Origin of the sequence: Vibrio sp. L3-7 (assembly GCF_963898195.1) — a bacterium.
GTDB classification, from domain to species: domain Bacteria; phylum Pseudomonadota; class Gammaproteobacteria; order Enterobacterales; family Vibrionaceae; genus Vibrio; species Vibrio echinoideorum.
The window spans coordinates 169,974-227,644 of record NZ_CAWQUW010000066.1 but is presented as its reverse complement, the minus strand read 5'-3'; the positions used below and the strand labels follow the sequence as shown (position 1 = coordinate 227,644).

General features: G+C 45.1%; 50 protein-coding genes (2 of these 50 cut by a window edge). 29 read left to right on the top strand and 21 right to left on the bottom strand.

The window, feature by feature from the left end:
* The 4 genes from hemB to AACW75_RS26615 all read left to right on the top strand — a co-directional run.
* Nucleotides 1–113: the end of a porphobilinogen synthase gene (hemB, locus tag AACW75_RS24060; protein ID WP_017075496.1), read on the top strand. 931 nt of this gene lie to the left of the window's left edge; only the last 113 of its 1,044 coding nucleotides appear in the window; the start codon falls outside the window, past its left edge; its stop codon occupies nucleotides 111–113.
* Between the two features lie 79 nt (nucleotides 114–192).
* Complete coding sequence (locus AACW75_RS24055) at nucleotides 193–627, top strand: acetyltransferase (protein ID WP_017075495.1); 435 nt, start codon at nucleotides 193–195, stop codon at nucleotides 625–627.
* Between the two features lie 678 nt (nucleotides 628–1,305).
* The gene (polA, locus tag AACW75_RS24050) at nucleotides 1,306–4,107 is read left to right on the top strand and encodes a DNA polymerase I (RefSeq protein WP_102553923.1); all 2,802 of its coding nucleotides are present in this window, start codon (nucleotides 1,306–1,308) and stop codon (nucleotides 4,105–4,107) included.
* A gap of 193 nt (nucleotides 4,108–4,300) precedes the next feature.
* Nucleotides 4,301–4,348, top strand: coding sequence for a hypothetical protein (locus tag AACW75_RS26615; RefSeq protein WP_438356636.1), 48 nt, complete (start codon nucleotides 4,301–4,303; stop codon nucleotides 4,346–4,348).
* 265 nt (nucleotides 4,349–4,613) lie between these two features.
* On the opposite strand, the gene AACW75_RS24045 is transcribed toward AACW75_RS26615, so the two are convergent.
* Entirely contained in the window at nucleotides 4,614–5,219 is a 606-nt protein-coding gene (locus AACW75_RS24045) for a GTP-binding protein (RefSeq protein WP_145570068.1), read from the bottom strand.
* Between the two features lie 220 nt (nucleotides 5,220–5,439).
* Nucleotides 5,440–6,099 (bottom strand): ribosome biogenesis GTP-binding protein YihA/YsxC, encoded by a 660-nt coding sequence (gene yihA, locus AACW75_RS24040; protein ID WP_145570069.1) that lies wholly within the window; start codon nucleotides 6,097–6,099, stop codon nucleotides 5,440–5,442.
* Between the two features lie 148 nt (nucleotides 6,100–6,247).
* Here yihA and AACW75_RS24035 point away from each other — a divergent pair, with 148 nt between their 5' ends.
* The 5 genes from AACW75_RS24035 to hemN all read left to right on the top strand — a co-directional run bounded on the left by AACW75_RS24035 (nucleotide 6,248) and on the right by hemN (nucleotide 10,838).
* On the top strand, nucleotides 6,248–6,865 hold the full coding sequence (locus AACW75_RS24035; protein WP_017075491.1) for a c-type cytochrome: 618 nt from the start codon (nucleotides 6,248–6,250) through the stop codon (nucleotides 6,863–6,865).
* Nucleotides 6,866–7,422: 557 nt separating this feature from the next.
* The gene (locus AACW75_RS24030) at nucleotides 7,423–8,061 is read left to right on the top strand and encodes a class I SAM-dependent methyltransferase (protein ID WP_017075490.1); all 639 of its coding nucleotides are present in this window, start codon (nucleotides 7,423–7,425) and stop codon (nucleotides 8,059–8,061) included.
* On the top strand, nucleotides 8,061–8,621 hold the full coding sequence (yihI, locus tag AACW75_RS24025; RefSeq protein WP_017075489.1) for a Der GTPase-activating protein YihI: 561 nt from the start codon (nucleotides 8,061–8,063) through the stop codon (nucleotides 8,619–8,621). The genes AACW75_RS24030 and yihI overlap by 1 nt, the downstream gene beginning before the upstream one ends.
* Before the next feature lie 6 nt (nucleotides 8,622–8,627).
* Nucleotides 8,628–9,116 carry a DUF2489 domain-containing protein gene (locus AACW75_RS24020; protein ID WP_017075488.1) on the top strand — a complete coding sequence of 163 codons (489 nt, stop codon included), beginning with the start codon at nucleotides 8,628–8,630 and terminating at the stop codon, nucleotides 9,114–9,116.
* A 330-nt stretch (nucleotides 9,117–9,446) separates the two neighbouring features.
* Nucleotides 9,447–10,838, top strand: a complete 1,392-nt coding sequence (hemN, locus tag AACW75_RS24015; protein WP_102553926.1) for an oxygen-independent coproporphyrinogen III oxidase — start codon at nucleotides 9,447–9,449, stop codon at nucleotides 10,836–10,838.
* Nucleotides 10,839–10,919: 81 nt separating this feature from the next.
* Here the strand turns inward: hemN and AACW75_RS24010 are convergent, their stop codons facing one another.
* The 5 genes from AACW75_RS24010 to glnA all read right to left on the bottom strand — a co-directional run bounded on the left by AACW75_RS24010 (nucleotide 10,920) and on the right by glnA (nucleotide 18,624).
* Nucleotides 10,920–13,538 (bottom strand): bifunctional diguanylate cyclase/phosphodiesterase, encoded by a 2,619-nt coding sequence (locus AACW75_RS24010; protein WP_145570070.1) that lies wholly within the window; start codon nucleotides 13,536–13,538, stop codon nucleotides 10,920–10,922.
* A gap of 109 nt (nucleotides 13,539–13,647) precedes the next feature.
* Entirely contained in the window at nucleotides 13,648–15,051 is a 1,404-nt protein-coding gene (gene glnG, locus AACW75_RS24005; protein WP_017075485.1) for a nitrogen regulation protein NR(I), read from the bottom strand.
* Between the two features lie 122 nt (nucleotides 15,052–15,173).
* The gene (gene glnL, locus AACW75_RS24000) at nucleotides 15,174–16,250 is read right to left on the bottom strand and encodes a nitrogen regulation protein NR(II) (protein WP_017075484.1); all 1,077 of its coding nucleotides are present in this window, start codon (nucleotides 16,248–16,250) and stop codon (nucleotides 15,174–15,176) included.
* A 168-nt stretch (nucleotides 16,251–16,418) separates the two neighbouring features.
* Nucleotides 16,419–16,988: a DUF4124 domain-containing protein gene (locus tag AACW75_RS23995; RefSeq protein ID WP_102448452.1), complete on the bottom strand. Its 570-nt coding sequence runs from the start codon at nucleotides 16,986–16,988 to the stop codon at nucleotides 16,419–16,421.
* A 226-nt stretch (nucleotides 16,989–17,214) separates the two neighbouring features.
* Entirely contained in the window at nucleotides 17,215–18,624 is a 1,410-nt protein-coding gene (gene glnA / locus AACW75_RS23990; protein WP_017075482.1) for a glutamate--ammonia ligase, read from the bottom strand.
* 563 nt (nucleotides 18,625–19,187) lie between these two features.
* Here glnA and typA point away from each other — a divergent pair.
* Complete coding sequence (gene typA, locus AACW75_RS23985; protein WP_017075481.1) at nucleotides 19,188–21,020, top strand: translational GTPase TypA; 1,833 nt, start codon at nucleotides 19,188–19,190, stop codon at nucleotides 21,018–21,020.
* 409 nt (nucleotides 21,021–21,429) lie between these two features.
* Here typA and AACW75_RS23980 read toward each other — a convergent pair whose 3' ends face one another.
* Together AACW75_RS23980 and AACW75_RS23975 are read right to left on the bottom strand one after the other, a co-directional pair.
* The gene (locus AACW75_RS23980) at nucleotides 21,430–21,957 is read right to left on the bottom strand and encodes an AAA family ATPase (protein ID WP_145570071.1); all 528 of its coding nucleotides are present in this window, start codon (nucleotides 21,955–21,957) and stop codon (nucleotides 21,430–21,432) included.
* Nucleotides 21,958–21,983: 26 nt separating this feature from the next.
* Complete coding sequence (locus AACW75_RS23975) at nucleotides 21,984–22,625, bottom strand: DUF2959 domain-containing protein (RefSeq protein ID WP_017093967.1); 642 nt, start codon at nucleotides 22,623–22,625, stop codon at nucleotides 21,984–21,986.
* A 205-nt stretch (nucleotides 22,626–22,830) separates the two neighbouring features.
* Between AACW75_RS23975 and AACW75_RS23970 the strand changes: the two genes are divergently transcribed.
* The 3 genes from AACW75_RS23970 to AACW75_RS23960 are packed head-to-tail and all read left to right on the top strand — an operon-like array spanning nucleotide 22,831 to nucleotide 25,130.
* Nucleotides 22,831–23,772, top strand: a complete 942-nt coding sequence (locus AACW75_RS23970; RefSeq protein ID WP_145570072.1) for a virulence factor BrkB family protein — start codon at nucleotides 22,831–22,833, stop codon at nucleotides 23,770–23,772.
* Nucleotides 23,744–24,178: a D-aminoacyl-tRNA deacylase gene (dtd, locus tag AACW75_RS23965; protein ID WP_102553932.1), complete on the top strand. Its 435-nt coding sequence runs from the start codon at nucleotides 23,744–23,746 to the stop codon at nucleotides 24,176–24,178. Before AACW75_RS23970 ends, dtd begins: the two co-directional genes overlap by 29 nt.
* A gap of 16 nt (nucleotides 24,179–24,194) precedes the next feature.
* Entirely contained in the window at nucleotides 24,195–25,130 is a 936-nt protein-coding gene (locus AACW75_RS23960; protein ID WP_017076168.1) for a bifunctional GNAT family N-acetyltransferase/hotdog fold thioesterase, read from the top strand.
* Between the two features lie 112 nt (nucleotides 25,131–25,242).
* Here AACW75_RS23960 and AACW75_RS23955 read toward each other — a convergent pair whose 3' ends face one another.
* The 4 genes from AACW75_RS23955 to hslR all read right to left on the bottom strand — a co-directional run bounded on the left by AACW75_RS23955 (nucleotide 25,243) and on the right by hslR (nucleotide 30,631).
* A complete protein-coding gene (locus AACW75_RS23955; RefSeq protein ID WP_261378899.1) occupies nucleotides 25,243–27,213 on the bottom strand; it encodes an AsmA family protein in 1,971 nt (656 codons plus the stop codon).
* A gap of 156 nt (nucleotides 27,214–27,369) precedes the next feature.
* Nucleotides 27,370–28,995, bottom strand: coding sequence for a phosphoenolpyruvate carboxykinase (ATP) (gene pckA, locus AACW75_RS23950; RefSeq protein ID WP_237297566.1), 1,626 nt, complete (start codon nucleotides 28,993–28,995; stop codon nucleotides 27,370–27,372).
* Nucleotides 28,996–29,332: 337 nt separating this feature from the next.
* Entirely contained in the window at nucleotides 29,333–30,226 is an 894-nt protein-coding gene (gene hslO, locus AACW75_RS23945) for an Hsp33 family molecular chaperone HslO (protein WP_145570073.1), read from the bottom strand.
* Nucleotides 30,227–30,244: 18 nt separating this feature from the next.
* Entirely contained in the window at nucleotides 30,245–30,631 is a 387-nt protein-coding gene (gene hslR, locus AACW75_RS23940) for a ribosome-associated heat shock protein Hsp15 (RefSeq protein ID WP_017076164.1), read from the bottom strand.
* A 329-nt stretch (nucleotides 30,632–30,960) separates the two neighbouring features.
* Between hslR and gspC the strand changes: the two genes are divergently transcribed.
* The 12 genes from gspC to AACW75_RS23880 all read left to right on the top strand — a co-directional run bounded on the left by gspC (nucleotide 30,961) and on the right by AACW75_RS23880 (nucleotide 42,602).
* Nucleotides 30,961–31,842, top strand: coding sequence for a type II secretion system protein GspC (gene gspC, locus AACW75_RS23935; protein ID WP_145570074.1), 882 nt, complete (start codon nucleotides 30,961–30,963; stop codon nucleotides 31,840–31,842).
* A gap of 41 nt (nucleotides 31,843–31,883) precedes the next feature.
* The gene (gene gspD / locus AACW75_RS23930; RefSeq protein ID WP_145570075.1) at nucleotides 31,884–33,908 is read left to right on the top strand and encodes a type II secretion system secretin GspD; all 2,025 of its coding nucleotides are present in this window, start codon (nucleotides 31,884–31,886) and stop codon (nucleotides 33,906–33,908) included.
* Complete coding sequence (gene gspE / locus AACW75_RS23925; RefSeq protein ID WP_145570076.1) at nucleotides 33,908–35,410, top strand: type II secretion system ATPase GspE; 1,503 nt, start codon at nucleotides 33,908–33,910, stop codon at nucleotides 35,408–35,410. Before gspD ends, gspE begins: the two co-directional genes overlap by 1 nt.
* A 1-nt stretch (nucleotide 35,411) precedes the next feature.
* Entirely contained in the window at nucleotides 35,412–36,632 is a 1,221-nt protein-coding gene (gene gspF / locus AACW75_RS23920; RefSeq protein ID WP_102553936.1) for a type II secretion system inner membrane protein GspF, read from the top strand.
* Nucleotides 36,633–36,720: 88 nt separating this feature from the next.
* On the top strand, nucleotides 36,721–37,164 hold the full coding sequence (gene gspG / locus AACW75_RS23915; RefSeq protein WP_004735601.1) for a type II secretion system major pseudopilin GspG: 444 nt from the start codon (nucleotides 36,721–36,723) through the stop codon (nucleotides 37,162–37,164).
* A gap of 112 nt (nucleotides 37,165–37,276) precedes the next feature.
* A complete protein-coding gene (gene gspH, locus AACW75_RS23910; protein ID WP_135455799.1) occupies nucleotides 37,277–37,870 on the top strand; it encodes a type II secretion system minor pseudopilin GspH in 594 nt (197 codons plus the stop codon).
* Nucleotides 37,857–38,252 carry a type II secretion system minor pseudopilin GspI gene (gene gspI / locus AACW75_RS23905; protein ID WP_145570077.1) on the top strand — a complete coding sequence of 132 codons (396 nt, stop codon included), beginning with the start codon at nucleotides 37,857–37,859 and terminating at the stop codon, nucleotides 38,250–38,252. The genes gspH and gspI overlap by 14 nt, the downstream gene beginning before the upstream one ends.
* A gap of 22 nt (nucleotides 38,253–38,274) precedes the next feature.
* On the top strand, nucleotides 38,275–39,054 hold the full coding sequence (gene gspJ, locus AACW75_RS23900) for a type II secretion system minor pseudopilin GspJ (protein ID WP_186437106.1): 780 nt from the start codon (nucleotides 38,275–38,277) through the stop codon (nucleotides 39,052–39,054).
* Complete coding sequence (gspK, locus tag AACW75_RS23895; RefSeq protein WP_017076157.1) at nucleotides 39,047–40,096, top strand: type II secretion system minor pseudopilin GspK; 1,050 nt, start codon at nucleotides 39,047–39,049, stop codon at nucleotides 40,094–40,096. The genes gspJ and gspK overlap by 8 nt, the downstream gene beginning before the upstream one ends.
* Nucleotides 40,065–41,312, top strand: a complete 1,248-nt coding sequence (gspL, locus tag AACW75_RS23890; protein WP_145570078.1) for a type II secretion system protein GspL — start codon at nucleotides 40,065–40,067, stop codon at nucleotides 41,310–41,312. The genes gspK and gspL overlap by 32 nt, the downstream gene beginning before the upstream one ends.
* Before the next feature lie 20 nt (nucleotides 41,313–41,332).
* Nucleotides 41,333–41,821 (top strand): type II secretion system protein M, encoded by a 489-nt coding sequence (locus tag AACW75_RS23885; protein ID WP_017076155.1) that lies wholly within the window; start codon nucleotides 41,333–41,335, stop codon nucleotides 41,819–41,821.
* A gap of 1 nt (nucleotide 41,822) precedes the next feature.
* Nucleotides 41,823–42,602 (top strand): type II secretion system protein N, encoded by a 780-nt coding sequence (locus tag AACW75_RS23880; protein WP_145570079.1) that lies wholly within the window; start codon nucleotides 41,823–41,825, stop codon nucleotides 42,600–42,602.
* 133 nt (nucleotides 42,603–42,735) lie between these two features.
* Here the strand turns inward: AACW75_RS23880 and cysQ are convergent, their stop codons facing one another.
* The 4 genes from cysQ to AACW75_RS23860 form a co-directional block, all read right to left on the bottom strand.
* The gene (gene cysQ / locus AACW75_RS23875; protein WP_017076153.1) at nucleotides 42,736–43,563 is read right to left on the bottom strand and encodes a 3'(2'),5'-bisphosphate nucleotidase CysQ; all 828 of its coding nucleotides are present in this window, start codon (nucleotides 43,561–43,563) and stop codon (nucleotides 42,736–42,738) included.
* A 36-nt stretch (nucleotides 43,564–43,599) separates the two neighbouring features.
* Nucleotides 43,600–44,151, bottom strand: a complete 552-nt coding sequence (nudE, locus tag AACW75_RS23870) for an ADP compounds hydrolase NudE (RefSeq protein WP_009848014.1) — start codon at nucleotides 44,149–44,151, stop codon at nucleotides 43,600–43,602.
* 374 nt (nucleotides 44,152–44,525) lie between these two features.
* Nucleotides 44,526–45,110: a Fe-S biogenesis protein NfuA gene (nfuA, locus tag AACW75_RS23865; protein WP_004735612.1), complete on the bottom strand. Its 585-nt coding sequence runs from the start codon at nucleotides 45,108–45,110 to the stop codon at nucleotides 44,526–44,528.
* A 109-nt stretch (nucleotides 45,111–45,219) separates the two neighbouring features.
* A complete protein-coding gene (locus tag AACW75_RS23860; protein ID WP_186437183.1) occupies nucleotides 45,220–45,933 on the bottom strand; it encodes a phosphoribosyltransferase family protein in 714 nt (237 codons plus the stop codon).
* A 93-nt stretch (nucleotides 45,934–46,026) separates the two neighbouring features.
* Here AACW75_RS23860 and bioH point away from each other — a divergent pair, with 93 nt between their 5' ends.
* The gene (gene bioH, locus AACW75_RS23855) at nucleotides 46,027–46,803 is read left to right on the top strand and encodes a pimeloyl-ACP methyl ester esterase BioH (RefSeq protein ID WP_145570080.1); all 777 of its coding nucleotides are present in this window, start codon (nucleotides 46,027–46,029) and stop codon (nucleotides 46,801–46,803) included.
* Nucleotides 46,804–47,140: 337 nt separating this feature from the next.
* A complete protein-coding gene (locus AACW75_RS23850) occupies nucleotides 47,141–47,614 on the top strand; it encodes a hypothetical protein (protein ID WP_004735616.1) in 474 nt (157 codons plus the stop codon).
* 264 nt (nucleotides 47,615–47,878) lie between these two features.
* Here AACW75_RS23850 and AACW75_RS23845 read toward each other — a convergent pair whose 3' ends face one another.
* On the bottom strand, nucleotides 47,879–50,209 hold the full coding sequence (locus AACW75_RS23845) for a Tex family protein (protein WP_145570081.1): 2,331 nt from the start codon (nucleotides 50,207–50,209) through the stop codon (nucleotides 47,879–47,881).
* 676 nt (nucleotides 50,210–50,885) lie between these two features.
* Nucleotides 50,886–51,368: a transcription elongation factor GreB gene (gene greB / locus AACW75_RS23840; RefSeq protein WP_145570082.1), complete on the bottom strand. Its 483-nt coding sequence runs from the start codon at nucleotides 51,366–51,368 to the stop codon at nucleotides 50,886–50,888.
* A gap of 178 nt (nucleotides 51,369–51,546) precedes the next feature.
* Between greB and ompR the strand changes: the two genes are divergently transcribed.
* Together ompR and envZ are read left to right on the top strand one after the other, a co-directional pair.
* Complete coding sequence (gene ompR, locus AACW75_RS23835; RefSeq protein ID WP_009848007.1) at nucleotides 51,547–52,266, top strand: osmolarity response regulator transcription factor OmpR; 720 nt, start codon at nucleotides 51,547–51,549, stop codon at nucleotides 52,264–52,266.
* A 329-nt stretch (nucleotides 52,267–52,595) separates the two neighbouring features.
* Nucleotides 52,596–53,897, top strand: coding sequence for a two-component system sensor histidine kinase EnvZ (envZ, locus tag AACW75_RS23830; protein ID WP_010433621.1), 1,302 nt, complete (start codon nucleotides 52,596–52,598; stop codon nucleotides 53,895–53,897).
* Nucleotides 53,898–54,013: 116 nt separating this feature from the next.
* On the opposite strand, the gene recG is transcribed toward envZ, so the two are convergent.
* Together recG and spoT are read right to left on the bottom strand one after the other, a co-directional pair.
* Nucleotides 54,014–56,092: an ATP-dependent DNA helicase RecG gene (gene recG, locus AACW75_RS23825; protein ID WP_029405087.1), complete on the bottom strand. Its 2,079-nt coding sequence runs from the start codon at nucleotides 56,090–56,092 to the stop codon at nucleotides 54,014–54,016.
* A 417-nt stretch (nucleotides 56,093–56,509) separates the two neighbouring features.
* Nucleotides 56,510–57,671, bottom strand: partial view of a bifunctional GTP diphosphokinase/guanosine-3',5'-bis pyrophosphate 3'-pyrophosphohydrolase gene (gene spoT, locus AACW75_RS23820; RefSeq protein ID WP_004735646.1) — the 3' portion only. The gene runs 965 nt beyond the window's last position; the window shows 1,162 of its 2,127 coding nt (coding positions 966–2,127); its start codon lies off the right edge, out of view — the gene reads right to left on this strand; its stop codon occupies nucleotides 56,510–56,512.

Sequence of the window (57,671 nt, the reverse complement as noted above, 5' to 3'; positions counted from 1 at the left end):
TGTGCTTTAAGCGTGCAGGTGCCGATGGCATTCTTACTTACTTTGCTAAAGATGTTGCCGAGTGGCTTGCAGAAGACAATGCACAAACAGCAGAACACTTAAAAGAAAAGTAATGATTTAGAGTTCAATTCGATGAATCAGTAAAAGGGTTGGCCATTGTGTCAGCCCTTTTGTTTATGAGGAAGAACAAGTATGTCTGTAATCGTGCGTGAAGGCTCATTAGAAGAGGCAGTTTCTGTTGTTGAACAGATTACCGAGTTTGCCAAAAAAGAGAGTGTAGCGTCTTTATCGGAGCGATTAGCAGGTAAAACAAGCCTGATCCTCGTTGCTGAAGAAGCGGGCGTGTTACTTGGTTTTAAGATTGGTTATGAATTGGATGAAAACACATTTTATAGTTGGTTTGGTGGTGTTTCATCATTGGCGAGAAACAAGGGTGTGGCGCAAGCGCAACTTGATGTTCAAGAACTGTGGGTGAAGCAACAGGGCTACCAACAACTGAAAGTGAAATCTCGCAATCAGTTTCCTGCGATGCTGCGTTTGTTATTGAGAAATGGTTACCTAATCGAAAAATTAGAAGAAAAAGAAGACATTAATGACCATAGAATTCACTTTTTGAAGAAAATTTGAGCACGGTAATTATCGAACTAGAAATTAAATGAGATTTATTATCATTTAAGTGTTGACTATTAAATGAGAATCATTATTATTAACTTCGTCTTAGGGAATGAGGAAATGTTCACAAGGATGTTAAGTACTCAAGTATCAACTTGGTTACCCAACAGAATTCTCGCGAACTTGTACTAAGTTCTTTTTGACACGACATTGCTCACATTGCTTCCAGTGTAATTTATAGCTTTTAGGTAAAGCTGTGGTATTCAATTTGAATGGCTTTACCGGTTTTTGCTAGGCGACATCTTCGGGTGTCGCTTTTTTTATATCTCAATTTCAACAAGATGCATATTTAGTGGCACGTTTTTTAGTGAATAAAACGCCATCAGTATTCTTTTCCACAATGCAAGATCTTAAAAAGATCGTTGATCATATGTTCGATCTGTAATTTTGTTCTTTATTTACAATGGTTTATTTGTGTTTTTTGTTAGGTTTAACTTAGTTCTCAACAGGGTGGGTAAATAATATAAACAGAGTTATCCACAGATGGAGCGTGCCTCAGAACACAAAATAACTATAAATTGATTATTACGAACACAATCGAGTGAACGGATACAGATCGACAACGTAGAATCCAACCAACAGACGTGGCATCCTTAACAGATTATTTCTGTACTTACTGGATACACAAACATTATGGCTCGTATTCCTGATAATCCATTGATTCTGATCGATGGCTCTTCTTACCTATATCGCGCGTTCCATGCCTACCCGGGCACCATGAGCAATGGTGATATCCCTACTAACGCTGTTTACGGTGTGGTTAACATGTTACGCAGCATGATGCGTCAATTTGCTTCTGATCGTATTGCGGTTATTTTTGATGCGAAAGGAAAGACGTTCCGTGATGACATGTACCCAGAGTACAAAGCAAACCGCCCACCAATGCCTGACGATCTTCGTTGTCAGATAGAGCCACTGCACAATGTTATTCGTGCGATGGGTTTGCCACTTATCTCTATTCCTGGCGTTGAAGCGGATGACGTGATTGGTACGTTGGCTTCTCAAGCTTCTGCGATGGGTATGCCTGTGCTTATCAGTACTGGTGATAAAGACATGGCACAGTTGGTTGATGACAACGTTACCTTGATCAACACAATGACCAATGTAGTGATGGATCGTGAAGGTGTTATCGAGAAGTTTGGTATCCCACCAGAGTTGATCATCGATTATCTCGCGCTGATGGGCGATAAAGTGGATAACATTCCGGGCATTCCAGGTGTTGGTGATAAGACCGCAACAGCATTGTTGCAAGGTATCGGTAGTATCGAAAAGTTGTATCAAAATCTTGATGATATTGCGGCGCTTGGTTTCCGTGGTTCGAAAACCATGGCTAAGAAGCTGGCTGATAATAAAGACAATGCTGATATGTCTTACCAGCTTGCGACAATTAAGCTCGATGTCGAGCTTGAAGACACGCCAGAGTCTCTCGTGAAAGCACAACCAAATATCGATGAGCTGATTAAGCTATATGGTCAGTTGGTGTTTAAATCTTGGCTGAACGAGCTACTTGAAGGTGGCAGTGGCGTAGTTGAAGCTGATGAAAGATCGGCTGGTGCGGTACGCAGTAGCACTTCAACAACGACCTCTACCGTAGAAATGAACACCTCTGCTGTGACGATAGACCGTAGTCACTACGAGACGATCTTGGATGAAGCATCATTCAATGTATGGCTAGAGAAGCTCAAAGCAGCCGAAGTGTTTGCCTTTGATACTGAAACTGACAGCCTAGATTACATGGTCGCTAACCTTGTCGGCCTGTCATTCGCAACCGAAGAAGGCGTTGCCGCTTACGTACCTGTTGCCCATGACTACTTAGACGCACCACAACAGTTGGATCGTGATTGGGTACTTGAACAGCTTAAACCTATTCTAGAAGATGACGCACAAGCAAAAGTGGGTCAAAACCTGAAGTACGATATGAGTGTGCTCGCGCGCTACGGTATCGATATGAAGGGCATCAAACACGATACTATGCTGGCTTCTTACGTTTTCAATAGCGTTGGTGGTAAACATGATATGGATAGCTTGGCACTGCGTTTCCTACAACACAGCTGCATCTCATTCGAACAAATTGCCGGTAAAGGTAAGAAACAGCTTACTTTCAACCAAATTGAACTGGGTGAAGCCTCTCCGTATGCCGCGGAAGATGCGGATGTGACATTACGTCTTCATAACCGCTTAATGGAAAATCTTGATCAAGATGAAAAGCTAAAAGCGATCTATGAAGAAATTGAAGTCCCACTGATCCCTGTGATGTCTCGTATTGAGCGCACGGGTGTATTCATTGATGACATGCTGTTAGGCGCACAATCGCAAGAGATTGCAGTTCGCCTTGATGAACTAGAGCAGAAAGCCTACGAAATTGCAGAGCAAGAGTTCAACATGAACTCTCCTAAGCAGCTGCAAGCTATCTTGTTTGAAAAAATGGGCTTACCGGTTATCAAGAAAACACCATCAGGAGCAGCTTCAACCAACGAAGAAGTGTTGCAAGAGTTGGCTCTTGATTACCCTCTACCTAAGTTGATCATTGAGTATCGTGGCCTAGCAAAACTGAAGTCTACTTATACAGATAAGCTGCCTAAGATGATCAATGCAGAAACGGGTCGTGTTCATACGTCTTACCATCAAGCAGTGACCGCGACGGGCCGTTTGTCTTCGACCGATCCAAACCTACAAAACATCCCAATTCGTAATGAAGAAGGTCGTCGTATCCGCCAAGCATTCGTTGCACAACACGGTTGGAAGATTCTCGCAGTCGATTACTCGCAAATTGAATTGCGTATCATGGCGCACCTATCGGGTGACAAAGCGTTACTGGAAGCGTTCCAACAAGGTAAAGATATTCACGCAGCAACTGCTGCTGAGATTATCGGTGTTGATATTGATCAGGTAACTACTGAACAACGTCGTCGTGCGAAAGCGGTTAACTTTGGTCTTATCTATGGCATGAGTGCGTTCGGCTTGGCTAAGCAGCTTGGTATTCCTCGTGGTGAAGCACAACATTATATGGACACTTACTTTGAACGCTACCCTGGCGTGATGCAGTATATGGAAGACACACGTAGCACAGCTTCAGAGCAAGGCTTTGTTGAAACCATTTACGGTCGTCGTCTACATTTACCAGAGATTCAATCTCGTAATGGCATGCGTCGTAAAGCAGCTGAACGTGCGGCGATCAATGCGCCAATGCAAGGTACAGCGGCTGACATTATCAAGAAAGCGATGTTGTTGGTTGATGAGTGGATTCGAGCGGAAGGTGATGGTCGTGTGAAGTTATTGATGCAAGTACACGATGAATTGGTATTTGAAGTCCAAGAGTCATCTTTAGCCGAAATTGAAAGTAAAGTACAACAATTGATGGAGTCAGCGGCTGATCTAGCAGTACCATTAGTCGCGGAAGCTGGCCACGGTGACAACTGGGATCAAGCCCACTAATCAGTTTTTGACCTTATTGAGTAAATTAGTATGAGCCAGTGCACAAACACTGGCTTTTTTTTGTCTAAAATAAAGTTGAGCCGGAAAATTTATTTGCGTGTTTTAATAAAACATTCATGAAAAAAAATTACAAAAATGGTTTTCATTTCTGAGTAATTGTTGTACATTAAATCTTGTAGGGTACAGAGGTAAGATGTTCTATCTTTCAGACCTTTTGTTTCACGTTATTGGATTAGGCTGATTCAGCCGCCCCAGTCAGTATTTGACTGGGGCGTTTTTTCTTGTGCGAAAGAAAAATATTTCCAACCTATAATTCTCCTATTGTTCCGCTTGTTTTTAGAGCCTTTTCTTACATCGTTCAAAATCCCCCTCAATTACGTAATTTTTCCTAAATCTGGAATTCAATCAGCAATTGGTAATTTTAATTCATCCGAAAGTTGATTGTTTTATCGGTTGAAATAACTTTTATTTTACAAGTTGCCTAAAAAGGATTGATAGCTCGCGCCTTATTTATCAGTGCATTGAGGTGGTGAATGTTCAATGTGGCTCATAATTTCTTGTTGTTTCTCAGTACTGAATTTCAGAGCTTCGGCGGTGATTTGGATGGATTGCGCCATAGAAGAGATATTGTGGGTCGCTTTCACCAACGTTTGCTGCATAGGCTTTAAGATAAGTAGGTAGATAGCGGTCAGAGCGATAATAATGACGGCGATAACGGCTGCCAACGCAATAATGATTTTGGTTTGTATGTCATCTAGCAGCAATTGACTGGTTTTCTTAAAGGCGATTCGAGAATTGTCTAAGGCTTGCGGCAGTTGGTTGAGGGATGTTTTGGTTGAACTAGCGAGCTTATTAATGCTCTCAACGGTTTGATTCAATGCTTGCTGCTGATCATCGCTGAGATTGGGGTTGTTGACGATAGCTTGCAACGATTGTGATATCGCCTCGAGAGATTCACTTGCCTCCTGAGCGTACTTCTCCATGCCGTCGAGATCTAAGGTCATATCAACATTGACCAGAGCGGCCTCGGTCTTGGGTTGTTCCGATTCAGATGCTACACCGGAAAATGAGATCAATATAAGCGCGATGGTCGCCAAGGGTTTTTTCCACATGAGCATTCCTTTCTCATTGTTCTGTTTATTTAGATGTGTCTTTTAGTATGGTTCACTTCTCTCGTTTCTAACTGATTAATATTGTCTTTAATTCTCAAGATTTAGGTTTAACTCACTAATTTGTGGGCAAAAAAATACCCCACCTATATAAGGCGGGGTATTGATAAGGCTAAATCGCTTGTTGGCAGCGCTTTAACCTATAACGATATAGATAGAAGAACTACTCTGCGTCGTTTTGTTCTTCGTCCGCTAGCTCATCAATGATCTGATCAGCAAAAGCTGGGGCAAACCACTCATCCATCTTGGCACGCAGTTGATCAACGCCGATGCCTTTCATTGAAGAGAAGACATCAACCGCGACATCGCCACCGAAAGATTTTGCATCGTTACGGATTTTCAGTAGTTGCGCTTTACGAGCGCCACTTTTCAGTTTGTCTGCTTTTGTTAACAAAACTTGCACTGGGATGCGGCTATCGATAGCCCAGTAGATCATTTGTTGGTCAAGGTCTTTCATTGGGTGACGGATATCCATCAATACCACTAAACCTTTCAAGCTTTCGCGTCGCTGTAGGTATTCACCTAGCGACTTCTGCCATTTTTTCTTCAGCTCAAGAGGGACTTGAGCAAAGCCATATCCAGGTAAATCGACGATATGACAACCGTCCGTTACCTTAAATAGGTTAATTAGCTGAGTTCGACCTGGTGTTTTACTGGTTTTCGCCAAGCCTTTTTGGTTTGTAACGCGATTTAGCGCGCTAGATTTACCAGCATTGGAGCGTCCTGCAAACGCAATTTCGATCCCTTCGTCTTCTGGTAAATGACGAATATCAGGTGCACTGGTAATGAAATGCGTGTTTTGATAATGAATTTTTACGCTCACTGTTAACTCCATCTCGACTTTGTGTAGTCGATTGATTACTTTTTTGTGAATTTGTGTAAAATAACCGTGCTCGGCATAAGGTCGCCTATTGTACCATGAGTGGCAACATAGAGTGGTACTGGAAGCTTGATAATTATAATGGAATGTCATGAAGAAATTAGCGCTAATTTTGAGTCTTTTAGCCAGCTGCTCAGTATGGGCTCAAGGTAGTATTGAAGCTGGTAAAGCCAAATCACAAACATGTGTTGCCTGCCACGGTGCTGACGGCAACAGTCTGATCACGCAGTACCCTAAACTGGCTGGTCAACATGAGAAGTACCTAGATAAGCAGTTAAAAGAGCTTAAACTCGGTATGACTAGTGGTGGTAAGCAAGGTCGTAATGAACCTGTAATGGGTGCGATGGCGATGTCTTTATCTGAAGAAGATATGGCTGATCTAGCGGCATACTACGCCTCTCTACCTATCTCTAGTAACTCTACTCCTGAAAATGTTGTAGATGAAGGTAAGGTTCTTTACACAGCGGGTGATGCAGAGCGTGGCGTAACAGCATGTACTGCTTGTCATGGCCCACGTGGTAACGGTACCGAGCTTTCTGGTTTCCCTAAAATTTCAGGCCAACACGCAGATTACATCAAGGCTCAACTTGAGAAATTCCGCGATGGTAGTCGTAATAACGACATGAATGCGATGATGCGTGATGTAGCTAAAAAGTTAACAGACGCAGATATTGATACCTTATCGAAGTACGTTGGTGGTTTACACTAATATGTCGGTTTCTTGTTCTTAGCCAGAGCAATGAAATGTACGTTCGAGCGAGATTGAAGAGACGCCCCGATCAGAAATGATCGGGGCGTTTTCTTTTGTATTGGTTTTATTAATATGTTTTGTTCTGATGTCTAATTTATCTATGTGTGATCGATTTGTGTACAAAAGTGTGAGCTTGAACTCTTGTAGTCTTTTTGTAACCGGGTAAAGTATCGGCCATCAGCTAGGAGCTGACTTAGATATGGATGGTCATCTAGTCTAACGGTATAGACAGAAATGGATCAGGCTAGGACAGCCCAGCAACAAGGTGTTAGAAAAGGATAGCCAAAACTCATCAGGACGATGAACAACAAATAAATTTGGCATGGAAAGCACCAATAACAAATGGAGATTTGTGTACCAAGTTGAGTATGCAAATTTTGGCCGATATAGGCAGATTTAGAGAGCGATAGGTTTTCCTATCGCTTTTTTTATTGATTTGATGAAAAAACACCCAATACCCCTCCACTATAAACTCAGTTTCTGGTATGTTTCGCATCCCTGTTTAAGGATGTGCTATGTATACTTGTCCCTTATGCCATCACCAAGGCGTGAATCACTATTTTGAAGACAAACGCAGAGCCTATCTGCAGTGTCAGCAATGTGAACTGGTATTTGTTAAACCTGAACAAAGGTTAGAAGCAAAAGAAGAGAAAGCGCACTATGATCTCCATGAGAACGATCCTAGTGATGCAGGCTATCGCCGTTTTTTATCTCGCATCGCAGATCCACTAACAGACAAAATTTCATCTAGCTCACAAGGGTTGGATTTTGGTTGTGGCCCAGGCCCTACGCTATCTATTATGTTAGAAGAAGCCGGACACACCATGGAGTTGTACGATATCTATTACCACCCAGATACTTCTGTGTTGGAAAGAACGTATGACTTTATGACTGCCACGGAGGTGATAGAGCATCTTTATCACCCAGACAAAGTGTGGCAGCAATGGTTGAATTTAGTTAAACCCAAGGGCTGGATTGGTCTTATGACTAAGCTAGTAATAGACGTAGACGCGTTTGCTGGTTGGCACTACAAGAATGACCCGACTCATGTTGTCTTCTTTAGTCGTCAAACATTCCAGTTTTTGGCAGAGCGGGATAAGCTCGAACTAGAATTTTTTGGAAATGATGTAATTTTACTGAGGAAAGTGCAGTAATGGGCCGTAGTAAGAAATCAAGAAAACCGGGAGCACTTGGCGCTCCTGAACCTATCGTTACTCGTAACCGTAGTGAATCTGATGTTGAAGGTCGTGAACGTAAGCGTGTTAAAAAGCGCAAAGGCCTTAAGTCTGGCAGCCGTCACTCAGATGGTAGCGAAGCAAAACAGCGTAAAGCTGCACTAGCTCGCGACCCTCGTTTAGGCAGCAAGAAAAAGATCCCGCTGATTGTTGAACCAGCGAAGAAATCGACCAAACAAGAGCGCAAGCTATCTAACGAACAAGAGTTAGAGATGCTTGAGAATGATGCTCAACTGAACACGCTAATAGATCGTATCGAAAATGGTGAAAACCTAGGTGCAGGTCTACAGAAGTTTGTTGATGAAAAACTTGATCGTATCGAACACCTAATGGGCCGCTTGGGTCTGCTAGAGCCAGAAGACGATGAAGAAGAGATCTTCGAAGAAGCTCCTGTTGTAGCGAAGAAGAAGAAAGCAAGCTCTGATGAAGACTTGCTATCTCAGTTCGAAGACTTCGATTTAGACAGCTTTAAAGGTTAAGAGCCAATGAATGTAACCTTATTAGCAATTGCTGGCGGAATTATCATTCTCGGCTTGGGCTCTTATGCAGGTTACCTTCTACTTCAAGTGAAGAAGCAGACGGAGTTGCAAAAGCAGCATCAAGCACTTGCTATTGAAAAGCGCAACGCAACGATTTACGAAAACGTAAATACCTTGTGTCTAGCGGGCATTCAAGGGCAGTGTGACTTACCTGAGATCAGTATCCGAGTGTGTATCATTATGGATAATGTTCAGGGTGATGAGCGTGTCGATTTTGATTCTGAATACCCTGCTCTTTCCGAGCTGTACCATATCGTAAAAGATATGGCTCGCGGAGATGCAAGGCAAGAACTGACGAAGAAAGAACGCATGCAGCAGAATCTCACACGCCATAAGGCAGAGACTCGCTTGAATGATTCGGTTATCGAAGATTTGAAACGGTTGCAGGAGAAGGTTAAACCTCTCAACAACCAAATCAACATTCAGATGATCTAATCACTGAGACTTTTAGATAATAGAGGCTTGTTTAACACACGGTGTTTTTAAACATATCGCTTTAAGATTTACCGTCTTTAAGGTGTACTGTTTTTAATGTACCTTATCTTCGCAGATAGTGTTAAATGAGCCTTCTTACCTTTTGCGCCTCTTTATTTCGGTGCATTGTTAGTGATCAAGCTAGCAGTTCTGAGTTTTTCTCTGAAAAAAAGATTTTGTCTTGAAACGACCTTACAGGTCGTGTGGCAAAATAACCCGTCTATATTTTAATGTATGTAAAATGATTTGAGAGACCTTAGGTTCTCGCGGATCTAAATTGGAATTACCGCTATGTCGAGCAAGCCAGTAACAACGAATCAGCAAATCGTTTGGGATCAAGAAATCTTAAACAAGTACAACTATTCGGGACCTCGTTACACTTCATACCCAACTGCGTTGGAGTTCCATGAAGCGTTTACCGTCGCTGATTACGACATGGCGTGTACGCAATATCCAGAGCGTCCACTCTCTCTTTATGTGCATATCCCGTTCTGTCACAAGCTTTGTTACTACTGTGGTTGTAACAAGGTAATTACTCGTCACTCGCACAAAGCGGATGAGTACCTTGATGTGATTGAGCATGAAATTCGTCAACGCGCTTCTTTGTTGAATGGTCGTGAGGTAACTCAACTGCACTTCGGTGGCGGTACCCCGACATTCCTAACGAAAGTACAAATCACTCGTTTGATGATGATTCTGCGTGATGAATTTAACTTCACAGCGGATGCTGAAATCAGTATCGAAGTTGACCCTCGCGAGATCGAACTCGATGTACTAGACCACTTACGTAGCGAAGGTTTTAACCGCTTAAGTATCGGTGTTCAAGATTTCAATAAAGAAGTACAGAAGCTAGTTAACCGTGAGCAAGATGAAGAATTCATTATTGCGATGGTTCAACGTGCAAAAGACCTGGGTTTCCGTTCAACCAACCTAGATTTGATTTACGGATTACCAAAACAAACTCAAGTATTGTTTGCTGAAACACTGAAGCAAGTACTTGAGATGAAGCCAGGTCGTCTCTCTGTCTTTAACTATGCACACATGCCGCAACTGTTTGCAGCTCAGCGCAAGATTAAAGATGAAGATTTGCCAGAAGCAAAAGAAAAAATGGCTATCTTACAAGATACCATTGAGACCTTAACGGGCGCGGGCTACCAGTTCATTGGTATGGACCACTTTGCTCTACCAGAAGACGAGCTAGCAGTAGCTCAGCGTGAAGGTATCCTGCATCGTAACTTCCAAGGCTACACGACCCAAGGTGAAGCTGACCTGATTGGCTTTGGCGTTTCGGCTATCTCTATGGTGGGTGATGCTTACGCTCAGAACCAAAAAGAGCTGAAAAAATACTACGCTCAGGTTAATGACCTACGCCACGCACTTTGGAAAGGCGTCGCACTTGATAGCGATGATTTACTGCGTCGTGAAGTGATTAAGCAGCTTATCTGTAACTTTAAGTTGGATAAGACGATGATCGAATCTGAGTTTTCAGTCGATTTTAATCGTTACTTCAAAGAAGACCTAGGATTGCTGCAAACCTTCATCAACGATGAGTTGGTTGAAGTCGATGACAAAGAAATCCGTGTGACTCTGCGTGGCCGCCTGTTGATTCGTAACATCTGTATGTGTTTCGATAAATACCTACGTGCTAAGGCTCGCCAACAACAATTCTCTCGCGTGATTTAATCATTCGGTCGAGAAAAAACATAAAAAATGCCAGCATGATGCTGGCATTTTTGTATCTGACTCATTCGATTTCTGTTTGATTTAGCTGAGGCTTTTTTTGGTGTTTTGTTTGGCCTTGGTGCTTTGTTTGGCTTCGTTATTCGGTTTAACCTTGGCATTCTGTTGAGCATTGCTGAGATCGATAGGCCATTGGTCAAACGGAACCGGTCGACCGTATAAGAACCCCTGAGCAAGTGGGCATTTTAGTTGCTTGAGGAGTTCTGCCTGTTGCTGTGTTTCAACGCCTTCTGCCACTAAGCTCACTTTGAAACCCTTGGTGATGTTAACGATGGCCGCGACGATCGAGCTGTCTAGGTTCTCTTTTTCCAGCTTGCTGACGAAGCTGCGATCGATCTTTAAGCAATCAAATGGCAGTTTGTGTAAATAAGCCAGTGACGAATAGCCGGTACCAAAGTCATCAATTGCAATCGAGATGCCTAATGCTTTTAGCGTCAGCATGTTATCGATGATGGCAGGGTCATTGTCGACGATGCGTGACTCAGTGATCTCTAGTGTCAGGTTGCTTGCTGGTAGCTTGGTGTCACGTAGCGTGCTTTTAACTTGTTCAACAAAGCCACTTTCACTCAGTTGATCGACTGAAAGGTTAACGTGAATAGAGAAGTCCTTGCTCCATTTTCCTGACTCAATCGCGATTGCAGTATCTCGACACGACTTATGTAGAATTTGCTTGCCGATATCGTAAATAAGCCCGCTCTCTTCAGCGAGAGGAATGAATTCAAGTGGTGAGACTATTCCTTCATCGGCTATCCAGCGTGCTAAAGCTTCAGCCCCAATGGTCGATCCGGATTCTAGATCAATAATAGGTTGATAGAAGGGTTCGAACTGTTGAAGTTCAATCGCTCGGTTCATCCGCGCCAGCATCTTAGTGCGATGTCTTGATGCTTTACCCATCTCAGGGCTGTAAATGCTGACACTGGCTTTGTCTTGTTTTGCGTTGCTCAAAGCAATGCTACTACTACGCAGCAGTAGCGCAATGTCGTGGACGTTAGATACGCCGACGACTCCCATCGATACCTTAATGACGACACTTTCTGATTCCATTGAAAATGGGGAAGCAAAGGTTTGAAGCAAGCGATTAGTCAGTAGTTGAGCTTCCTCGCTTTGGATGACGTTCGGGGCGTAAATGGCGAACTCATCACCGCCAGTGCGAGCTAATAGGTACTCGGATGGCAATGTACCTCTTAAACGAGCGGCCGCAATGATAAGCAATTGGTCACCATTGTAATGACCAAGGCTGTCATTGATGTCTCGGAAGCGATCAATACCCACTAAATAAAGTGTGCCTTTTTCGTTTGCAGGGTTTTTCTTGGCAGCGTCGATAAAGCCTTCTCGGCTATATAATTTGGTTAATGAGTCATAGGTAAGCTGAGACTGTAATGCTTGAAAGGAAGCCTTTAAGTTGTTGGTCATTTCATTGAATGACTCCACCAACATGCTGGTTTCATAGATATGCCCTGTCTTTGGCATACTCGTGTTCCAATCGCCCTTAGCAAGACGCTTTGCCGCATCCGCTGTTGAGGTGATGGGTTGGGTTACGCGATTGAAGGCAATTAATCCTGCAATGACACCAATGCAACTCAGCGCTAGCCCGAGCAACCAGCTGTTTCTTTGGTTTTCAGGTAATTCACCGAGTAGGTTGCTTTCAGGGATCGACATACCAATAAACCAAGTGATGCCGTGCTCATCTTCATAAGGGGTGATCTGGTTGAAGTATCGTTCGTTGTCTAGGCGAAAGCTAAAGCGCTGCACGCCCAAATTTTCGATTAGGTGAAATTGGTCTACGTAGCTAGCACTTTCACGTATTACCGGGTTAGCGCTCTCTGATGCTAGTAATCGTTGGCCTTTATTGGTTTTCCCTGTTCCCCAAGAGACCACGCTGCCGCCACTCGAGTGAGCGACCAAGCGTTGCTGTTTATCAATGATATAAACAGAGGCATCCGTTTTATCTTTAAGTTCTTTGAGAAACGCATTGAAGGTATTGATCTTAATATCGCTGACGACGACGGCTTTGAATTCGTTGTTATCATAGATAGGGGCGAGGGCAGATAAGGTGATCTCTTGTCGTTCATCTGCATTGGCATAAATTGGCGACCATACAGCCTTTTTTTGCGTAGCAACGGGTGTGTACCAAGGGCGGACTCTCGGGTCGTAACCTGAAATCACCGATCGAATGTCTTCGCTAATTGTGCTGCCGCGGTAAATGACCAACTGATCGTTAGTACGGTCGTCTTGTACCATCAAGGTATAGCCGTTATTCGCTTCTTTACGAAAACCGACATAGTTACCATCTTCAGAACCAAAGCCGATCACATCGAGTTGAGGTATAGCAGTGAAATGGTCTGAAAACGTATAAAAAATGTAGTCTTGGACCTTGCTAAGGTTTCCCGCTTGGTAAAGGTGGTGGTAGCCGATGTTATGGCTGAGCGAGAGGTTCGCGTGAAATGGCTTTTCTAAAAAGTTGGACAGGCTTTGATGAACGTGATCAGTGAGTGAAGTTAGTTGGCGTACACTAATATCACTCACCATCTCTTTGTAGCTTTGTTTTTGAGTGAAAACCATTACGCTCATAGTGAACAGAAAAATCATCACGAATGGCAGAACCACAGCAGTTCTCAAGGTAATCGGTGTTTTCAAAGACATCTTTAGCTACAACTTTGGTGAATAGTGCACTGTAATTGTACCGACACTATTTAAACCAAGCGACACTTTTTTGGTTAAAAAAGTAGCTGCATCGAGAGTCATATAAGGTCTAGTACAGTTCTTTGAGTTTACGAGTTAGGGTGTTTCTCCCCCATCCCAAAACCTTGGCTGCATCTTGTTTGTGACCATTAGTATGGTTGAGTGCAGCTTCTAGCAATATACGTTCAAACTCTGGCAGAGCATAAGTCAGCAGCTCCTTTTCGCCGGAATCGAGCGCAGACTTTGCCCAATTAGCGAGCAGCTGCTGCCAATTATCTCCAGAGCCTGAAGTCGTCACGACTTTCTCTTCCAGCAACTCCGGTGGCAGATCGGAAGGGAGTATCTCACTGCCGCTGGCCATTACGGTTAACCAACGACAAATGTTCTCAAGCTGACGTACGTTACCTGGCCAATTCAGTTGATTGAGTTTCAAGATTGTTTCTGAATGCAGTGTCTTTACTTCAACCCCTAATTCTTCTGCAGCTGATGCTAAAAAGTGGTGAGTCAGCTTTTCAATATCTTGTTTACGTTCACGTAGTGCAGGGATATGAATGCGGATTACATTCAGTCTGTGGAAAAGGTCTTCACGGAAGCCGCCTTCATGTACTAAGCGTTCAAGGTCTTGGTGGGTCGCGGCTACGATACGAACATCAACCTTAACTGCAGAGTGACCACCTACGCGATAAAATTGACCATCAGAAAGTACACGCAATAGGCGAGTTTGAATGTCGAGTGGCATGTCACCAATTTCATCCAAAAACAGTGTGCCACCGTTAGCTTGTTCAAAACGCCCTTGACGGACACTGTTGGCACCCGTAAAGGCACCTTTTTCGTGGCCAAATAACTCCGATTCAATCAAATCTTTAGGAATGGCAGCCATATTAAGAGCGATGAAGGGTTTTTTAGCTCTCGGGCTGTGCCGGTGCAAGGCATGTGCGACAAGTTCTTTGCCTGTGCCCGATTCCCCGTTAATAAGAACCGAGATAGAAGAGCGAGACAAACGGCCAATCGCTCGGAAAACTTCCTGCATCGCGGGCGCTTCACCAATAATTTCCGGTGCGTTGGTTTCTTCGGTTACTTCGCTGGCTTGTTCACGTTTCTGCTCATGGCTATGCGCAATCGCTCGCTCTACTAGAGTTAATGTTTCATCAATATCAAACGGCTTAGGCAGATATTCAAACGCCCCTTTTTGATAGGCATTTACCGCAGCATCGAGGTCCGAGTGTGCCGTCATGATAATCACTGGCAGGTCGGGAGAGCGCTGATGAACCTGATGTAAGAGCTCAATCCCGTCAATGCCGGGCATTCGAATATCAGATACCAAAACATCGGGTGTTTCGCGCTCAAGAGCAAGTAATACGCTCTCTGCGTCTGCAAATGTTTCGCACTTTATATCTGCCGATGACAGTGTTTTTTCTACTACCCAGCGGATAGAGCTGTCGTCATCGACGACCCAAACGTATCCCTTACTCATAATTCAATTCCTTTGCAGCCAAATCTATTGTGATAATCATTGTTGTTTTTATGATGTCTTTAATCTTTGTGTTACCGAGTTAAGCCTTTCATCTCGCTGTCTAATCGCGAGGTTCTGTTGACCTAAATTGGCAAGTAAATCGTGAATGTGGTGTTACCCGGCCAGCTCTCAACGTCAATTTTCCCATTGTGCTGATCGATCAAATTTTGAGATATCGACAATCCTAATCCAGTGCCACCTTCTCGTCCGCTGACCATTGGGTAAAACAGCGTGTCTTTTAATTCATCAGGGATGCCGGGGCCGTTATCGCTGATCTCTATACGAGCAGCGAGCTTGTGTCGTTGGCCATGAATGTTGGCTTGATGCACCGTTCTGGTGCGAATGGTGATTTTCCCTGATTCTTGGGTCTTTAAAATCTGTGCAGCATTGCTCACGATATTGAGCATGGCTTGTTCAACTTGGGCGGAATCCATCAAAATTGCGGGTAAGCTCGGGTCGTAATCTCTTTCGATAGCGAGTGTTGAACCCGATTCGAGCTCGACTAGTTGTCTTACTTTTTCGAGTATTTGGTGGAGATTTTCTTCCGACTTTGTTCCTGGCTTTTGTGGACCAAGAAGGCGATCAACTAAGGCTCTCAAGCGGTCAGCTTGCTCAATAATGATCTGGGTATATTCATTGAGCGACTGATCGGGCAGCATTTTTCCAAGCAATTGCGCCGCACCTCTTAAACCTCCCAACGGGTTTTTAATTTCATGCGCCAACCCACGTACCAGCAGCTTAGCCGCTTGTTGTTGGGCGTGTTGGTTTAGCTCTTGGCTGAGCCGTCTTTGTTGGTCTATCTTGCGCATCTCAACCAATAGCAAGGTCTCTCGCTGCCAAGAGATTGGACTAACCGTAACCTCAAGCATTAATGGGCGGTTATCGACCACAAAGGTAACGTCACTATCAGTAATGCTCTGGCCACTTTGTAGAGGTTGAGTTAAGAGTGCTAAGTCGAGAGACGCATGTTGGATGAGCTGACTCAATGGGTGATCAACGATACGTCTCGCGCTTTGTGAAAAGAGTTGTTCAGCCGCAGGGTTGGCGTATCGCACATTCAGTTGCTCATCGAGCATCAATGTCGAAGTCACCATATTGTCGAGAATGGCGCTGGAAAGGTGATGTGTATCTATGCTGTCGCTTTTCGCTGATCGATTCACTATTTCGTCCTTGAACTGGTGTTTTTCTCACTGCACCAAATTGGTGCGTAGCTAAGTTCAAGTATGGCGCATATCAATCAGAAGCTAAAGATAATTCATTAAAGGTGCTAAAAGCGGCTGAGATTAGGTGAAAAATCGAAGTAATTCAGTCTCTTTTAACACATTGGCCTACTTGATCGTCGCTCGGTGTAAATACACAGTGACTGGACTAGTAGATGCAATAAGCTTGCCGCTTCTATGTGCTTGAATTGCAATGGTGTGAGTACCTCGATCTATGCCTTTCAGTTCCCAAATAGGTTGGGTCTGTGGGGCGCCATATCGACGGCCATCAAGTATCAATTGTAATTGCTCCCCTATACCAAGTTTTCGGTTGAGATCTATCTGAATCGGGATTAAGCCACGGTTGCTACGAATAGTTTGATCATGAATTGGAGTCAGCATGGTAAGGGCTAATTGAGTGGGAATCTCGCGTTCTGTGGTTTCTGTTCCTGCTTGATTTTTATCTGGCGTTGCCGTTTTAGTTGTAGATAAAGCTGCAGCGTCAACAGGCATTGAGGCCTCAAATTTAGGGGCTGGCGCTGACGCTTGTACATCAGGCAGGCGAAGAGACTTGGCACCTTGGTCGGTAGGGGTATCACTAAAGTGGAGAACACCATCCTCATCCACCCAGGTATACACCGTTTGAGCAGAGCACGAGAGAGCGACTGTTAACCCGATCAGGAACAGTATATTTTTCATATCTTTAGCCTCTTTTCACCGCTAGGTGATTTCACGTTTGGCGTTGGTTTTGTTATTGATTTTATTGTATTTATAGCAGCAGCCTCTGAGGGCTTTTGTCTAAGGTATGGTACGAGGAAGCAGAGGGAGGGAGTATATAAAAAAGGCCCGCCTGCGAGGCGAGCCTAATATTTAGTCAGCGATTCTTACAAGGTTGCAGTAAGAAATGGCTTATCTCTACAGGAGATTAAACTGAGTAGTACAGTTCAAATTCAAGTGGGTGTGTAGCCATGTTCACGCGTTGTACGTCGTCAGATTTCAGTTTGATGTAAGAATCGATGAAATCATCTGAGAATACGCCACCTGCAGTTAGGAACTCACGATCGTCGTCTAGAGCCTTAAGTGCAACTTCTAGAGACTCAGCAACTGTTGGGATTTCAGCCGCTTCTTCTGCTGGAAGGTCGTATAGATCTTTATCCATAGCTTCGCCTGGGTGGATCTTGTTCTTGATACCGTCAAGGCCAGCCATCAGCATTGCTGAGTAGCATAGGTATGGGTTAGCTGCTGGGTCACCAAAACGTAGCTCGATACGACGTGCTTTCGGGCTTGGTACTACTGGGATACGGATAGAAGCAGAACGGTTACGTGCTGAGTAAGCAAGCATTACTGGAGCTTCAAAACCAGGTACAAGACGCTTGTACGAGTTCGTTGATGGGTTAGCAAATGCGTTGATTGCACGAGCGTGTTTGATTACACCACCGATGTAGTAAAGCGCCATTTCAGATAGGCCGCCGTACTTATCACCAGCAAACAGGTTAACGCCGTCTTTTGCTAGAGATTGGTGAACGTGCATACCAGAACCGTTGTCACCAACTAGTGGCTTAGGCATGAATGTCGCTGTTTTACCAAATGCGTGAGCAACGTTGTGTACAACGTACTTGTAGATTTGAGTCTCATCAGCTTTTGTTGTTAGCGTATTGAAGCGAGTTGCGATTTCGTTTTGACCCGCAGTTGCTACTTCGTGGTGGTGAGCTTCAACAACTAGACCCATCTCTTCCATTACTAGACACATTGCAGAACGGATGTCTTGAGAAGAATCTACAGGAGCTACTGGGAAGTAACCGCCTTTAACGCCAGGACGGTGACCTTTGTTACCGCCTTCGATGTCAGAACCTGTGTTCCAAGCTGCTTCTACGTCATCAATCTTGAAGAAAGAACCAGACATGTCGTTTGAGAACTTAACGTCATCAAATAGGAAGAATTCTGGCTCTGGACCAACTAGAACTGTGTCTGCGATACCTGTAGAACGTAGGTATTCTTCAGAACGTTTAGCGATAGAGCGAGGGTCACGATCGTAGCCTTGCATTGTTGCAGGCTCAAGGATGTCACAACGGATGTTCAGTGTTGCGTCTTCTGTGAACGGGTCCAGTACAGCAGACGCTGCGTCTGGCATCATTACCATGTCAGATTCGTTAATGCCTTTCCAACCAGCTACTGAAGAGCCGTCAAACATTTTACCTTCTTCGAAGAAGTCAGCATCAACTTGGTGAGAAGGAATAGAGATGTGCTGCTCTTTACCTTTTGTATCAGTAAAACGTAAGTCGATAAATTTAACTTCGTTCTCTTGGATCAGGGATAGTACATTTTCTACTGACATCTTGGATAACCTCCAGTGTTATTAATTCGGTATTAGCTCGATTCGGTTGAAACCAGCATTGATTAATGTCTATAAGTGCATTAATCGATGCTAATTTATGTATAGCCAAAAACGTGCCAAAAAAATTATTCCATTAATTTCAATGATTTACTTGTTTTTCTGTTTTGTTATTTTTGGTTTTTGCACCAAAATGATCTCTGCGTGCACTTAATTGGTGCAATCGTTTGTCTGTGCACCAAGATGAGTCATGATCGGATACCATTCAGCAATGAATTGCCTAAGTTGTCAATCCACTTTTGTCGTTTTGAGAGAGATTCGATTTGAAGCTTGTTTGTGACAATCCTTTAGAATCGTATGAATTGGGTGTTTCTATACTGTGCTGAATCAAAGTTAAGCGGATATGAATCGCTAAAAGAGAAAAAAGCCCCGGTTCAGATCACATATTTCTGGGTTTTTGTCTAAAATCTGGTATATTATTGACCGTTTTTTAAATCAAGCTAGCGGTTATTATCCAAACTTTTGAGATAATTGACGGCTACCTTTTATGAGTGAATCGAGAATCCATGTCTACTCCACAGATTGATAAGTTAAGAAATATCGCGATCATCGCGCACGTTGACCACGGTAAAACGACTTTGGTTGATAAACTACTACAACAGTCAGGCACTCTTGAGTCTCGTGGTGAAGCTGAAGAGCGTGTCATGGATTCGAATGACATCGAAAAAGAGCGTGGCATTACAATCCTTGCTAAGAACACAGCAATTGACTGGAATGATTACCGTATCAACATCGTAGATACCCCAGGACACGCGGACTTCGGTGGTGAAGTTGAACGTATCATGTCTATGGTTGATTCAGTTCTTCTGATCGTTGATGCAGTTGATGGCCCAATGCCTCAAACTCGTTTCGTAACACAAAAAGCATTTGCACACGGCCTTAAGCCAATCGTTGTTATCAACAAGATTGACCGCCCTGGTGCTCGTCCTGATTGGGTTATGGACCAAGTATTTGACTTGTTCGACAACCTAGGCGCGACTGATGAGCAACTAGACTTTACTGTTGTTTACGCTTCAGCTCTAAACGGTTGGGCAACAATGGAAGAAGGCGAAGTTGGCACAGACATGGAACCATTGTTCCAAGCTGTTGTTGATACAGTAGAAGCGCCTGCAGTTGACCTTGAAGGTCCACTACAAATGCAAGTTTCTCAACTTGATTACAGCTCTTACGTAGGTGTTATCGGTGTTGCTCGTGTTACTCGTGGTTCTGTTAAGCCAAACCAACAAGTAACTATCGTGAATGCTGAAGGCAAGAAACGTAACGGTAAAGTAGGTACTGTACTTGGTTACCTAGGTCTTGAGCGTCACGAAGTAGAACAAGCTAACGCTGGCGACATCATTGCAATCACGGGTCTTGGTGAGCTGAAAATTTCAGACACTATCTGTGACGTAAACAATGTTGAAGCAATGGAACCACTGTCTGTTGATGAACCAACAGTAACAATGACTTTCCAAGTAAACACTTCTCCGTTCGCGGGTAAAGAAGGCAAGTTCGTTACTTCACGTAACATCCTTGAGCGTCTAGAAAAAGAATTGGTTCATAACGTTGCACTACGTGTTGAAGAAACTGAAAGCCCAGACCGTTTCCGCGTATCAGGCCGTGGTGAGCTTCACCTTTCTATCCTGATCGAAAACATGCGTCGTGAAGGCTTTGAGCTTGCAGTATCTCGTCCAGAAGTAATCATTAAAGAAGAAAATGGTCAGAGAATGGAACCGTTTGAAACGGTTACTATCGATGTAGTTGAAGAGCACCAAGGTGCGATCATGGAAAGCATCGGTCTACGTAAGGGTGAGCTAACGGATATGGCACCAGATGGTAAAGGCCGTGTTCGCATGGACTTCATGATGCCTTCTCGTGGTCTTATCGGTTTCCAAACTGAATTCCTTACAATGACGTCTGGTTCTGGTCTTATTTACCACTCGTTCGATCATTACGGTCCTCACAAAGGCGGTATCATTGGTCAACGTAACAACGGTGTTCTAATCTCGAACGCAACGGGTAAAGCACTGACTTACGCACTGTTCTTCCTTCAAGCTCGTGGTCGTCTATTCACAGAGCACGCTGATGAAGTTTACGAAGGCCAAGTAATCGGTATTCACAACCGTTCAAACGACCTAACAGTAAACTGTCTGAAAGGTAAGCAACTAACGAACGTTCGTGCATCTGGTACTGATGAAGCACAAGTTCTTTCTCCACCGATCAAGCACACTCTAGAGCAAGCTCTTGAGTTTATCGATGAAGATGAACTAGTAGAAGTAACGCCACTAAACGTACGTATCCGTAAGAAACTTCTTACTGAAAACGAACGTAAGCGCGCTTCTCGCCCTGCTAAAGACTAATTGTCGGCAGGTTAGCTTCTAGCTAACGAGACGTTACAACGAATAAGAAAGCCCCGAGTAGCTCAGCTGCTCGGGGCTTTTTTTGTGCCGTTAGTCGTATATCGAAAACAAGTAATATATTGAAAATAGTAAGGCTGAGAGATTCCCTACCACGCTCGTCTCTCGCGATAGGGAATGATGGCGTATGCGTTTAATTTAAAGCACCTTAATTCAAAGCACCTTTGTCGTCACCCTCAAGAGGAAGGGACGAAAGAGTTGTGGGTCTAATGGTTGATGCCTAAATGGCTTTTAGCGAAGGTGTTTTGCAAAAGGGTATGATGATTCGGTGTCTTAACGTTGTCTGCGTTAATGAGCCTTCCGGCATCTTCAAGAGGGATGAACGATTGAGTTGATATCTAGTTTTTGATATCTAGTTTTTTATCTTTAGGTGATGTATCACGAATTGAACTCGTTCTTCCACCGACATAAATGGCACCTCGACTACTTCATAACCTAGCTCTTGATAGACTCTGACTAACGCATGGTGAATTTCTAAGGCTTCTTCAAGCGGATAAGGCCTCACATCATCTTGTACGTAAATAGATGCCTCAGGGCGACAGAAGAAGGCTTGAGAGTGATAGCCTTGGCTTGCTTCTCGGTAGCTCTCATCAATCTCAAGGTTAGCTTGATTCAAGTAACCACAGATATCTGGAATAGCGCGATCGAGAAACGTAATCGAATGCTGTTTGGCCTGTTCTTTTTGCTCGATCATGACGGTTAAACACAAACGAGCAAACCCCGGCAGATCTAACCAGGGTAAAATTCCATTTTTAAGCTGGCTTTGCTCTTCTATCAACTGGCGAGAGGATTCAGCGAAGATTGGGTAACCCGCGTTACCCAAGGCATTAATCAGTGTTGTCTTTCCGGCTCCTGGGCCGCCAGAGATGATAGGGCTCATTGCGTGGTCATTTTATCTTTGAGGGGCTACTTCTGATTGAGCTGAGCGAGGAATTTATCCGACTCTGCTATCGCTGCATTCATCTGCTCTATTGCATAGGCAATGTCTTTTTCTAAGCTCATGAATTCTCCCTGCAACGAACCGACAGCACTCGCATTGAGGTTATGCTTTAGATAAAGCGTATTGTCGCGAAGGGTGTTGAGTACCGGGTCCATTTTCTTCTCGGCCCGTTTCATTGCTGAAAGCATGGTCTTGTAAGACGATTGGGTTTCTCGCAGTTTTTGTTCACTCGAACGGCGCAGTGAAGCACTGGTGTAGAGGTCTAACTCGCTCTGCCACTCTGCAAACAGCGCATCTGACACGTCTTCAATCGCAGCAATCCGATCACTGACATTTTGTGCGGCTTTCTCGCTGTCTTGGTATTTATCGTTGATTTGGTTGTACATGTCTTCAAGGTCGCCGCCACTGAAGTTCGTCAGGCTACTCAAGGCTTCAAGTGCGCTGGTAAACTCTTCCTGAGCATCCTGCTGCGACTCTTTCGCGTCTTCTACTCTATCGACCATAATATCGCGCTTGTGGTAACCCACTTGCTCCATGGCGGAGTAATAAGCGGACTGGCATCCAGTTAGAGAAAAAATAGAGAGGACTATAACTATTAAATAAGGCATCCTAGTTTCCTATAGTTAAATAATATCAATCGTAGTAAATAACTGCTCAACCTAGCTTGTTAAAATGCTCGATAACGGCGTTAGAATTTTTGATTGTAGAATAACTACTTATCAAAAAAGGCTGCCTTGTTCTCAAGCCTTTTTCCTACGCTATTTTTGAACATTTACTTACTGTGATTAATACAACGGAATATTAACTAGGACTATGAACGAGTTACCAGGGAGTTACAAGTTGAAGATAAAAAAGGCAGCCACAGGAAGCATCCAGTTTTCCCGCTATCTTCTTACGCGGATGACGCACGATAGAGTCAACGTGAACGCGGGCTATTTAGCGTACATTACTCTGCTTTCCATTGTGCCGATGCTGACGGTTCTGCTATCGATTTTATCGTCATTCTCAATCTTTGCTGATGTCGGTCTCGTGATTCAAAACTTTGTCATTACCAACTTTGTTCCTGCGTCAGGGGATGCAGTGCATGGTGCTTTGCTTGAGTTTGTCGCCAATACCGGAAAAATGACCGCTGTAGGCAGTGTGTTCTTATTCATTGCAGCTCTGATGCTGATCTCCAATATTGATAAGAACTTGAACTACATCTGGCGTGTAACGGAAAAGCGTCGGGCCGTGTTGTCTTTCTCTATGTATTGGATGGTGCTAACCCTTGGGCCAATTTTAGTGGGCGCCAGTATTGCCGCGACCTCTTACGTGACGTCATTGAACTTGCTGCAAAATGAAGTCGTCTCGAGTGCCTTCAATACCGTGATTCGCAAGCTTCCTTTGATTCTCTCTTTCTTTGCGTTCTTCGGTTTATATCTTCTCGTTCCAAACAAAAAGATACACTTTTCTCATGCTGCTGCAGGCTCTTTGGTTGCGGCCATTCTGTTTGAATTAAGCAAGAAAGGTTTTGCGGCTTATATTACTCAGTTTCCGTCTTACCAGTTGATTTACGGTGCTTTAGCGGCGATTCCGATTCTTTTTGTTTGGGTTTATTTGTGCTGGTTAATCGTGTTAGTGGGTGCTGAAGTGACAGCCGCGCTTGGTGAGCACGAACAGTGGAGTGACTCGCAAGAAATGGTACACTCGCTGGATAACGATGAAATTCCAGAGCAAGGAAACAACAGTGATAGCCCTGATTCAAAGAGTAAGTGAAGCTGCCGTCCGTGTTGATGGCGAAGTAGTTGGTGAGATTGAACAAGGCTTATTGGTTCTATTAGGCGTGGAAAAAGGTGACGACGAAGCCAAAGCCAAACGTTTGATGGAACGAGTGACAACTTATCGTGTCTTTGAAGATGAAGACGGAAAAATGAACCTCAACGTAAAACAAGTTGAAGGTAAAGTGTTGGTAGTTTCTCAATTTACACTGCCAGCCGATACAAAAAAAGGAACCCGAGCGGGCTTTTCTCGTGGAGCAAACCCTGAAGATGCAAAGCGTCTTTACGATTATTTCTCTGACCAATGTGAATCAGTATTGCCAACGGAACGTGGCCGATTTGCAGCCGACATGAAAGTGTCATTGGTTAATGATGGTCCAGTAACATTCTGGCTCCAGGTTTAAACTTAAAGGAATATGCATGTTTAAACTGATAACACCGACCACCGAAAATCAACTGAACAAGTATTACCATTTTCGTTGGCAGATGCTGCGTGAACCTTGGCGTATGCCGGTAGGTTCCGAGCGTGATGAGTATGATGCCATGAGTCACCATCGTATGATTGTCGATGGTCGTGGTCGTCCGATGGCGATTGGCCGCCTTTACATCACTCCAGACCTTGAAGGTCAGATCCGTTATATGGCGGTGAAGAACTCTCGCCGAAGTAAAGGCATGGGTTCATTGATTTTAGTGGCGTTAGAGTCATTGGCTCGCCAAGAGGGCGCCAAACGCTTGGTGTGTAATGCACGAGAAGATGCGATCTCATTCTACGAGAAGAATCACTTTGAGCGTCGTGGTGAAATTAACGACCAACGTGGTCCAGTTCGTCACCAGCAGATGGTGAAGCACCTCGATCCGATGGCTGATGTGCTGCGTAAGCCTGAATGGTGTAATGAGCTACAACAGCGCTGGGAAAATCAAATCCCGATCAGTGACAAGATGGGCATCAAGATTAACCAATACACTGGTTATCAGTTTGAATGTAGTGCTCAGTTGAACCCAAATCTCAACCCTCATAATACTATGTTTGCTGGATCAGCTTTCACCCTAGCGACCTTAACGGGTTGGGGAATGACTTGGTTGCTGATGAAAGAGCGTGGGCTTACCGGTGATATCGTATTGGCCGACAGCAATATTCGCTATCGTCATCCGGTTGAGCAAAACCCAGTGGCAGCAACTTCATTGGACGGAATCAGTGGTGATTTAGATCGCCTCGCTTCAGGTAGAAAGGCACGTATCATTATTCACGTGACTATTAACAGTGGTGATGTGGAAGCGGTTGAGTTTACGGGAACCTATATGCTGATCCCCGACTATAAAAAGAGATTATCAACCGACTCAGACGTGAGCAAATAGCTTATCGCTCGTTGAACTGCGGTTCAAAACTAAACTGCGGTTCAAAACTAAACTGCGGTTCAAAACTGGACTGCGGATCAAAAACTGCAAATGAAACGGTTGATTGAAAGCGCTACTCCTGTGGAGTGGCGCTTTTTTGTTGGCAGTCATTAATCTCCGAATACTTCGCTTGGTTGAGCTTTCCTGAGATTTGATGGCATTGGTCAGTTAAGGTGATAGAAAGCGTGTGCTTGGTCGTTTCTAGCAAATCGAGTTCTCCTGAAACCTCGCCATTTAACGTTTGAACTCTTTGTGAACCTTGCTCTTCTGCAGATGCACCAATGATGTGCATTGGCTTAAGAGTGAAACGGCCGCGGTCGAAATCAGCATTCAGTTCCGGAACTTCAAATACGTTATTGCTTGATGTGTCGGAGAGCTTATCGTTAAAGGTCATTACGCCTTGACGAACGCTACCGGTGAGTTGCCCCGTGGTTGAGTAACCGAGCATCAGTGAATCGCCATATAAGCCAGCGGCTTGAAGCTCGAACTCTCCATAACCTGTTGCATCGAGTGGTAACTCTAATGGCTGCAACATTAGTGATATCGGCAACCCATCGGCAGAGATGTCTAAGCTCCATGGTTTGCTTATTTTGTTAAAATCGAGCGTTGCATTTGCTTCAATATAGCCATGCTTCAGTGGCGCAAACAGGCGTGTTAGTGTCCATTTTCCCTGATCGCTGTTCATTTCAATAACAGGTTGAGCGCTGAGGATGTTTTGATAGCTTGCATCGTTAGCACTGGCCATCAACTTACCTTGCCACAAACCTAGCTTTCTATCTTGAAGCAGATGAACTTGATGCCCCTCGACATGCAGTCCTGAGACCTGCCAGTAAGGCTTCTCTGCGAGTTGAATGAGTTGGCTGCGTTCTACGTTAAGTTGTTTGATAGAGACCTGTTGTAGCTGTTTAAGCCAAGGAGTTAGACGCACCGCGGGTAAATTATTATCTTGGTTTTCTGTAATCCATTTTATGCCGCGAACATCGAGCTGTGCTAATTCAATGGAGCTCGGGGTAATCTTTCCGTTCAGCTGAATACTGCCTTGCAAGAATTGAGTATAAAAATCTTCAATCAGAATCTGGTTTGGTTGGAGGCTTAACTTAACGCTTGGGTCGATGAAGCTATCATCGTCCAAAATGACGCCTTCAGCTTGTAGAGAGAGCGTCGCTTGTTGTTGCTCCCACCATCTAAAAGGCAGTTGGATATTTTCGAGTGACGCATCAAAAGCAGCTAAGTGGCCATCTTGCCATTGCACATCGCTGCGTAGAATGTCTAGGCTGTTGATGTGGTTGACCTGAATACCTGCGACATCCCATTCTTTGCTCAATAGGGTCTTGGTTTGTCTTTCGTTTAATCGCAAGCCATCGACCGTGACATTCACCAGCGACCAATCACTCTGGTATTGCTCTGCTTGCCCGGAAATTTTCGCTCCACGCCAGTCGAATGAAGCGCCATACAGAGTGCTATCACTGGGTTTTAGGTCTAGATCAATCAGAAGGTTATCGAATGCTTCACCTTGCCAGTAAAGTTGCGTGGCGGTGAGTTGAGTTTTTCCATAAGGCAGCAGTGAATAGCTGTCACCCCAAGTGGGTTCTGAAATCTGGAGATCGATACCACGCACATTAAAGTCCTGTGTCGAAAAATCTAGGTTATTAATGGCTAGCTGGTGGAGCTGAATGTTTGGTTGTGTAAGTAGTGATGCGAGTGTGCCGAGATCATTCGTTTCCAATTGAAGGCCGCTGAGCAGCACAGAATCCAAAACGAGTTTGGCTTGAGTGACAGAGTGAGGGCTGAACCAAATATCGATCTTATCGATATAAAGAGGAGTTTGTTGTTCTGGCTGACTTTGGGTAACGCCCATTAAAGTGATGTGGTAAGGCACCTGATACTCAATATCTTCAATGAGCACAGGTTGTTCAATCGTATGCTTGATAAAGAAGTTAGCAACATCAGCTCGGTATTGAGTTTGTAAGCTTAATAGCAGCGTTGCGATAAGTGCAACGATGATGGAAAGCACAATGCCAAGCACCATGAGTACCTTTTTCATTCCTTGAAAGCCTTAAATTTCACTAGTGTTAAAACAGAGTGGAACAAAAATGGGTAAGCATCAACAAAAAAGCCCCTCAAAAGAGGGGCTTGCTACAAAAATATCATTTTGAAACAGGGTCTTCGCATTTCGCTCAACCCCGAGCAGATGGTGAAACTAGTCTAGTTGCGGACCTGCAGCAACCAGTGACTTACCTTCAGCGTTATCTGTGTACTTATCAAAGTTGTTGATGAAGCGTTCTGCTAGATCTTTCGCTTTGCTTTCCCATTGTAGTGGGTCAGTGTACGTATCACGTGGGTCTAGAATCGCAGGATCTACATCGTGCAACGCTAGCGGTACTTCTAGGTTAAACATAGGAATAACCTTAATCTCCGCTTGGTCGATTGATCCATCTAGGATAGCGTCAATGATGCCGCGAGTATCTTGAATCGAGATACGTTTGCCTGTGCCATTCCAACCCGTGTTCACAAGGTAAGCTTCTGCACCAGCCGCTTCCATACGCTTCACAAGCACTTCAGCGTACTGAGTAGGGTGAAGGGTTAAGAATGCAGCACCGAACGCAGCAGAGAACGTTGGCGTTGGCTCAGTGATACCACGCTCTGTACCTGCTAACTTAGCGGTAAAGCCAGATAGGAAGTGGTACTTAGTTTGCTCTGGTGTCAGTTTAGATACTGGTGGTAGAACACCAAATGCATCTGCGGTCAGGAAGATAACTTTCTGAGCGTGACCGGCTTTTGAAACTGGCTTAACAATGTTGTCGATGTGGTGAATTGGGTAAGAAACACGAGTGTTTTCTGTTTTTGAACCGTCATCAAAATCGATAGAGCCATCACCACGAACCGTTACGTTTTCTAGCAGTGCATCGCGACGGATTGCATTGTGAATTTCTGGTTCTGCTTCTTTCGACAGGCGGATCGTCTTCGCGTAGCAACCACCTTCAAAATTAAAGATACCATCGTCATCCCAACCGTGCTCGTCATCACCGATTAACTCACGTTTAGGATCGGTTGATAGCGTTGTTTTGCCTGTGCCGGATAAGCCGAAGAAAATGGCTACATCGTCTTTCTCGCCCACGTTTGCACTACAGTGCATTGAAGCGATACCTTGAAGAGGCAATAGGTAGTTCATCATTGCGAACATACCTTTTTTCATCTCACCGCCGTACCAAGTACCGCCAATGATTTGAACGCGTTCAGTTAGGTTGAAAGCAACGAAATTCTCAGAGTTTAGACCTTGTTTTTCCCAGTTAGGGTTGGTTGTTTTAGCACCGTTCATAACGACGAAGTCAGGTTCGAACGTTGCTAGCTCTTCGTCGGTTGGACGAATGAACATGTTCTTAACGAAGTGCGCTTGCCACGCTACTTCCGTGATAATACGTACACTTAAGCGCGTATCTGGGTTAGCACCACAGTAACCGTCAATGACAAACAGGCGCTTGCCAGATAGCTGAGTTGTTACAAGCTCTTTTAGCTCATTCCATACTTCAGTTGTAATCGGTTTGTTGTCATTTTTGCCTTGATCTGACCACCACATGGTATCGCGTGTTGTGTCATCTTTAACAATGTACTTATCTTTTGGTGAGCGGCCAGTAAAGATACCAGTGTCAACCGCAACAGCGCCTAGTTCCGTTACTACGCCTTTCTCGTAGCCTTCTAGACCTGGCAGTGTTTCTTCAACGAATAACTGTTCGTAGCTAGGATTACGAAGAACTTCGGTAACGCCAGTCAGTCCGTGCTTAGTTAGATCAATTTGTGCAGCCTTAGTATGTTCCATAACGGTCATAGGTGCTCCTTGTAGGATATTTTGTAGGGATTTTGTATTAATTTTTTATTGTTATCTGCTCACCATGCTAGCAACGAGACTCGGGGGAAACAGGGATATAGCTCAAAAAATATCCATATCAACCTTGGGGTTTTAAGCGTCTCGTCACATATTGGCCTAACTAGTCTATCCTGTACGCAAACCTTTGCGCTAGAGGCGAGAACATTATTAATTGATTAAAATTAAGCAGTGATTTTATTACGAGATGTTACGGAGTTTGCGCTGTTTTGATCACAAAAAAGGCCAGCTGAGTGCTGACCTTTTTGGGGTAAATTACGTGTTTTTGGTACGCTGTAAATTAATGAACCGTATTGTCGCCTTTATCTGCTGCTTCTGCGTACAGTGCATCCACATCGTTCTTGTCGAACGAGTAGTTTGTGCCACAGTAATCACAGTGTAGAGCAACGCTACCTTCGGTGCTGATGATGTCGTAAATCTCTTCTTGAGCAACCGTAATGATAGCGGCGCCACTGCGTTGACGAGAACAGCCACAGAAGAACTCAACAGGCTGTGGTGTAAACACCTGCACTTTCTCTTGGTTGTACAAACGGTACAGCAACTCATTCGCTTCTAGAGAGAACAACTCTTCGTTCTTAACCGTATCCGTTAACTGTTCTAGATGTTCGAAGTCATCAGGTGTCCCGGTACCATCAGGCATAACCTGTAAAAGCATACCCGCTGCGTGAGCTTTACCTTCATGTTCACCCGTGCGCAGCCATAGACGAGTCTTAAGCTGTTCTGAGTTAGCAAAGTAACCTTCAAGAACGTCAGCGAGAGTTTCGCCCTCAAGACCAACGATACCTTGGTAACGCTCACCTTTCTTAGGATCAATGGTGATAACCAAGTGGCCTTTACCAACAAGATCGTGCAGGCCTGCGTCATCAGCGATATCACCTTCAAAGCGAGCAACGCCACGGATTTTTTGGTCGTGGTCGCCATTGATAACGGCTAGAGATACAGGGCCATCACCTTGCAGTTGCATGGTGATAGAGCCTTCAAATTTTAGGGTCGCCGTTAAAAGCGTCGTAGAAACCAATAGCTCACCCAGCAGTTTCTGTACTGGTGCTGGGTATTCCTTGCTAGAAATAATCTGTTGGTACGCTTCGTCCATTTGTACCAATTCACCACGTACTGATAGGTCTTCAAATAGGTAGCGATTTAAAACATTACTTGTAGACATTGGGTCTGCCATTTGGCTATTCCTTCTAGCTTATTGAGTCTTGAACTTGATGATGTCACGGCGTTGCTTTTTATCTGGGCGACGTTCTGGTGCTGGGCTATGAGCATTAAGCTTGCGCTGTTGTGCAAACTCTTCTCTTTTTGCCAAGCTTTCAGTGGTTTCTTCATAGAGTGTTTGAGCGATCGGAGCTCCGCCACGATGGGCCGAGATTTTCTCGATAGTCACCGTTTTTTCTTCATTACCTTGGCGCAGCGTAATGACGGCTCCAAGTTCGACAACTTTACTTGGTTTGCTGCGCTGACCATTATAGTGGACTTTGCCACCATCGACCATGTTGCGAGCAATAGACCGAGTTTTGTAAAAACGAGCGGCCCACAACCATTTATCGAGTCTGACAGCTTCATTAGCATTTTTCATATAGGGCAGTGCCTTTTAAGTGAGAAATGAATGCGGTTTAACTGTAATGAACAGCGCGCAACATGTTTTTGATGATGCTTATCACATTAAGTAGAAGCTTAAAGTGGAGGCGGTTGGCATTTTTTTCAAGTCATATTACAAAATAGCCATGTAATGCCGATTTATAGATTTGCTATGATATAGTTCGGGATCTTATGCTTAAATAAGCTTGGTATCGCACGAATGAATAAAAAAGCTGAAAGTTTAATGATTTGCAGCGTTTGTCGTCATGAAAAGGGGCAAGGGAAGTGAACTTTTTAGAGCTCAAAAGTCGCATAGGACATTATCCTATGTTGAGCCGCTTATTAGAGAATGGATTTGTACTTCAGCAAAAACTAAGCCTAGTTACTTGTTGCGTGTTGATTGCAGCTTCCGCATGGATTTTAGGACAGCTCGCATGGTTTGTTGAACCTGCCGAGCAAATCGTCGTGCCTTGGAAAGCAACAGCTTCATCGTCTTCCTCTCCTCAGTCTACCCTCGATATCTCTTCTTTGCAGCAGAGCAACATGTTTGGCGCCTATAACCCAACCACGGCTCCTGTTGTTGAACAACAAGTTATCCAAGATGCGCCTAAGACGCGATTGAACCTGGTTTTGGTGGGCGCGGTAGCGAGCTCTAACCCAAAACTGAGCTTGGCTGTGATTGCTAATCGCGGCACACAAGCGACTTACGGGATCAACGAAGAAATAGAAGGCACGCGTGCCAAGCTAAAAGCGGTGCTTGTGGATCGCGTGATCATTGATAACTCAGGGCGAGATGAAACACTGATGCTTGAGGGGATTGAGTACAAGCGTTTAGCTGTCTCAGCGCCTGCGCCTCCTCGCGCCTCCTCTTCGGTACGTGGCAACAACCCAGCTTCTGCAGAAGAGAAGCTTGATGAAATTAAAGCGAAGATAATGAAAGATCCGCAACAAATCTTCCAATATGTTCGACTGTCTCAGGTGAAGCGTGACGATAAAGTTATTGGTTATCGTGTGAGCCCTGGCAAAGATTCAGAACTTTTTAACTCTGTTGGGCTCCAAAACGGAGATATTGCTACTCAATTAAATGGGCAAGACCTGACAGACCCAGCCGCAATGGGCAACATATTCCGTTCCATTTCAGAGCTGACAGAGCTAAACCTCGTCGTCGAGAGAGATGGACAACAACATGAAGTGTTTATTGAATTTTAAAACTTTGCGTCTAACGAAGGACGAAAGTGTAGGAGAAATACGTGAAGCATTGGTTTAAGAAAAGTGCATGGTTACTGGCAGGAAGCTTAATCTGCACACCCGCAGCCATCGCGAGTGATTTTAGTGCCAGCTTTAAAGGCACTGATATTCAAGAGTTTATTAATATTGTTGGTCGTAACTTAGAGAAGACGATCATCGTTGACCCTTCGGTGCGCGGAAAAATCGATGTACGCAGCTACGATGTGCTCAATGAAGAGCAATATTACAGCTTCTTCCTAAATGTATTGGAAGTGTATGGCTACGCGGTTGTCGAAATGGACTCGGGTGTTCTTAAGATCATCAAGGCTAAAGATTCTAAAACATCGGCAATTCCAGTCGTTGGAGACAGTGACACGATCAAAGGCGACAATGTTGTCACACGTGTCGTGACGGTTCGCAATGTTTCAGTACGTGAACTTTCTCCTTTGCTTCGCCAACTGAATGACAATGCAGGCGCGGGTAATGTTGTGCATTACGATCCTGCGAATATCATTCTGATTACTGGCCGTGCTGCGGTAGTGAATCGTTTAGCGGAAATCATCAAGCGTGTTGACCAAGCGGGTGATAAAGAGATCGAAGTCGTTGAGCTAAAGAATGCTTCTGCGGCAGAAATGGTGCGTATTGTCGATGCATTAAGTAAAACCACTGATGCTAAAAATACACCTGCCTTCCTACAACCTAAATTAGTTGCTGATGAGCGTACCAATGCGATTCTTATCTCAGGCGACCCTAAAGTACGTAGCCGTTTAAGAAGGCTGATTGAACAGCTTGATGTTGAAATGGCGACCAAAGGCAACAACCAAGTTATTTACCTTAAATACGCAAAAGCAGAAGACTTAGTCGATGTGCTGAAAGGCGTGTCGGACAACCTGCAATCAGAGAAGCAAACATCAACTAAAGGTAGCTCATCTCAACGCAACCAAGTGATGATCTCAGCTCACAGTGATACCAACTCGTTGGTGATTACTGCACAACCGGACATCATGAATGCGCTGCAAGACGTGATCGCACAGTTGGATATTCGTCGTGCTCAAGTCTTGATTGAAGCCCTAATTGTCGAGATGGCAGAGGGTGACGGTATTAACCTTGGTGTGCAATGGGGTTCTTTAGAGCACGGCGGAGCAATTCAATTTTCGAATGGTGGGCCAAAAATTGGTGAAGTAATGGTTGGTCTTGAAGAGGCTAAAGATACTACTTCAACTACAGCTGTTTATGATTCAGATAATAATTTTTTACGCAACGAAACGACTACTGAAGAAGGTGACTACAGTACATTAGCTTCTGCTTTAGGTGGCTTGAATGGTGCAGCATTACCTCTTGTTATGGGGGACTGGACCGCTCTTATTAGTGCTGTTTCGACTGATTCAAATTCAAATATCCTATCGTCTCCAAGTATTACGGTAATGGACAACGGCGAAGCGTCATTCATTGTGGGTGAAGAGGTTCCGGTTTTAACTGGTTCTACTGCGGGCTCAAGTAACGATAACCCATTCCAAACGGTTGAACGTAAAGAAGTGGGCATCAAGCTAAAAGTGGTACCACAAATCAATGAAGGTAACTCGGTACAGCTGAATATTGAACAAGAAGTGTCGAATGTATTGGGTGCGAATGGCGCAGTTGATGTTCGCTTTGCCAAGCGTCAACTGAACACGTCAGTGATCATTGAAGACGGTCAGATGTTAGTGTTGGGTGGTTTGATTGATGAGCGTGCTTTGGAAAGTGAATCTAAGGTCCCATTCTTGGGTGATATTCCATTTCTTGGTTTCCTGTTTAAATCAACCAGTACACAGGTTGAGAAAAAGAACTTAATGGTCTTCATCAAACCAACCATCATTCGTGATGGCATGACAGCTGATGGTATCACCCAGCGTAAATACAACTTCATCCGTGCTGAGCAGCTGTATAAGTCAGAACAAGGCCTGAAACTGATGGATGACGATAACATCCCGGTATTGCCTAAATTTGGTGCTGACATGAATCACCCGGCTGAAATTCAAGCCTTCATCGATCAAATGGAACAAGAATAATGGCTGAATTGGTAGGGGCGGCACGTACTTATCAGCGCTTGCCGTTTAGCTTTGCGAATCGCTATAAGATGGTGTTGGAATATCAACATCCAGAGCGCGCACCGATACTTTATTATGTTGAGCCACTGAAATCGGCGGCGATCATTGAAGTAAGCCGCGTGGTCAAAAATGGTTTCACGCCACAAGCGATTACTCTCGATGAGTTTGATAAAAAACTGACCGATGCTTATCAGCGTGATTCGTCTGAAGCGCGTCAGTTAATGGAAGACATCGGTGCAGACAGTGATGATTTCTTCTCATTGGCAGAAGAACTGCCCCAAGATGAAGATCTACTCGAATCGGAAGACGATGCCCCGATCATCAAGTTAATCAATGCGATGTTGGGAGAGGCGATCAAAGAGGGTGCTTCGGATATACATATCGAAACCTTTGAAAAGTCACTCTGTATCCGTTTCCGAGTTGATGGTGTACTGCGTGATGTTCTAGCGCCAAGCCGTAAATTGGCTCCGCTGTTGGTTTCTCGTGTAAAGGTTATGGCTAAATTGGATATCGCGGAAAAACGCGTGCCACAAGATGGCCGTATTTCTTTGCGTATTGGTGGCCGAGCGGTTGATGTTCGTGTTTCAACCATGCCTTCTTCGCATGGTGAGCGTGTCGTAATGCGTCTGTTGGACAAAAACGCGACTCGTCTAGACTTGCACAGTTTAGGTATGACAGCAGAGAACCACGAAAACTTCCGTAAGCTGATTCAGCGCCCACACGGCATTATCCTGGTTACCGGCCCTACGGGTTCTGGTAAATCCACGACCTTGTATGCTGGCCTGCAAGAACTCAACAGTAACGAACGCAACATCCTGACGGTTGAAGATCCAATTGAATTCGATATCGATGGTATTGGCCAAACACAAGTGAACCCTAAGGTTGATATGACCTTTGCGCGTGGCTTGCGTGCCATTCTTCGCCAAGATCCTGATGTCGTTATGATTGGTGAAATCCGAGATTTGGAAACCGCAGAGATTGCGGTACAAGCCTCTTTGACCGGCCACTTAGTTATGTCGACCCTTCACACCAATACTGCAATCGGCGCGATCACGCGCTTGCGCGATATGGGTATTGAACCTTTCTTGATTTCTTCTTCATTGTTGGGTGTTTTGGCTCAGCGCTTGGTTCGTACTCTGTGTAACGGCTGTAAAGAACCTTATGAAGCAGACAAAGAGCAGAAAAAGCTGTTCGGGTTGAAGAAAAAAGAAAGTCTGACGCTTTACCAGGCTAAAGGTTGTGAGGAGTGTGGCCATAAGGGATACAGAGGCCGTACCGGTATTCATGAGCTGCTGATGATTGATGATTCAGTACAAGAACTGATTCATAGTGAAGCGGGTGAACAGGCTATTGAGAAGGCCATTCGTAGCACAACCCCAAGTATTCGAGATGATGGCTTAAGCAAAGTTCTGAAAGGGATAACATCCCTAGAAGAAGTGATGCGTGTGACCAAGGAAGTCTAGTATGGCGGCATTTGAATACAAAGCGCTGGATGCTAAAGGTAAGAGCAAAAAGGGTTCTATCGAAGCGGATAACGCTCGTCAGGCCCGCCAACGCTTAAAAGAACAAGGCTTAATGCCGGTTGAGATGACCGAAGCGAAGGCGAAGCATGCGAAAGGCACTCAAGCCTCGACCAGTTTTAAGCGTGGAATCAGCACCCCTGATCTTGCTTTGATTACTCGTCAAATATCAACGCTTGTTCAATCTGGTATGCCGTTGGAAGAATGCTTGAAAGCGGTGGCTGAACAATCCGAAAAGCCACGTATTCGCACCATGTTATTGGCAGTACGTTCTAAGGTTACTGAAGGTTACTCGTTAGCCGACAGCTTGTCTGATTTTCCACATATCTTCGATGAGTTGTTCAGAGCGATGGTGGCTGCAGGTGAGAAATCAGGGCACTTAGATGCGGTATTGGAGCGCTTAGCGGACTACGCCGAAAATCGTCAAAAGATGCGCTCTAAGTTACTGCAAGCGATGATCTACCCAATCGTGTTGGTGGTGTTTGCAGTAACGATAGTCTCTTTCCTATTAGCAACGGTTGTACCTAAGATCGTTGAGCCGATTATTCAGATGGGCCAAGAACTTCCTCAATCGACACAATTTTTATTAGCATCGAGTGAATTTATCCAGAATTGGGGCATCCAATTACTGTTGTTGACCATTGGTGTGATTGTTCTGGTTAAGACCGCGCTGAAAAAACCGGGCGTTCGCATGAGTTGGGATCGCAAATTATTGAGTATTCCGCTGATCGGCAAGATAGCGAAAGGGATCAATACCTCTCGTTTTGCACGAACACTCTCTATCTGTACCTCTAGTGCGATTCCTATCCTTGAAGGGATGAAGGTCGCGGTAGATGTGATGTCGAATCATCACGTGAAACAACAAGTACTGCAGGCATCAGATAGCGTTAGAGAAGGGGCAAGCCTGCGCAAAGCGCTCGATCAAACCAAGCTTTTTCCGCCGATGATGCTGCATATGATCGCCAGTGGTGAGCAGAGTGGCCAGTTGGAGCAGATGCTGACAAGAGCGGCTGATAACCAAGACCAAAGTTTTGAGTCGACCGTTAACATCGCCTTAGGCATTTTTACCCCAGCCCTTATCGCTTTGATGGCAGGCTTAGTGCTGTTCATTGTGATGGCGACGCTGATGCCGATGCTTGAAATGAATAATTTGATGAGCGGTTAATCAGTCGCTCATAGGACGTTAGTTTTTGGATTATCGAGACGAAGGACATCATTACCTTCAACTCGTTGTCTGTAATTTGGAGAAAATAATGAAAAATAAAATGAAGAAACAGTCAGGCTTTACCTTATTAGAAGTCATGGTTGTTGTGGTTATCCTTGGCGTTTTGGCGAGCTTTGTTGTTCCAAACCTATTGGGTAACAAAGAGAAAGCTGACCAACAAAAAGCCATCACTGATATCGTGGCGCTAGAGAACGCGCTAGATATGTACAAACTGGATAACAGCGTTTATCCGACAACGGATCAAGGCCTTGATGGATTGGTAACAAAGCCAAGCAGCCCAGAGCCTCGTAACTACCGTGACGGTGGCTACATCAAGCGTCTGCCTAACGACCCATGGGGTAACGAGTACCAATACCTAAGCCCAGGCGACAACGGTACTATCGATATCTTCACGCTTGGTGCTGATGGCCAAGAAGGTGGTGAAGGTATTGCTGCAGATATCGGCAACTGGAACATGCAAGACTTTCAATAAGCTTCGGCTTATTGTTGTTTGATGCATTGTTGTTACTTGATACGTTATTTTCGATTGATGCCGCTTGATGTCGTTATTTGATGGTAGGACGTAAACAGATGGAGTCTACAAGGTGAAAACTAAGCAAAAACAGCCAGGTTTCACCTTGATTGAGATTCTGTTGGTGTTGGTACTACTGTCAGTAACGGCGGTTGCGGTGATTGCGACCATCCCTACCAATAGTAAAGATGTCGCTAAAAAATACGCTCAAAGTTTTTATCAACGAATTCAGCTACTCAATGAAGAAGCTATTTTGAGTGGATTGGATTTTGGTGTTCGCATTGATGAAAAGAAATCGACTTACGTTTTGATGACTTTGAAGTCTGATGGTTGGCAAGAAACTGATTTCGAAAAGATCCCCTCTTCAACAGAATTACCAGAAGAACTCGCGCTGTCATTGACGTTAGGCGGTGGAGCATGGGAAGACGACGATAGGTTGTTTAATCCAGGAAGCTTGTTTGATGAAGATATGTTTGCTGATCTTGAAGAAGAAAAGAAGCCTAAACCACCGCAGATCTACATCATGTCGAGTGCCGAAATGACGCCATTTATCCTCTCTTTTTATCCAAATACGGGTGACACAATACAAGATGGTTGGCGCATTCGAGTGTTGGATAATGGTGTGATTCGATTGTTAGAGCCAGGAGAAGAAGATGAAGAGGAATAAACTTTCTTCTTGTCACTCTCGTGGTATGACTCTTGGTTCTCGAGGAATGACTCTGCTTGAGGTATTGGTTGCTCTTGCTATTTTTGCGACGGCGGCGATCAGTGTGATTCGTGCTGTTACTCAGCACATCAATACACTCAGCTATTTAGAAGAAAAAACCTTCGCGGCGATGGTCGTTGATAATCAAATGGCCTTAGTCATGCTGCATCCTGAGAAGCTAAAAAAAGCACAGGGCACGCAAGAGTTGGCAGGAAGAGAGTGGTTCTGGAAGGTAACTCCAATCGATACCAGCGGAGACTCGTTAAAGGCATTTGATGTGAGCGCGGCAACCAGTAAAAAATCTTCTCCAGTAGTGACGGTGCGCAGTTATGTTGTTAAATAAGAGCATGTCGTTAAATAAAAGCATGTCGTTAAGTAAGAATGGATCGCTAAATAAGAGCAAGCCGCTCAGTAAAAACGGGTCGCTAAGTAAAAGTATGGCGTCAACTAAGGCTTTCTCTAACTGTATGCCCTTCAAACAAGGTTTACCTTCAAAAGGGAGAGGCTTCACCTTAATCGAAGTCTTAGTCTCGATCGCTATTTTTGCCACGTTAAGTATGGCGGCCTATCAAGTTGTAAACCAGGTTCAGAGAAGTAATGAGATCTCAATCGAACGCAGTGCACGCTTGAATCAATTGCAACGTAGTTTGGTCATTTTAGATAATGATTTTCGTCAGATGGCAGCGAGACAGTTTCGCACCAATGGTGAAGAAGCATCATCTAAGCTGATTTTAATGAAAGAGTATTTACTGGATTCCGATAGTATTGGCATCATGTTTACTCGCCTTGGTTGGCATAACCCGCAACAGCAGTTTCCTCGAGGTGAGGTGACGAAAGTGGGTTACCGCATCAAAGAAGAAACGCTTGAGCGAGTGTGGTGGCGCTATCCCGATACACCAGCAGGCCAGCAAGGCGTAATTACTCCTCTGCTTGATGATGTCGAAAGCTTGGAATTTGAGTTTTATGACGGCAGTCGTTGGGGTAAAGAGTGGCAAACCGATAAATCATTGCCTAAAGCTGTACGACTAAAGCTGACCTTGAAAGATTATGGTGAGATAGAACGTGTTTATCTCACGCCAAGTGGTACGTTAGACCAAGCCGATGACGCTGATGACTCTTCAAATAGTGAGGGGAATAATGGCTAATCGAATCAATCGCCTTACTAAGAGAAGCTCTGCCTTAGGGCGTAAGCAGCGGGGTGTGGCACTGATCGTGATCCTGATGCTACTGGCGATCATGGCAACCATCGCGGGCAGCATGTCTGAGCGTTTGTTTACTCAATTCAAACGTGTTGGTAACCAGTTAAATTATCAACAGGCTTACTGGTATAGCATTGGTGTTGAAGCGCTCGTGCAAGACGGCATTAGGCAAAGCTACAAAGACAGTGATACCGTAAACCTAAGCCAACCATGGGCGTTAGAGGAACAGGTATACCCATTGGATTATGGTCAAGTCAAAGGCCGTATCGTGGATGCACAGGCTTGTTTTAATCTCAATGCTTTAGCTGGGGTTGCGACGACTTCAAGTAACCAAACACCTTATTTAGTCACGGTGTGGCAAACCTTGTTGGAAAACCAAGACATTGAGCCTTATCAGGCTGAAGTTATCGCGAATTCAAGCTGGGAGTTTGTTGATGCTGATACCCGAACCACCTCTTCGTCTGGCGTAGAAGACAGCACCTATGAAGCGATGAAGCCATCGTATCTTGCGGCCAATGGTTTAATGGCAGATGAATCGGAGCTACGAGCGGTGTATCAGGTTACCGGTGAGGTGATGAATAAGGTTCGCCCTTTGGTTTGCGCTTTACCCACCGATGACTTCCGATTGAATGTGAATACACTCACGGAAAATCAAGCGCCTTTATTGGAAGCAATGTTCGCGCCGGGCTTAAGTGAATCGGATGCTAAACAGCTGATAGATAAACGCCCATTTGATGGTTGGGATACGGTCGACGCATTTATGGCTGAATCCGCCATTGTTGGCGTGAGTGCCGAAGTCAGTAAAAAAGCGAAAGCATATTTAACTGTAGATAGCGCCTATTTTGAGCTAGATGCAGAGGTATTAGTTGAGCAGTCACGTGTACGTATACGGACGCTTTTCTATAGTAGTAATCGAGAAACAGTGACGGTAGTACGCCGTCGTTTTGGAGGAATCAGTGAGCGAGTTTCTGACCGTTCGACTGAGTAACGAACCACAAAGCCCAGTGCAGTGGTTAGTTTGGTCGACAAGCCAACAAGAAGTGATAGCAAGTGGTGAACTGTCTCGCTGGGAACAGCTTAGTGAGTTAACGCCTTACGCTGAAAAGCGCAGTTGTATCGCTTTATTGCCGGGAAATGAGTGCTTAATTAAGCGTGTTGAGATCCCGAAAGGTGCTGCTCGCCAATTTGATTCTATGCTGCCGTTTTTATTAGAAGACGAAGTGGCACAAGATATCGAAGACTTGCACTTAACCATTTTAGATAAAGATTCCACTCATGCCACAGTGTGCGGTGTTGAACGTGAGTGGTTAAAGCAAGCTTTAGACAAGTTTCGCGAAGCCAATATTATCTTTCGTAAGGTATTGCCAGATACGCTAGCCGTGCCTTTGGAAGAACAAGGCGTCAGTGCGCTACAGATCGACCAACATTGGCTATTGCGTAAAGGTAACTCTCAACGTCAAGGGAACTATCAAGCGGTATCGATCAGTGAAGCATGGTTACCGATGTTCCTGAAAAGTGACTGGATTGTCGCTGATGAGCAGGAAGAACCAACTAAAATTTTTAGCTATACCTCATTGCCGAGCGATGACGTTCAGCAGAACAGTGGTATGGAATGGCATGCTAAACCTGCAGAGTTGGTGATGGCTTTATTGAGCCAACAAGCGATCACAAGCGGCGTGAATTTACTGACTGGCACTTTTAAAACCAAATCTTCATTCAGTAAATATTGGCGTGTTTGGCAAAAAGTGGCGGTTGCTGCTTGCTTGCTGGTTGCGGTAATTGTGACTCAACAAGTGTTGAAGGTTCAGCAATATGAAGCGCAGGCACAAGCCTACCGCATGGAGAGTGAACGTATTTTTAGAGCGGTGCTGCCTGACAAACAACGTATTCCGACCGTGAGTTACCTCAAGCGTCAGATGAACGATGAAGCCAAGAAATACGGAGGTTCAGGCGAGGGTGATTCCTTACTTGGATGGCTAGCATTACTGCCAGAAACCCTAGGGCAAGTGAAATCGATTGAAGTTGAAACTATTCGCTACGACGGTAACCGTTCTGAGGTTCGACTACAGGCTAAAAGTTCCGATTTTCAACATTTCGAGACCGCCAGAGGGAAACTCGAAGAGAAGTTTGCCGTGGAACAAGGGCCATTGAATCGTAATGGCGATGCCGTATTTGGTAGTTTTACCCTTAAACCCCGTCAGTAACTAACGCAAGGAGAGCAGTGATGAGAAATATGATTGAACCACTCCAAGCGTGGTGGACTTCAATAAGTCAAAGGGAGCAACGATTAGTTATTGGTTGTTCTATTTTACTCGTGTTGGGTATTGTTTATTGGGGGCTACTACAGCCACTCAGTCAGCGAGCTGAACTGGCACAAAGTCGTATTCAAAGTGAGAAGCAACTTCTGGCTTGGGTAACGGACAAAGCCAATCAAGTAGTTGAACTAAGAGGCAGCGGTGGCATTAGTGCTAGTCAGCCTTTAAACCAATCTGTGCCTGCTTCTATGCGCCGTTTTAACATCGAGCTGATACGCGTACAACCACGCGGTGAGATGCTGCAAGTTTGGATTAAGCCTGTGCCATTTAATAAGTTCGTTGACTGGCTGACATACCTGAAAGAAAAGCAGGGTGTTGAGGTCGAATTTATGGATATTGATCGCTCTGATAGCCCTGGGGTTATTGACGTCAACCGACTACAGTTTAAACGAGGTTAATGTGAAACGCGGTATATCTTTTAAATATGGCCTGCTATTCAGTAGCATCTTTATCGTTTTTTTCTCGGTAAGTTTACTCCTGCACTTACCGGCTTCTTTTGCTCTTAAGCATGCGCCAGTAGTGCGTGGCTTAAATATCGAAGGCGTTGAAGGCACTGTTTGGCAAGGTCGCGCTAACAATATTGCGTGGCAGCGCGTCAATTACGGCTCTGTACAATGGGACTTCCAGTTCTCGAAACTATTCCAAGCCAAAGCAGAACTTGCGGTTCGCTTTGGCCGTAACAGCGACATGAACTTATCAGGTAAAGGGCTTGTCGGGTATAGCATGAGCGGTGCTTACGCGGAAAACTTAGTGGCATCAATGCCAGCCAGCAACGTGATGAAATATGCGCCTGCTATCCCAGTACCGGTTTCTATTGCAGGGCAAGTTGAACTGACGATAAAACATGCGGTTCATGCTCAGCCTTGGTGCCAATCGGGCGAAGGTACGTTTGCTTGGTCTGGTGCTGCGGTCGACTCGCCAGTGGACTCGTTAGATCTTGGCCCTGTGATTGCGGATATTACTTGTGAAGACAGTACTATTGCAGCCAAAGGCGCTCAGAAGAGCGTTCAAGTGGACAGTGAGTTCTCGGCGAGCGTAACGCCAAATCAACGCTACACATCCGCAGCGTGGTTTAAGCCGGGTGCTGAGTTCCCTCCCGCGATGCAGAGCCAACTTAAGTGGTTGGGTAACCCTGATAGCCAAGGTAAGTATCAATTTACCTACCAAGGACGTTTTTAGTCCGGTATCTACTTCTAAGCTAGTATCTGTTGGTTAGCCAATCTGGCAATTAAATAATGAGATATAAAAATGGGCACCTCAGTGAGGTGCCCATTTTGTTTGAATATATCGGTCGTTACAGAGAACAAGCGGTTTAGTCTTTACCCTGTAATATTTCTGACCAAGGCAAGTCAGCATCACCTAATACAATGAAATTCGGGTTCTCAAGCGTCTCTCTTTCATTGTAAGAGAGTGGCTCTAGCTGTGTATTCAAGATACGTCCGCCAGCTTCTTCAACAATGCACTGTGTTGCGGCGGTATCCCATTCTCCGGTTGGCCCTAAGCGTAGATAACAATCCACAGCACCTTCTGCTACTAAACAGGCTTTAAGGGCTGCAGAACCTAGTGGTACTAGATCGTAATTCCAAGCAGAGCTCATGTGGCTAGTGATGCGATTGATGTCTTGTCGACGACTGATTGCCATTGCGATCGATTGGTTTGGCAGTTCGTGGCGATGCGTTTTGATTTTCACGCTGTCGTTAAGGTCAGGGATTTTCCAAGCGCCTTTACCACTGTAAGCGTAATAGCTCACACCCGAAACTGGCGCATACACCACACCCATAACCGGTTTGTTATGTTCAATTAGGGCGATAATTGTCGCGAAATCGCCACTTCTAGCGATGAACTCTTGTGTGCCATCTAATGGGTCAACCAACCAGTAGCGGTCCCATTGAGAGCGTTGCTCTAGGCTGATGTCGGCGTCTTCTTCTGATAATACGGGAATATCAGGCGTGAGTTCAGTGAGTTTTTTTAATATCAGCTTATGTGCTGCAAGATCGGCACTGGTTACTGGAGTGTCATCACTCTTGATGAACTCTTCGTAATCCTTTTTCTCGTAAATCTCTAAGATGAGTTGGCCTGCAGAGCGAGCAATCTCAATGATAGAGGGTAGGAGGTGAGACAAATCTTTTGTTATTGGCATAAATATTCTCTTACTCTTCGAGCGAGCCTGAATGTTCTAATTATTGTTTAATACACGAAGGGCTAATAGTAGGGCTGTAATACTGCGAGCCTCACAGAAGTCGAGATGCGTTAACAGTTCTTCGGCTTGAGCAAGTGGCCAACGCACAATGTCTAGTGGCTCTGGCTCATCACCTTCTAGTTTCTCTGGGTAGAGTTCTTCTGCGATAAACAGCGTCATTTTGCTAGAGAAATAAGAGGGTGCAAGGATCACTTCTTTTAGAGGAGTGAGCTTGTTGGCACCGAAGCCAATCTCTTCTTTTAGTTCACGAACGGCGGCTTCATTGGGCTGCTCACCTGGATCAATTAGCCCTTTTGGGAAGCCGAGTTCATAGCGCTCTGTGCCTGCTGCGTATTCACGTACTAACAGAATATCGCCTTGTTCAGTAATCGGAACCATCATTACTGCGTTGCGACCGCTGGGCTTCATGCGTTCGTAAGTGCGCTCTTCACCGTTTGAAAAGCGTAAATCGAGAGACTCGATAGAGAATAGTTTTGATTGAGCGACAGTTTGTTGAGCCAAAATTTCTGGCTTGGTCCTTTTTGTCATTGCGCTCGCTCCTTAGCTCATTGGAATTCTTTCTTATAAAGTCATTCTAATATAGGGGAAATAGAGTTGAGTTCCTAGATCCGAGTTTTCATATCCTGGAATTATTGGATCAGGAACCGATTGCGATCACTTGAATACCTTACTCCAAATGGTAACGCGCCCGTCATTATGGGCATTGAACGAGAAATAGACGGTTCGGAAGTGCTCTGCTGTTTTAAACATAAAAAAAGGTTGATGCTTGCGCATCAACCTTTTGATTGAATCTTTAACTTTCTACTGGCTAAGACTGCATGAGTGCTTAGTCGTAGTAGCACTTAGTTGTAAGGTACTTGGTCGTGAAGTAGCTAGTCATGAAGTACCTAGTCGTAAAATGATTAGTAGTAAGAGTGCTCACCGCGATCGTGCTCAGTGGCATCACGAACGGCCGTCAATTCACCTTCGAATTGTTGAAGAAGTTCTTTCTCGATGCCTTCTTTAAGCGTTACGTCAACCATCGAACAACCGTTACAACCGCCGCCGAATGCAACGATAGCTGCGCCTTCTTCAGTGATCTCTACTAGGCTAACGTGACCGCCGTGGCCAGCAAGCTGCGGGTTCACTTGTGTTTGGATTGCATACTCAACACGCTCTATAAGAGTTGCGTCGTCTGATACTTTACGCATTTTAGCGTTTGGCGCTTTTAGCGTGAGTTGAGAGCCCATTTTGTCAGTTACGAAGTCAATCTCAGCTTCGTCTAGGAATGGTAGGCTTAGCTCATCAACGTATGCCGAGAAAGCGTCGAAAGAAAGCTTAGTGTCAGACGCTTCGATAGCATCTGTTGGGCAGTAAGAAACACCACACTCAGCGTTTTGTGTGCCTGGGTTTACCACGAACACACGAATGTTTGTACCTTCAGGCTGCTGTGACAGCAGATTGGCAAAGTGAGTTTGAGCTGTTTCTGTAATAGTAATATTTGACACGACGAATACCTGAGTAGATTTGTAGGTTATTAGCGCCATTCTACTCCTGTCAGATTTGTAATTCAGCCCTTTTTTGTTGGATTGCTGTACAAGTAGCGATTCACAGCTTTTATCCAGAGGGCTCAGGAGTGCGGCAGATGCAGTAAATATCAATCCTTTTCACGCCTACTTCAAGTAGTAATTGGCATAATTGATACACAGTACTGCCGGTGGTTACAACATCATCAATTATCGCGACGTGGGAAGGGACAGTTCCTTGAAAGTCTTGTTTTCGAAGCGTAAAAGCGCTCTTTAGATTATGTAAGCGTGCGGATTTAGTCAGCCCTTGCTGAGAAGCGGTTGAGCGAATTCGACGGAACAGCACCTCATCTTTAACGCCAAGTTCTTGAGCTGTGTAATTAGCGAGCAGCTGACTTTGATTAAAGCCTCGATGAATATATCGACGCCAATGCAGAGGTACGCTGGTGATCAGCGGAGCAGGATGCTCGATACGTGAAGCCAATAACTTTGATAGATCACGTGCAAACCAAAACTTATCGGCGTACTTCATTTGTTGAATGTAACGTGCTGTTGGAAAGGTGTAGTCCCCAACGCAATAGAGACGATGCCAAGGTGGAGGTTGAGATAAGCACTGACCACATTGCTCGACGGTAGTTAGGGTTTTTAAGCCACACTGCTGGCAACGCGGCACTGGCTCGAAGAGATTAAGGCAATCATTACACCATCGCGGATGATCATCATGAGAGGATTTATCCAATTTACATAGGTGACATTGAGGTGTGACCAGCCGTGGTGTGTGTTTTTGTAGCCAATCAGATAACATAGCTCGCAGTGCTTTTGGGTTATGGTGTTCTTTGTACTCACCATACTGAAACGTACCCTTGATGGTGGATGAAATAAGTAGGGAATAATGAGAATGAGTGACGCGTTGTATTGGCATGTTTCAGGGCAAGGACCTGATTTAGTTCTGGTTCACGGCTGGGGTATGAATGGTGCGGTATGGCAGCAAACTGTTACCGCTTTAGAAGCTGACTTCCGAGTGCATGTTGTCGATCTTCCAGGGTATGGACACAGTGCTCACAGCCACGCTCAAGATCTTGAAGAGATTGCTCAGCAACTATTGGTCGACGCGCCCAAGCAAGCGATTTGGGTGGGTTGGTCACTCGGTGGTTTGGTCGCGACGCACATGGCTCTGCATCACTCCGATTACGTGAGCAAACTGGTGACTGTCGCCAGTTCCCCTAAGTTTGCTGCCGCAAAAGAACCCGTATTATGGCGAGGCATTCAGCCAAACGTATTAAGCGCATTCACTGAACAGTTGGTTGAAGACTTTCAAACCACCATCGAACGCTTTATGGCGTTGCAAGCCATGGGCAGTCCTTCTGCAAGACAAGATGTCAAACAACTCAAGCAAGCGGTGCTTTCTCGCCCGTTGCCGAATCCCGATTCATTATTGGCTGGTTTAAAGATGCTGTCAGACGTTGACCTCCGTGAACAATTACCGCAGATCTCTGTGCCTATGCTGCGTTTATACGGTCGATTAGATGGGCTTGTGCCAATCAAGGTTGCAAAAGACTTGGGCAAAGCCTTACCTCATACCGAACAATACATCTTCACTCAGTCTTCACATGCGCCTTTTATGACTGAAGCAGATGCCTTTTGCAGTGAACTGGTCAGCTTCGCGCGAAAATAATCGCTAAATTTATCGCTGGCTTGGTCGATATATAACCTAATACCAATCACAGTAAGTAAGTGTTCAAAAATAGCGTAGGAAAAAGGCTTGAGAACAGGCAGAGCTTTTTGATAAGTAGTTATTCTACAATCAAAAGCTCTAACGCCGTTATCGAGCATTTTAACAAGCTAGGATGAGCAGTTATTTACTACGATTGGTATAACACCAAGGCGTTGCATGATACTCAGACCTAACTCTCTCCTGAGCTGATTGCGGTAAGTTTTGGGCTATGCCTGCTGTGTAACTCAGTACAGCAGCGTTATAGCAATAACGATGGGCGATTCTTGAGGAGTTCGCGATGATTGTGTCACCTGCAACTGCAGTGAGTGTGCCACTGATCGCCCCATCCGTTAATGTGCAAACAGAGCAAGTTGCGCGTGATAATAGAGTTCGAGAACCTGTCGCTCCCGCCGTAGCATTGGCGAAAACCAATGCAGAGCGAAAGGTAAAACCGGACGATAAGCGAAGGCAGCAGTCGGCTTGGGATCCTTCAGACCATCCAGGTTATGAAATGGAGAACGAGTCAGAGGCCAATTCGATTAGCCAAGAAGAGCCACAAGATCCTTTTGATAGGTTGTTCAGCTTATTGGCACTGAGAACATACAGTGCTGATCAAGGAAAGGGCTATACCATGCGTTTCCGCCTGCCAAAGCATGTTTTAGATGCGGCGATTCAAGAGGGACAGATGGAGAAGCGACGTAAGGTCATAAAATATCATTATGGTCATGCTGTTGCGCCTCATGCTCCATCAGGAATGCTAGTTGTGTTGTAATTATACTCTTCATACTTGAAGCCGCAGCGTTGTTAACAGCGTAAGTTCACCCTAATTACATAGAACCCCTATGCTCATAGGGCTGAACTTACTTGTTGCCTAGCTGCAACCCCAATTATTTCGAGTATAAAATACGTAGAATACAGCTAAGCTTCGATGTCTTTTTTGAACACATAATAAAAAAACCTGCATACCCTAAGGGATGCAGGTTTTCTGTTTTTACAGGCTATTTATTTCACGACACGCAGTCGTTTCATTGACCTATTATTTCTTCGCTTTAGCAAAGGCAGCGGCAAAAGCACCACCCATCGCAGCGTTTTGTTGCGGTTCTTCTCGACGACGTTGTCCACCTTGCGAATTTTGATTCGGGCGGTTTTGCGTGCGAGGTGCACTTGAACGTTGTGCGCGGTTGTCTTGGCCGGGTTCATCTTTCATACGCATGCTTAGCGCAATACGTTTACGTTGAACATCGACTTCCATCACCTTCACTTTGACGATTTCCCCCGTTTTCACGACTTCATGAGGATCAGAGACAAAACGATCGGTTAGCGCTGATATATGCACTAAACCGTCTTGGTGAACACCAATGTCAACGAAGGCGCCAAAGTTGGCTACGTTTGAAACTACACCTTCTAAGATCATGCCGGGTTCTAGGTCAGACATGCTATTTACGCCATCGGCGAAGGTTGCTGTCTTGAATTCAGGACGAGGATCTCGACCCGGCTTATCCAATTCTTTGATGATGTCGGTTACCGTAGGTACACCGAAGTTCTCATTGGTGTAATCAACCGCATGTAAACCACGTAAGAAGTCTGTATTACCCACCAGAGACTTGATGTCTTTGTGGTTTTTCTCGGCGATGGTTTTCACCAATGGATAAGCTTCTGGGTGAACTGAAGATGCGTCTAATGGATTCTTACCATCCATGATTCTCAGGAAACCCGCACACTGTTCAAAGGCTTTTGGCCCTAAACGAGCGACTTTTTTGAGTGTTGTACGCGCTTCGAAGCGACCGTTTTCATCACGGAAGTCTACGATGTTCTGAGCGATGGTGGTAGAAAGGCCGGCTACACGAGTTAACAGTGCAGCAGAAGCAGTATTCACATCAACACCAACCGCGTTTACACAGTCTTCGACAATCGCATCTAGGCGCTTAGCGAGCATAGTTTGGCTCACGTCGTGTTGGTATTGGCCCACACCGATCGATTTAGGGTCAATCTTCACCAGCTCTGCCAATGGATCTTGCAGACGACGGGCAATAGACACCGCACCACGAATCGATACATCCATGTTAGGGAATTCTTTTGCTGCTAACTCAGAAGCCGAATAAACCGATGCGCCAGCCTCACTCACTATGATTTTTTGCGCTGTAAGGTTGCCACGCTTAATCACATCAGCAACAAAGCTGTCTGTTTCGCGTGAAGCCGTACCATTACCAATCGCAATCAAATCAACATTGTATTGGCGAACCATCTGCTCAACCACGTGCGCAGACTTGTCGTATTGCTTCTGTGGTGGGTGAGGGTAAATGGTTTCTGTTGCTAGAACCTTACCCGTTGAATCCACCACGGCGATTTTCGAACCGGTACGTAAACCCGGATCCAAGCCCAAGGTTGCGCGAGGGCCAGCAGGTGCTGCCATCAACAAATCTTTAAGGTTGGTTGCGAACACTTCAATCGCTTCGATCTCACCGCGTTCTTTCATCGCGCCCATCAACTCGGTTTCCATGTGCATAGAAACTTTGATGCGCCACGCCCAGCTAATCACTTGCTTACGCCATGCATCTGCAGGTGCGCTGCTCAGGGTAATGCCATAATGATCAGAGATGATGTTCTCGCAGTAAGAGCCACGTACACCTTCTTCTTGCTCTGGATCAGCATTCATTGCCAGCGTTAGGAAGCCTTCATTTCGGCCTCGCAACATCGCAAGCGCACGGTGTGAAGGTACTTTGTTGAGTGTTTCGTTGTGTTTGAAGTAATCTTTGAATTTCTCGCCAGCTTGCTCTTTGCCTGCCACGACACGTGAAACGAGCTCAGAGTTGCGTGTTAGATGTTGGCGAATCTTTTCAAGTAGGTTTGCGTCTTCTGCAATACGCTCCATCACGATTGCACGTGCCCCATCCAGTGCCGCTTTAGTATCAGCAATGCCTTTATCGCTGCTGATGAAGTTAGCGGCTTCGGTTTCAGGATCGTGTTGTGGTTCATTCCAAAGTGTATCTGCAAGTGGCTCTAAGCCTGCTTCAATCGCGATCTGGCCTTTGGTGCGGCGCTTTGGTTTGTATGGCAGGTATAAATCTTCTAGGCGAGTCTTGCTGTCGGCTTGAGTAATATCACGCTCTAATTCTGGCGTGAGTTTACCTTGGTCTTGAATTGACTTAAGAATCGTTTGGCGGCGATCGTCAAGTTCGCGAAGGTAAGAAAGGCGACTATCAAGGTTACGTAGCTGGGTATCGTCTAAGCCACCCGTGACTTCTTTACGGTAGCGGGCAATAAAGGGAACGGTGTTACCGTCGTCAATTAGGTTGACTGCGGCGGTGACTTGCTCTGAACGAACATTCAGTTCTTCAGCGATCAGTCGACAGATAGCTTGGCTCATCCGATGAATCTCTTATTTAATATCATGACAAATACATGGGGGTGAGCGTACGCTTTTTCTAGCTTTGGCTGTGTAATTATCCTGTCAGAAGTCGAATTTCCGTTTGTGATACCCGCTTTGTAAGAGATCTCTCACACGTGATGTAAGCCTAAGTCACTTTAAACCGATAAAATCGTCTTAAAATAAACCTAAGTTACTGATTTTATGTGGTTGTGTGTCTATGGGTATATTTCCCACCTGAAATATTTTTTGGGACTATCTAGGAAACTCGCCCAAATACCGTAATATTTAACTTGTCGACAGGGAGTTGGCAGGAACAGGAAAAAGCCTAATGGACTAGGTATCTTCAGGATGAAGATTTGATTACTTAGGATGAGTGGTCAGCAAGGAAGTGATAATCTCTGGATGAGATTCGCCAGTCAGGATGACAGGCTAGAATGGACACCGCTAGGATGGCGATGAACAAAAAGGAAATTGGTTAAAGGATTTAGCCACTATCAAGGACAGATGCAGGGAGCACCTTATCTCGAAGAGATAAACAGTAGCCGGATTGCTGCGATAGAGACTTAACCCCGCCAGGCGCAAGCCTAGCGGGGTTTTCTTTTATCTGGAGTTTGGGTTTGTCTGCTCGACCTGTGATGGCCGGTTAATCACGCTAAGCCATAAGCCATAAACTTTACGCGTCGTCTGCGTAGCAAATCGAGTTAATGAACCACTCTTTATCGCCTTCCGGTGTGGTTACCGTAAACTCATCATCCACTTCCTTCTTCAGCAGAGCTCTAGCCATTGGCGAGTCGATAGAGATATAACCTTTCGCACCACCGTAGATCTCTTCAGGGCCGACAATACGAAACTTCTTAATTTCCCCATCATCATTTTCAATTTCGACCCAAGCACCGAAAAAGACCTTACCTTCTTGTTGCGGCGAGTAATCAACGATAGTCACATCAGGTAGGAATTTTCTTAAGAAACGGACTCGGCGATCAATCTGACGAAGTAAACGCTTATTAAAGGTGTAATCTGCGTTTTCTGAACGATCTCCAAGGCTTGCAGCCCAAGTGACTATCTTGGTAATTTCAGGACGTTTCTCGTGCCATAAGTGGTCATGTTCTGCTTTGAGCTTGTTATAACCTTCTCGGGTGATAAGTTTGGTTTTCATAAATCTGACTTAATGAAATGATGATCTAAGATAGAATATATAGAAAGGCAACATACGTTAACAATTATTTAGGCGACTTTTTCTCCAATAATGTTACATTTTTAATGTCTTATACCAATATACAATTTACCAAGAATGCTTAACCTTAGGTTTAAGCTTTAATAGGTGGAACCATTACATGCAAGAAAACTACAAAATTTTAGTGGTCGATGACGATGCTCGTCTACGTGCATTGCTAGAACGCTATCTGTCAGAGCAAGGCTTTCAAGTGCGTAGCGTGGCAAACAGTGAGCAGATGGACCGCCTGTTAACCCGTGAAAATTTTCACTTGATGGTATTGGATTTAATGTTACCGGGCGAAGACGGCCTATCGATCTGTCGTCGTCTACGAAACGCAAACAACTCGCTACCTATCCTTATGCTGACGGCAAAGGGTGATGAAGTGGATCGCATTGTGGGCTTGGAAGTGGGTGCGGATGATTACCTGCCAAAACCATTTAACCCGCGTGAGCTATTAGCTCGTATCAAAGCGGTAATGCGTCGCCAAGTGATTGAAGCGCCGGGCGCACCAAGCACAGAAGAATCTGTGGTTGAGTTTGGTGAATTCCGCCTAAACCTAGGTACGCGTGAAATGTTCCGCGGTGAAGAGCCGATGCCTCTTACCTCAGGTGAATTTGCGGTGCTCAAGTCACTGGTCACTAACGCTCGTGAGCCAATGTCTCGCGATAAGCTGATGAACATGGCGCGTGGCCGTGAATATTCAGCAATGGAACGTTCTATCGATGTTCAGATTTCACGTCTGCGTCGTCTAGTGGAAGAAGATCCAAGTAAACCTCGTTACATCCAAACGGTGTGGGGCTTGGGTTACGTATTCGTTCCAGATGGTAAAGCAGTTTAAGCCGGCTTTGTAAGCTCTATACTAGCTTCATCAGTTCTGTGAATCAGAATTCTATATTTACGGGTCATCTCATTAACATGCGATGACCCGTTTTGTATTCAGCACAAGGGTCGATACCAATCGTAGTAAATAACTGGTCATCCTAGCTTGTTAAAACGCTCGATAACTTCGTTAGAAGTTTTGATTGTAGAATAACTACTTATCGAAAACTTCCGCCTTGTTTTCAAGCCTTTTTCCTACGCTATTTATGATCACTTACTTACTGTGATTGGTATTAGAGTTATAGTTTCCATTATATCCCTTTATCATCCCCTCAATTTAGGTCTTCTATGCGCATACGTAGCTCCTTTACTCAGTCGATAGTGCTCTTTTTAACCCTGTTGGTCGCTAGCCAAATCTTTTCTTATTACGCGGTGTTCAACTATGCACTAATGCCGAGTTTGCAGCAGTTTAATAAGATCTTGGCTCATGAGTTAAACCTTGTGTTGGACCAAGGCACTGACATGGATATCGAGATTGATGCGCCACTGCGTCAGCGTGTGCTTGAGCAGCTAGGGGTGACCGTTCACGCTAAAAACAGTGAAGCGGCGGGCGAGTATTACCATGCTGTTGCGATTGACTTGATGAGCGAGGAGATGACTAAAGAACTGGGATCTGAAACCGAAGTGCGGCTGATCTTGGGTAAAGAGAGCTATGTGTTGTGGATGGACATTGCGCAGTTACCCAACTCTTTGATTCGTATTCCGTTATCAGAGTTGCAAGAAGAAGATTTTGCGCCTCTATTTCGTAACAGCTTGATCATGGCGTTGTTGATTGTTGCTGGTGGTTGGTTGTTTATCCGATTACAAAACCGGCCTTTGATTGCGCTGGAGAAAGCCGCGCAAGGTGTGGGTCGTGGTGATATACCGCCACCACTGCCGGTTCAAGGTGCTCAAGAAATTCGTTCAGTAACACGAGCCTTTAACCAGATGTCGAAAGGCATTCAAGAATTGGAAGAAGATCGAGCCTTGTTGATGGCGGGTATCAGCCACGATTTACGTACTCCCTTAACACGCATTCGCTTAGCGACCGAGATGATGTCGCCAGAAGACAGCTACTTAGCGGAAGGGATCATCAGTGATACCGAAGAGTGTAATGAGATCATCAGCCAGTTTATGGACTACCTAAAGCCAGTTGACCGAGATTCATTCCAAGCGGTGTTTGTTGATGATATTGCTCGCGAGGTTTCTAGCTCTGAGGGTGGATACGAAGTGCAGATTGAAACTGATATTCCGGAATCAATGAAGCCCGCGCTTGGTAACCCAATTGCGATGAAGCGTGCGGTGAGTAACTTGGTAGTAAATGCACTGCGTTATGGCAATGGTTGGGTGAAGGTTTCGACTGGTATGACGGCGGATAACAAGCTTGCTTGGGTAACGGTGGAAGATAATGGCCCGGGTATCCCGCAGGATCAGATCGGTAAATTGTTTGAACCGTTTACGCGTGGTGATACCGCCCGAGGCAGTGAAGGGACAGGTTTAGGCTTAGCGATTGTGAAACGTATTGTCAGCCAGCACCAAGGTGCTGTTGTGGTTAATAACCGCAGTGAGGGCGGGTTAAAAGCGCAGATCAGTTTCCCTGTGAAGCCTTAAATACTATTGGGAGTTGGGGATCTGTATAGAGATCCTCGCTCTTGCTTGATGAGAGTAACGCACAGTAAAAAGGCTTCCTTGAAGGGAAGCCTTTTTGTCTTTTTATGCAGTGTTAACTATGCCTTAGAGTAAACATCGCGTTCACCCAACCAGCGGTTGATGATCGCCTTGGCATTGTCTGGGTAGCTATCGTGAATATGACGCGCAATACGCTGCACTTCAGGTATCAAACGTTGGTCACGAATTAGATCGGCGATCTTGAAATCAGCCAAGCCAGTTTGTTTGGTACCGAGCAATTCACCGGGGCCACGGATTTCTAAGTCACGCTGTGCAATCACAAAGCCATCGTTACTTTCACGTAGCACACCTAAGCGTTTCTGAGCGGTTTTAGACAGCGGTGAGTGATACAACAATACACAATGACTTGCGACCGAACCTCGGCCAACACGGCCCCGCAGTTGGTGCAGTTGCGCTAGGCCAAGACGTTCTGGGTTCTCGATGATCATTAAGCTCGAATTCGGTACATCCACACCGACTTCAATCACGGTTGTCGCAACCAATAGATGCAGCTTGTTCTCTTTGAACTCTCGCATCACCGCTTGTTTCTCGGCGGGTTTCATACGGCCATGGACTAAACCAATTTTTACGTCAGGCAGTTTGCGTTGCAGCTCTTCTGCCGTATCAGCTGCAGCTTGAGCTTCCAGTACTTCCGATTCATCAATCAGCGTACATACCCAGTAGGCTTGTTTGCCTTCATTGAGACACGCATTTTTCACACGTTCAACAATGTCATCGCGCTTGGTATCAGGAATTGCCACAGTTTGAATTGGTGTTCGTCCCGGTGGCAGTTCATCAATAATCGAAGTTTCGAGGTCGGCATAGGCCGTCATTGCTAACGTTCGTGGGATTGGGGTGGCGGTCATGACCAACTGATGGGGGTAGTAGCCTTGCTTTGCGCCTTTCTCACGCAGTTCTAATCGCTGGTGGACGCCAAATCGGTGTTGCTCATCAATGATCACTAAGCCAAGGTTTTTGAACTCGACATGTTCTTGGAATAGCGCATGAGTACCGACCACCATTTGCGCTTCGCCGCTGGCAATACGTGTTAGTTCAGTTTCACGAGCCTTACCTTTGAGTTTACCGGCCAGCCAACCGACTTGAATGCCCATCGCTTCAAACCAGTTAGCAAAGTTAATCGCGTGCTGTTCTGCGAGTAGTTCAGTTGGTGCCATAAGTGCTACTTGCTGACCATGTTCGAGTGCGCGAACGGCTGCCAGTGCGGCGACTAAGGTTTTACCTGAACCTACATCACCCTGTACTAAACGCATCATAGGGTGTGGCTTTTCAAGGTCGGCTTCGATCTCTTTAGTCACCCTTACTTGAGCATTGGTTGGTGAAAACGGAAGTTGAGCTAACAACTTATCTTTGAGGGTGTTTACCGGAGGAAAAGGCATTGCCTTGTCTTGCTGCCCTTTACTACGAACAGACAGCATCGATAGGTTTTGAGCCAGTAGCTCTTCCATAATCAGGCGCAGCTGCGCAGGGTGTTTACCTTCATCAAACAGCTCTAGGTCAATGCCCGGAGGAGGCCTGTGAATGGTATGCAGTGCTTGCGCGAGTGTTATTTGGTGGTCGTATAAACCGGATGGGAGAAGCTCGTTAACTGCGGCCTTGTCGATTAACTCTAGAGCTTGATCGGTAAGATTACGCAGCGTGACTTGTCTTAGCCCTTCGGTGGTTGGGTACACCGGAGTTAGGTTGGCTTCAACGTCTGGTTGTTGCCTCGGCGCAAAGAATTTGTAATCAGGGTGGACGATCTCAAGCCCCATGTTACCGCGCTTGATCTCACCATAAGCATGCACTTGTTTGCCTTCGGCAAAGTTATTTTTCATGCCTGCAGTGAAGTTGAAAAAACGTAGGGTAATAGTGCCATTACCATCACTGATCTTTACTGCGAGCATCTTACGTTTACCGAAAATGGTATCGACGTGCATTACCTTGCCTTGCACTGCTGCCCATAAACCAGCATGCAGTTTTACGATGGGATAGATACGCGTTCGATCTTCATAGCGCAAAGGCAGGTGAAATAGCAGGTCTTGTACATTGTTAAGCCCAACCTTCTCTAGTTTCTCTGCGACTTTAGCGCCGACTCCAGATAAAGAGTTGAGAGGGATAGCAGATAAAAGCTGTGACATAACAAGGCTCATAAACGTAAGAGAGATAATCTATTCAAGCATTTTACTGGATTTTTGTACAGGGTAAAGCTTAGAAGCAGATGAGGGATGAGAGTGAACGAGATGCGAAAAGATTAGAGCAGGTTCGGGTTGCGGGTAAATGAGATACGAAGAGATTAAGAGCAGATTCGGGATGCGAGTAAACGATATGCGAAGGGAATAAGAGTAGATGCGGGATACGGGTAAACGAGATACGAAAGGATCAAGGGCAGAGACGAGGTACGAGTAAACTGGGTACTAAAGGGGGGATATAGAAAACAGGGCAGTACAAAAAATTAAAGCAGACTCGAAATACGAAGAGTTGAGGTGGTGAAAAGTTTTTGCTCTTCGCATCTCGAGACTCGTATCTCTCATCTGCTTTATTTATTTGCTTTTAGATCAGTTCTTACGACGTTTTACTTTCAGCGCGTGTGGCATCACACGTAGCTTTTTCATAATACTTGCAAGATGAACACGATCTTTGGTCGTCAGCAAGATAGTCACTGTGTACAGGCGTCCATCACGTTCTTCGGTTGAAATACCGTGAATGTTTGAGCCCGTTTTAGAGATAACGTTCGTTAACTCTGCCAGTGCACCTTGGTGGTTCTGGATGTCGATCTGAAGTTCAGCTGTGAACTCTTGATCGTAATCGTCAGACCATTCCACCGCCATGTATTTGTCTGGTTCTTTTTGGTAGCCACGAACGTTTGGACACGTTTCGCGGTGAACCACAAGGCCACGACCTGGAGATACATGAGCAATGATGTGATCGCCTGGAATCGGGTGACAACAATTTGCAAAAGTCAGTAGTAGACCTTCAGCTCCGCGGATAGCTAGTTTCTTCCTAGGCGCATCGCTGTTGTTTTTCACTTCAGTCAGTTCGTCAGCATCACCCAGTAGGCGACGAGCAATGACGATACTCATCAGCTCGCCAAGACCAATCGATGCTAGCAAGTCTTCAACGCTTTCTAGGCGTAAGTCAGACAATACATGCTCGAGGTTCTCTTGGCCGATATCGGCAATAGAGTGTTCACCAAGTGCGTGATTCAGTAGACGACGACCTAGGGTAATCGACTCTTCACGGCGCATTGTCTTCAGAACCTGACGGATCTTCGTACGAGCGCGTGAGGTCACCACGTAGTTGAGCCATGCTGCATTTGGACGTGCGCCCGGAGCACTGATGATCTCAATGGTTTGACCATTCTTCAGCGATTTGCTGAGTGGGTAAGGGTTCATGTCGACACGAGCCCCTACACACATGTTGCCCACATCGGTATGCACCGCGTAAGCAAAATCGACCGCTGTTGCACCCGCAGGAAGTTCGACGATGCGACCTTTTGGCGTGAACACGAAGATCTCATCTGGGAACAGATCAGATTTAACGTTTTCAATGAATTCGAATGAGTTACCTGCGCTTTGTTGAAGCTCAAGTAAGCTCTGCATCCAACGCTGTGCTTTAACCTGTGCGGTTGTCCCGTTGCTACTGCGTGAGCCACTGCCTTTGTAAGACCAGTGCGCCGCGACGCCTTTATCGGCCATTTGCTCCATATCTTCGGTACGG

Bases quoted from the DNA above. Each gene is read 5' to 3' on its own strand.
- AACW75_RS24055 (WP_017075495.1), top strand. From the start codon at position 193: ATGTCTGTAATCGTGCGTGAAGGCTCATTAGAAGAGGCAGTTTCTGTT.
- polA (WP_102553923.1), top strand. From the start codon at position 1,306: ATGGCTCGTATTCCTGATAATCCATTGATTCTGATCGATGGCTCTTCT.
- AACW75_RS24045 (WP_145570068.1), bottom strand. From the start codon at position 5,219: ATGTGGAAAAAACCCTTGGCGACCATCGCGCTTATATTGATCTCATTT.
- AACW75_RS24035 (WP_017075491.1), top strand. From the start codon at position 6,248: ATGAAGAAATTAGCGCTAATTTTGAGTCTTTTAGCCAGCTGCTCAGTA.
- AACW75_RS24030 (WP_017075490.1), top strand. From the start codon at position 7,423: ATGTATACTTGTCCCTTATGCCATCACCAAGGCGTGAATCACTATTTT.
- yihI (WP_017075489.1), top strand. From the start codon at position 8,061: ATGGGCCGTAGTAAGAAATCAAGAAAACCGGGAGCACTTGGCGCTCCT.
- AACW75_RS24020 (WP_017075488.1), top strand. From the start codon at position 8,628: ATGAATGTAACCTTATTAGCAATTGCTGGCGGAATTATCATTCTCGGC.
- hemN (WP_102553926.1), top strand. From the start codon at position 9,447: ATGTCGAGCAAGCCAGTAACAACGAATCAGCAAATCGTTTGGGATCAA.
- AACW75_RS24010 (WP_145570070.1), bottom strand. From the start codon at position 13,538: ATGTCTTTGAAAACACCGATTACCTTGAGAACTGCTGTGGTTCTGCCA.
- glnG (WP_017075485.1), bottom strand. From the start codon at position 15,051: ATGAGTAAGGGATACGTTTGGGTCGTCGATGACGACAGCTCTATCCGC.
- AACW75_RS23995 (WP_102448452.1), bottom strand. From the start codon at position 16,988: ATGAAAAATATACTGTTCCTGATCGGGTTAACAGTCGCTCTCTCGTGC.
- glnA (WP_017075482.1), bottom strand. From the start codon at position 18,624: ATGTCAGTAGAAAATGTACTATCCCTGATCCAAGAGAACGAAGTTAAA.
- typA (WP_017075481.1), top strand. From the start codon at position 19,188: ATGTCTACTCCACAGATTGATAAGTTAAGAAATATCGCGATCATCGCG.
- AACW75_RS23980 (WP_145570071.1), bottom strand. From the start codon at position 21,957: ATGAGCCCTATCATCTCTGGCGGCCCAGGAGCCGGAAAGACAACACTG.
- AACW75_RS23975 (WP_017093967.1), bottom strand. From the start codon at position 22,625: ATGCCTTATTTAATAGTTATAGTCCTCTCTATTTTTTCTCTAACTGGA.
- AACW75_RS23970 (WP_145570072.1), top strand. From the start codon at position 22,831: ATGAACGAGTTACCAGGGAGTTACAAGTTGAAGATAAAAAAGGCAGCC.
- AACW75_RS23960 (WP_017076168.1), top strand. From the start codon at position 24,195: ATGTTTAAACTGATAACACCGACCACCGAAAATCAACTGAACAAGTAT.
- AACW75_RS23955 (WP_261378899.1), bottom strand. From the start codon at position 27,213: ATGAAAAAGGTACTCATGGTGCTTGGCATTGTGCTTTCCATCATCGTT.
- pckA (WP_237297566.1), bottom strand. From the start codon at position 28,995: ATGACCGTTATGGAACATACTAAGGCTGCACAAATTGATCTAACTAAG.
- hslO (WP_145570073.1), bottom strand. From the start codon at position 30,226: ATGGCAGACCCAATGTCTACAAGTAATGTTTTAAATCGCTACCTATTT.
- hslR (WP_017076164.1), bottom strand. From the start codon at position 30,631: ATGAAAAATGCTAATGAAGCTGTCAGACTCGATAAATGGTTGTGGGCC.
- gspC (WP_145570074.1), top strand. From the start codon at position 30,961: ATGTTGAGCCGCTTATTAGAGAATGGATTTGTACTTCAGCAAAAACTA.
- gspE (WP_145570076.1), top strand. From the start codon at position 33,908: ATGGCTGAATTGGTAGGGGCGGCACGTACTTATCAGCGCTTGCCGTTT.
- gspF (WP_102553936.1), top strand. From the start codon at position 35,412: ATGGCGGCATTTGAATACAAAGCGCTGGATGCTAAAGGTAAGAGCAAA.
- gspG (WP_004735601.1), top strand. From the start codon at position 36,721: ATGAAAAATAAAATGAAGAAACAGTCAGGCTTTACCTTATTAGAAGTC.
- gspI (WP_145570077.1), top strand. From the start codon at position 37,857: ATGAAGAGGAATAAACTTTCTTCTTGTCACTCTCGTGGTATGACTCTT.
- gspJ (WP_186437106.1), top strand. From the start codon at position 38,275: ATGTCGTTAAGTAAGAATGGATCGCTAAATAAGAGCAAGCCGCTCAGT.
- gspK (WP_017076157.1), top strand. From the start codon at position 39,047: ATGGCTAATCGAATCAATCGCCTTACTAAGAGAAGCTCTGCCTTAGGG.
- AACW75_RS23885 (WP_017076155.1), top strand. From the start codon at position 41,333: ATGAGAAATATGATTGAACCACTCCAAGCGTGGTGGACTTCAATAAGT.
- cysQ (WP_017076153.1), bottom strand. From the start codon at position 43,563: ATGCCAATAACAAAAGATTTGTCTCACCTCCTACCCTCTATCATTGAG.
- nudE (WP_009848014.1), bottom strand. From the start codon at position 44,151: ATGACAAAAAGGACCAAGCCAGAAATTTTGGCTCAACAAACTGTCGCT.
- AACW75_RS23860 (WP_186437183.1), bottom strand. From the start codon at position 45,933: ATGTTATCTGATTGGCTACAAAAACACACACCACGGCTGGTCACACCT.
- bioH (WP_145570080.1), top strand. From the start codon at position 46,027: ATGAGTGACGCGTTGTATTGGCATGTTTCAGGGCAAGGACCTGATTTA.
- AACW75_RS23850 (WP_004735616.1), top strand. From the start codon at position 47,141: ATGATTGTGTCACCTGCAACTGCAGTGAGTGTGCCACTGATCGCCCCA.
- AACW75_RS23845 (WP_145570081.1), bottom strand. From the start codon at position 50,209: ATGAGCCAAGCTATCTGTCGACTGATCGCTGAAGAACTGAATGTTCGT.
- greB (WP_145570082.1), bottom strand. From the start codon at position 51,368: ATGAAAACCAAACTTATCACCCGAGAAGGTTATAACAAGCTCAAAGCA.
- ompR (WP_009848007.1), top strand. From the start codon at position 51,547: ATGCAAGAAAACTACAAAATTTTAGTGGTCGATGACGATGCTCGTCTA.
- envZ (WP_010433621.1), top strand. From the start codon at position 52,596: ATGCGCATACGTAGCTCCTTTACTCAGTCGATAGTGCTCTTTTTAACC.
- recG (WP_029405087.1), bottom strand. From the start codon at position 56,092: ATGTCACAGCTTTTATCTGCTATCCCTCTCAACTCTTTATCTGGAGTC.